Genomic DNA, 46,412 nt, shown 5'->3' on the forward strand with positions numbered 1-46,412 from the left:
GCTCGAGCCGGTCGACCTGGACGAGGGAATCGTGCTGGCCTGCCAGTCCCTCCCGGTGACCGACTCGGTATCGGTCAGCTACGAGTGAGGAGGGGCCCATGCCCATCGACCCCGCTACCGCGATCGGAGCCGACCTCGGCGAGACGAGCTTCTCCTGGGGCTCCTCCGATGTGCTGCTGTACCACCTCGGCATCGGCGCCGGGACGCACCCGGACGACCCCACCGAGCTGCGCTACACGTACGAGCGGGACCTCCGGGTGCTGCCGACCTTCGCGACGGTAGCGGCGACCATGCACGAGACCGAACCGCCGCAGGTCTCGTTTCCCGGCGTGGAGATCGACCTCGCCAAGGTGGTGCACGGCAAGCAGGAGATCGTCGCGCACCGCCCGCTGCCCGCGGAAGGCAAGGCGCGGGCGCGCGGGCGCATCGCGGACGTGCAGGACAAGGGCAAGGCCGCGGTGATCGTGCAGGAGACCGAGGTGACCGGCGAGGCGGGCGAACCACTCTGGACCGCTCGTTCCAGCATCTTCGCCAAGGGTGAGGGCGGCTTCGGCGGCGAACGGGGACCGTCGGAGTCGGTGGAACTGCCGGACCGCGCACCCGACGAGGTCATCGACACCGCCACGCTCGGCCAGCAGGCCCTGCTGTACCGGCTGTGCGGCGACCGCAACCCGCTGCACATCGACCCGGAGTTCGCGAAAGCCGCCGGGTTCGACGCACCGATCCTGCACGGGCTGTGCACCTACGGCATGGTCGCCAAGGCGGTCACCGGCGCGGTGCTGGGCGGCGACCCGGACAGTGTGGCCTCCTGGTCGGCCCGGTTCGCGGGCATCGTGCTGCCCGGGGAGACGCTGCGCACCAGCATCTGGGACACCGGACGGCGCTACCTGGTCAGCACCGTGGCCGTGGAGCGCGACGCACCGGTCCTCGCCGACGGGGTGCTCACCGCGCGCTGAGATCGGAGCCGACCAGGACGTTCGGTTCATGCCATGCAGCCACCGCGGGACAGCGACGGCTCACCTACGATGGTGGCTGCGTGGCCACCCGCCATCATGGGGCTGGCTATCACGCACAGTACCCATTACCGGCTGGTGAGATACGAGGCACTCAGGTGAAGATCGACAACAGTCCCGCCCGTGGCACACGCGATCTCCTGCCCGATGCGGTGGCCGCGCGCGACCATGTCGTCGGGCTTATCCAGGACGTGTATCGCCGGTTCGGCTACCGGCGTATTGAGACGCCTGCGCTGGAGCGGATCGAGCGGCTGACCGGTGGTCAGGGCGGCGAGAACGAAAAATTGATCTTCCAGATCCTGCGTCGGGGCCTGGGCTCGGAGCTGCCTGCCGGTACCGATCCGAGCGAGCTTGTCGACCTGGGGTTGCGCTTCGACCTGACGGTCCCGTTGGCGCGTTACTACAGCCAGTATCGATCGGAGTTGCCGCAGCCGTTCCGGTCATTCCAGTTCGGCCCTGTCTGGCGCGCCGAGCGCCCTCAGAAGGGCCGGTACCGGCAATTCCACCAGTGCGACATCGACCTGATAGGCGAGCAAAGCGTACTTGCCGAAGTCGAATTGATCGAGGCTACGACTCAGGCGCTGGCGGCTGTCGGGTTGAGCGGTACCACCGTGCGGCTGTCCGACCGTCGTCTGCTGGCCGCGCTCGCCTCGGCGTGCGGCGTGCCCGATGATGCGCAGCCCGGCTTTTTCATCACCTTGGACAAGCTTGACAAGATCGGCTGGGACGGTGTGATGGAGGAGTTGCGCGACCAGCGTGGTGTGGCAACCGAGGTGGTCGAGCGAGTACGTAGCGCGATCGACTCACTCATTGAAGCACCGGCAGGCAAGGTGGTCGATGTGCTGGCGGACGTCGTTCCGACAACGCCCGAACACGTCTCGCGCGACCTCGCTACCACGATATCCTGCTTGGAACAGCTTCCCGCACAAACGGTGCGATGGACGTTCGACCCGACAATGGTGCGCGGGATGGGCTATTACACCGGCCAGATCTTCGAGATCAGCCACCCCGCCGCCGCTGGCTCAATCGCTGGTGGTGGTCGCTACGACGAGTTGATCGGCCGCTTCCTCGGAACGGATGTTCCCGCCTGCGGGTTCTCCATCGGATTCGAGCGCATCGTGGAGCTGATCGCGGCCCCGGCTCGTGACGATCACGTCGCCGTCCTGTACGACGCCGACGTCGTCCCGGTCGAGCACGCACTCGGTGTCGCTCGGCGCCTCCGCGGTGACGGACGCACGGCATCAGTCATTCGCCGCAGTGGCAAACTGCCCGCACAGCTAGACCGCCTCGGAAGCACGCACGTGACTTCGTTCATACACGTGCAGACCGAGCACGATGTCCACGAGCTCCCACCGGAGCGGGAACTGCGGGGCGACACCGAATAAGCGGCAACACAGCTATGACCACGATCGTAGCCACAGCTCCGCGCACAGTAGATTGACCAGCGGCCACATTTCCCCGGTGTGCCCGAGTGCGGCGGTGGATACTGCATCGAGTGCGTTCCTGCGATCGATGATGTTCTGCTGACCGAGGAGCCCGTCGCCAACGAGCTCCCGTACCGAGGCGACGTTGGCGCGAATGCCTCGTTGCCATGTGGCGGTATGTTCGCCTTTGTCGCAGCGACGCACCACCTGATCCGGAAGGCGATCGCACATGGCCGCGCGCAGGAGCTTACGGTCCCTGTATGCGTCGATCATCGCATCAACCCGGGTTCGCAGGCCGAGCTCGACCAATGGTTGTGACACCAAGGGGTACGCTGTTCGTGCCGCGTAGTGACCAGTACGTCCCACACCGATGGCACAGCTGAGCAGCGCCAGCTCGAAGGCTTGTGCAGCCTTACCCGCAGGCAGCGCCGTCCGCGCGACTCCATACACCTCACGTGGAGGGGTCAGCGGCTCTACAGCCTCACGGCTGAGCCATACGGGCCAGTCAGCACCTGCGGAGAGTGAAGCGATCGGTGCGGAACTACCTCGATGCCGAGCCAGTCTCCACCGAGCAAGATGCTCCATCAGCCGTGCCATCGGAATCCCCGTGCGCCAGCTGACCGCTACCACCTGGCGGGACGCATCGCGGATCCCGGAGTTGTGCAGATAGTCGTGCAGGTACCACGGCCAACCGGGTCGAGCGACGAAGACGTGATCACCACCGGTGCCGGACATGATCACGTGACAGCCGTGTCGTTCAGCGATCTTTTGGTGTGCGGCTGTGAGCGACTGCCATGCGCACGTCGCTGTCGGTGCGTCCCAACGATCTCTCCAGGAAGTGACCGGGGTTAGAGGTAGCGCCTGACTGGCGTCGATGACGTCGAGCTCGATTCCGAGGTGCCGTGCGATGCCGCGAGCGTAGCTACGTTCGTCAGCCAGGGCCGACTCGGAATGATGAAAATGCCCACCTATGACTCGTCGACCGCTTGCGACCAGTGATTGAGCGATGACGGCGGAGTCGAGCCCTCCGGAGAGCTCCACGTATACCGTCTCAGCATCCCCTGCCCAGGTGTTGACGCACGCATCTACCCGGTGACGCAGCGACTGAGGGGAAGGCGGACGGCCGCTTGCGTCGGCGACCGAGAACGGAGTCCACCGCATGTGCTCGTTGCGGTCGTACGACGTTACTTCCAGACTCCGTCCTGGCAGTAGCCTGCTCACGCCTGTCAAGCCCGTCGCGCAGGTCGGTAGGTTGCCGTGGATGAGGTAGTGGCCAAGGTACGACCAATCGAATCCGGGCTGGTGTCCCGCCAGTTCGATCAGCTCGGCCAGGCGCGAGGCAAACACGATACCGGACTGATAAGGCATCCAGTAGAAGGTTCTGAAACCGACGTGGTCGACCTGCAGCACCAGCCGCTGCGCATCCGCGGTCAGTGCCGCATACGCACCCCAGGTTCGATCAATGAACTCTGTGGCCGCCTCAACCTGGGTGAACCTGAGTTGATACGTGTGAGTATGCGAGGACACTTGATACCCGGCCAGCCACCCGATGACGACACCAAGCCGCGTATTCTGCGTATCGCAGATCTGATACATGCCCTCCGAAATGCCAGAACTCGACGAGACGGCCCAGGCGCATCCTGGAATATCGGCTGCCGGAGTGTATCTACTCAGAAGGGAAAGACGTTCCCATATGTGAGGGTCGTCCTGAACTCCCCAGTATCCGATGAGTTCCATATCTCTCGTTCTACTTAGATCGAAACGATTCGAGCCAGTCCGCTGGACACTTCCACACGATCATTGATTACTTCACAATTGAATTCCACCCAGGCATGTGCTATGAAAGGATACTTTTGCACGCCGATGACGAACTCCGCCATAATTCCCAAGTGCCACAAGTGCGTGACCAAGCCCGCTGATCCGCTCAGGCAATGCACTTGCCACGGATACAACGAGCGCGCCCACAGGTGCGCGCGGACCACAGCGGCGACAGCCTGTTCGTGTGCCCTACGCTTCCGGCGAGGGCGCACGGCACGACGCTCGGTCAACCACGTCAGCAATCCCGCGATACCCAGTCGCCTCCTGATCGTCTCCGCGAGATGGAGAGTCCGCACCGACCGGACGACGTCGAGCATCTTGGACGTGGCACCCAACTGCGCCGCGCGGCTTCGGTACGGCATCCACGAGTAGCTCGACACGCCACGGGGATCGGGGGGCACTGGCAGGTAGAATGCCGCGTTCGCCGTAGGTGTTCGTACGAGCAGCCCCTGACGTAGGAGGGCATTCAGGATGAGCTGCTGTTCCTGCGACAGGTATGCGATGTTCCCGCGAAGCGCGGTTCGGGCGACGTGACTCGCGCGCGTATCGAGCGCAAGGTACCGGTCACGCTTCACATCGAGGACAATGAGTTCACCGCGATCGGCTGCAAGATACATTCCAGGCCCCGGGGCCACGCCGAAGCGCGACCCCGGGGTTGCATGGCGCTGATCAGACATGCGATCTCTGCGGAACCCCGGCCTCCGAATGCGGCCCGGCAATTCCCAACGTGAGATCACTGGCAGTGCCGAATTCCGAGATGAATTCATCGGTCTGTGCCACATCATCACTCGCGGAGTACACGAAATCGTCCTGCTCGTTCATGGGATCACCTTCCTCAATTGATATATTTCTCCCTTCACCGGTGCCACGTACTGTTGTTGATCACCGGTGTGAGCCGTACGGCACTTCGTCCGGATTTCTTCGCCTGGGTGTCGCGCGCCGGTCACGATCGCTGTCGCGGTGTGCGCGGTATCCGCCCTCGGCTACGGCGGTGATCACGGCGTCGTAGACGTCTTCAGCCTGGCCGGGGTACCACCCGGCCTGCTCCGGGGTGACGTGCCAGGTGATCGATCCGGCCAGCGTCCGGGTGGGTGGTAGGGGGATCAGCTCGCCCGGCTGGGCCACGGCAAGGTTGGGGACCCCCTCCGGTGGTTCGACATCGGGCGTGATGACGAGTGCGGCCCCGCTGGGACCGACGATCGCGGGACACAAAGGCGTGCCGCGACTGTGACGGGCCAGGGCCTCGGTGGCCAGCCACACCGGCAGGTGCAGCACGGTAAACTGCTCGGCGGCGCGAGCCAGGATGCTGTATGGGGCCAGGGACCACCAGTGCCATACTTGGCGGGGATCGCGCAGGGTGCGCGCCCCGCGCAGCACCGGCACCAACCCTGGGGCCGGATCACCGGTATGCCCCAGCAGATAGCGCGTCCCGTCGCAGCCCGTGCCCGGAAGAACACCCCAGCTATGGGCGGCGTACTCCACGGCGGCTTCCCGCAGCCGGGCATGCTCGGGGTTCCACACAGACCGCGCCTGCAACATGGCCTCCAACGGCACCTGGCTCATGTGCTATCTCCTCCCGTCGTAGTGCTGGGATGGTGGGACGCGGCGAGCCCGACCGCGTGAGGGGAAGCCGAGGCAGATCGAGCCCGCCGCGAGCCTGCGAACTCGGCCGGGCTCACCGTCCTGCCGGATCGGAACACGCTGGCCAGCGCCACCAGCAGCTGTCGCGGACTGACACGTCGGCGAGGCGACTGGAACGCCTCGGCAGGCGACCTGAGCTCCTGAGCACACGCCGGACAGGTCGGGAGGGCGTCAGCGATCATCGGAGCGGCAACGAACCGCACACCACACACCGCCCGATGCACCCCATTACGCCGGGCTAACGCCTCAGACATCACCCCACAGGTCACTGCGTGATCTACAGTCCCCGCCGCGACAGTCACCCACACCACCCGCCAGCACCGCGACGCCAGAGGATCGTGTGAATGGGCTCGTTCAGTACCTATCCGATACCGACTGGTTCCGTCAGCACGCTCCGTATTGAGCCGCACTGGAATCGCAGCTAGCTCGTTCGCTTCCCATCGCATGCCGACTACGATTCCTCAGCGGCGAACGATCACACAGTGTTGAAAGAAGTGACATTTGAGTGATGTGGTGATGCGGCTGTATCACCGGTACATCACCTCGCCACGCGTCACCTGTCACTGGCACACTCGGTGGTCAGGTCACGGCTTCCAGGGGAGATGTGATGTCCAACGAGTTGCCTGCGTGGTCACAGCGCATCCGCTCGCTCCGGGAGGCACGCGGATTTTCGCAGTATGAAGCCGTCCAGTCGATGCGGAAGCACTCCGCGAAGGAGCTACCCGAACAAGACCACTTACTGCGACGCTGGAAAGCGTGGGAACTAGGGGAGAACAAGCCCGGAGTTCAGTACGCTCCTTTGATCGCAGCCGTACTAGGAACAGTCACGGCTGCGCTGTTCCCGCCCGAGCATAGGAACGAGCGCAGACTGGAAGTCCTGAGCGCTACCGGGATGGACACCCTGGAAATCGTCAGCAGACTGAGTTCCTCGGATGTTACCGACTCCACGCTCGACGGCGTCCGCATCACCATTGACAAGCTCTGCTCCGACTACCCCTACATGCCGCCTGACCACCTCATCGCTGAAGGTCGCCAATGGCTTCGACGCATTGTTGAGTTGCAAGAACAACGGCTCACGTTCCGCCAACGTAAGGAGACGTTAGAGCTCGCAGGATGGCTCGCCCTGCTGGTCGGCTGCCTCGAACACGACACCGGCGATCGTCGCGCCGCCGAAGCCACCAGGAAGATGGCCCTGAAGGTCGGTACGGACGTCAATCATGGCGGCATCCTTGGCTGGGCTCACGAGATGCGCGCATGGTTCGCGTTAACCGCGGGTGACTACCGGGGGGTGCTCGCGGCAACCGACGCGGGGCAGGAAGCGGCGGGTGGCCACAGTGTGAAGGTGCAGCTGCTCGCGCAGGAAGCCAAGGCATGGGCACGCATGGGCCGCGCGAGGGAGATGGAAGCTGCCCTGGAGAAGGGCCGTACGCTCCTTGAATCCTTACCCTATCCGGAGAACACAGACCATCATTTCGTCGTTGATCCTGCCAAGTACGACTTCTATGTCATGGACTGCTACCGCCATGTCGGCGGTGACCGTCTCGCTCGTACGCTTGCCGATCACGTCATCCGTACCAGTACGGACTTCGACGGGCACGAGCGAAAGCCCATGCGCGTCGCCGAGGCATGGATCACTCATGGTGTCGCTGCTGCCAGAGACGGCGAGCTCGACGAAGCAGTCTCGTATGGTCGGCGCGCACTCACCGGTGGCCGGAAGTCCCTACCGTCGCTAGCGTTGGTAGCCCAAGACCTCGCTTCCGTACTCAACAACCAGTACCCGAAAGAAGCCGAAGCCCAGGCTTACATTGACGAACTGCGCGCGATCCATCGCACAAGTTAACCCCTACACGCGGAGTTCACCCCGACCGGGTGGCCTCCTGGTCGGCCCGGTTCGCGGGCATCGTGCTGCCCGGGGAGACGCTGCGCACCAGCATCTGGGACACCGGCCGACGCTACCTGGTCAACACCGTGGCCGTGGAGCGCGACGCACCGGTCCTCGCCGACGGGGTGCTCACCGCGCGCTGAGCCGCCGCCTGTCACATCCGCGCTCGCCGTCTCGTCCGAAGTAGCGGGCACCGGAACCGGTGCCCGTCACACCGAACGAGGACGGAGGCGCTTCATGCACGCTCGGTTGAGCCTGGAAGAACATCCGGACGCATACGCGGCGATGCTGGGTCTGGAGAAGTACCTGGCACAGAGCCCGCTGCCGAAGCCGACCCTGGAGCTGGTCAAGCTGCGCGCGAGCCAGCTCAACGGTTGCGGCTTCTGCGTGGACATGCACAGCCACGACGCCAAGGCGTCCGGCGAGTCCGACGAACGCCTGTTCGCTGTGGCCGCGTGGCGGGAGGCCCCGTACTTCAGCCCGGCCGAGCGCGCCGCGCTCGCCCTGACCGAGGAGGCCACCAGGCTGGCCCCGGACGGCGTGTCCGACGCCACCTGGTCCGAGGCCACGGCACACTACGACGAGGAGACGCTGGTCGCACTGGTGACCGCGATCGCGACCATCAACGCGTGGAACCGCTTCGGCGTGACCTTCCGGCTGGTCGCGGGATCGCATCGCCGTGCGGGCCAGGGGGCGTGACCGTCAGGCCATCGCCAGCAGCATCCCGGCCATCGCGACGTTCATCGCTGCCCGGGACGACTCCCGTACCCCGCTGCTGAACAGCGCGGGCGCAGGCGGCCGGTGCGAGCCGTTGCCGCCGCGCCCGCGCACGCAGCGCACCCCGCACAGCACGATGTCGACAAGGAAGTAGGTCGCTGCCGCCACCGCCAGCGGCGTCAGCACGAGGGAACCCTCGTGCCCTGCGAGGACGAGCCACGGTTGCGTGTCGTGCCCGGCATGCCCGTCACCCGCCATGCCGGCGAACATGTAGAACATCACCGCGGTGCCGACGGCGTGATGGCCGCACTGGGACCGCACGTGTCCGTGCCCGCAGCCGGGTCCCGCGCGCGCACGCAGCAGGCGGAACCACCGCGCTGCCAGCCATACGGCCGCGACCACGAACACCGCTTCCCAGCCCGCATGCGGTATCGGGCCGCCGACGGGCGAGACCATCGCGAACATCCCGAGCGCCATGAGCACCTCGGCGACCTCGTCGCCGCGGTCGACCTCATGCCGCGGGGGTGCACCCGGGTGCGCCGCCACCAGGCGGTACGCGCTCGGCGCCGCGATCACCAGGAAGTACGCGCTCAGCATCCACAGGACGGGATCCGGTGCGTCCATGAGGCGGGTGCCCTCCGGGTAGCTCCATCAGCACCCGACAGGTTCCCAGGACTCCCCGGTCATACACACCCGGCAATCGGGTGGTGACTACCCGTAGTCGCCGAGCACCAGCCCGCTCGTCGGTACGCCGGTGCCCGCGGTGACCAGCACGTTGCGCGCGCCGGGGACCTGGTTGGCCGCGCTACCCCGGACCTGGCGGACACCTTCGGCGATGCCGTTCATCCCGTGCAGGTAAGCCTCCCCGAGCTGGCCCCCGTGCGGGTTGAGGGGGAGCTTGCCGTGCAGCTCGAGGGTGTCACCGGCGATGAAGTCCTTCGCCTCACCCCTGCCGCAGAAGCCCAGCTCCTCCAGCTGCAGCAGCACGTACGGGGTGAAGTGGTCGTAGAGCACCGCGACGTCCACATCGGAGTGGCTGAGACCGGACTGTTCCCACAGCTGCCTGCCGACCACGCTCATCTCCGGCAGTGCCGCCAGCTCGTCGCGATAGTAGCTGGTCATCACGTACTGGCCGGTGCCGCTGCCCTGCGCGGCCGCCGCGACTTGCACGGGCGTGTGCGGCAGGTCCTTCGCCCGCTCCGCGCTGGTGATCACCAAGGCGATCCCGCCGTCGGTCTCCTGGCAGCAGTCCAGCAGCCGGAGCGGCTCCGCGATCCAGCGGGAGGCCTGGTGATCATCCAGGCTGATGGGCTTGCCGTGGAACCAGGCGTTCGGGTTGGTGGCCGCGTGCTTGCGGTCGACCACCGCGACCCTGCCGAAGTCCTCGGTGGTCGCGCCGTACTCGTACAGGTACCGCTGCGCGGCCATCGCCACGGTCGCCGCCGGGGTGGCGATACCTGCCGGGTAGTGGAAGCTGTTGTCCACACCGGAGGAATTGACCTGCTGGGCTGCCGCGCTGGACACCTGGCCGAACCGTTGCCCGGAGCGTTCGTTGAACGCCCGGTAGGCCACCACCACGTCGGCCGCGCCCGTGGCCACAGCCATCGCGGCCTGCTGCACCGTCGCCGCCGCCGCGCCTCCCCCGTAGTGCACCCGGCTGAAGAAGCTCAGCTCTCCGACGCCGAGCTCGCGTGCCACCGCGATCTCGGCGTTGGCATCCATCGTGAATGTCACCATGCCATCCACATCGGATGGTGCCAGTCCAGCGTCGTCGAGCGCCCCGCGCACGGCCTCGCAGGCCAGCCGAAGCTCGCTACGCCCGGAGTCCTTGGAGAACTCCGTCGCCCCGATCCCGGCGATCGCCGCCTTACCCGCCAGCGTCACGTTGTCACCTCCGGTAGCGCGATCTGTACCGTGCCGGCGACGTGCTCGCCGAGGCTGGACTGCCCGCTGACCTCGATCACGAACCGCTGCTCGCCGTCCACCTCGACCCGCTCGGCGACCCGGCCGGAGAACGTCAGCGTGTCGTGTGCGTAGCAGGGCACCCCGAGCCTGATGTTCACCGACCGCACCAGCGCCTCCGGCCCGGCCCAGTCCGTGACGAACCGCTGCACGAGGCCGGTGTCGGTGAGGATGTTCAGGAAGATGTCCTTCGAGCCGCGCTGCTGCGCGAGATCGCGGTCGTGGTGCACGTCCTGGAAGTCGCGTGTGGCCAGCGCGGTGCTGATCACGAACGTCGGGGTCACCTCGATGCGCAGCTGCGGCAGTTCGGTACCGATGGACACCTGCGAAGCGGAAACCGTACTCGTCCCCGTCATCGGGCCACCTCCCACGCGGGCAGGGTCAGTTCCTCGTCCACACGCAGGAACACGGCACGGACCGGCATACCGATCGACACCTCTCCCGGATCGGCGTCGATCAGCTCGCCGAGCACCCGGACCCCTTCGTCGAGCTCGACGAGCGCGACGACGAACGGCAGTTGCTTACCGGGCACCGGCGGGTTGTGGTGCACGACGTAGCTGTACACGGTGCCGTGCCCGGCCGCGACGACGTAGTCGGGCGTGGCCTCCATCGATCCTCCGGGATCCACCGGCCCGGGCGGGTGCCGGAGGGTGTCACCCCATCGCTGGATGCGCAGCTCACCGACCCGCGTGCCTGCCCAGAAGAACTCCGTGTCGGCCGAGATCACCGGGCGCAGCACGCCCGCCGCGCGTTCCGAGGCGTCGACCACGCGCCCGGAGGGGCCTTGCCACGGTGCCGCACCGGCATCGCCTGCGGTCCCGTCGTCACTGCCCGCCGGCCGGAACTTCAGCACCTTGAACGTCATCTCCGCCACGACCTCGTCGCCGACGAGCCAGCTGGTGCGCGTGGTGACGAAGAAACCCTCGCCGAGCGCGGTCCGCTTCGGACCGACCACGCCGTCCAGCTCGGTACTCGCCGAGACGTGCTCGCCGGGGCTGAGGTAACGGTGGTAGGTCTGCTCGGAGTTGGTGGCCACCACAGAGGTGAACCCCGCCTCGTCCAGCGCGGCCATCATCGCGCCGAGCGGGTCGTCCTCGGCTCGCTGGCCGTGCAGGCCGTTCATCGTCCACACCTGCGCCATGGCAGGCGGGGCGACCAGGCCGCCGTGCACCGAGCTCGCCGCGAACTCCGGGTCGGTGTAGACGGGATTGTCGTCACCCATCGCCTCGACCCAATTGTTGATCATCGCCGTGTTGACGGGGTCCCTGGCCGGCCGGGGCTTCGACCCGCCTCCGGCCGCGATCCGCTCGGCTTTCTCGTGGACGGTCGCCGCGATGTCGCTGTCCATGGTTCCCGTCATCGCGGCACCCTCGGCAGGCCGAGTCCGGTCATCGCGATCAGCTCCCGCTGGATCTCGTTCACGCCACCTCCGAACGTCAGCACCAGGTTCCGTTTGGCCTGCACATCGAGCCAGGTCGCCAGCTCGGCCGTCTCCGGGTCGGACGGGTCACCGTGCCGCGCGACGACTTCCTCGAGAAGGCCGCCCAGCCGCTGGATGCGGTCGGAGCCGAAGACCTTCGTCGCCGAGGCGTCGGCGACATCGACAGGCTTGTCGGCTGTGCCGGCTCCGGCCGAGGCGACCTGCCAGTTCAGCAGCTCGTTGATGCGCAGCGCGGCACGCGTCTCGGCGAGCGCGTCGGCGACGTCGGAGCACTCCAGCAGCGGTGTCCCCATCGGGGTGGAACGCTGGGCCGCCCAGGCGTGCACCCGGTCGTACAGCGCGGCGAGCCGCCCGGCCGGGCCGAGCATGACCCGCTCGTGGTTGAGCTGGGTCGTGATCAGTTGCCAGCCCCGGTTCTCCTCGCCGACGCGCATGCTCGCCGGAACCCGCACATCCGAGAAGTAGGTCGCGTTGACGTGATGCGCCCCGTCGCAGGTGATGATCGGCGTCCAGCTGTAGCCGGGGTCGCGGGTGTCGACGATGAGGATCGAGATGCCCTTGTGCTTGGGTGCCTGCGGGTCGGTACGCACCGCGAGCCAGATGTAGTCGGCGTCGTGCGCCCCGGTCGTGAAGATCTTCTGCCCGTTGACGATGTAGTCGGCATCGTCGGAGTCGCCGTCGCGTACCGCGGTGGTGCGCAACGCGGCGAGGTCGGTGCCCGCCTCCGGCTCGGAGTAGCCGATCGCGAAGTGCACCTCGCCCGCGAGGATGGCGGGCAGGAAACGCTCCTTCTGCTCGGGCGTGCCGTAGGTCTGCAGGGTCGGGCCGACGGTCTGCAGGGTCACCGAAGGCAGCTGCACGTCGGCCCGTGCCGCCTCGTTGACGAAGATCTGCTGCTCCACCGGGCCGAAACCGTGCCCGCCGTACTCCTTCGGCCACCCGACACCGAGCCAGCCGTCGCGTCCCATCCTGCGCACCAGCTCACGGAACACCGGCCCGTGCCGCTCGGTGAGCATCGCGGCGCGCTCCTCATCGGTCATCAGCCCGTTGAAGTACTCGCGCAGCCGTTGTTGCAGCTTGCGCTGCTCGTCGGTCAGTTCGATCCGCATTCGCGTCAGCTCCCCGCGCCCGCGCCGAACGCGTGCAGTTGGTTGCGGTGCCCGCCGAGCAGGCGGGTGAGGTCCTTGAGCTCGGAGTAGTGCCGGTGCAGCGGGTAGGTGACGTCCACCCCGACGCCGCCGTGCAGGTGATGGCAGGTACGTACAGCGGGCAGCGCCTCCGCGGTGAGCCAGTACGCCGCGAGGTCGAGATCGGCCTCGGCGTTCCGCCCCGCACCGAGCCGCCACGCTGCCGAGACCGCCGCGAGGTGCACCGTGCGCACGGCGATGTAGACGTCGGCCATCTGCTGCGCGACGGCCTGGAACGTGGCGAGCGGCTTGCCGAACTGGTGGCGGGTACGTACGTGCTCGGTGGTCAGATCCAGCACCCCTGCCAGCGCACCGTCCCCGGCGGACACCGCACCGACGACGGCGAACTCCCGCAGCGCGCGGGCCGCCGCTCCGGACGTGTCCCCGCCGAGCAGATCCGCGGCGGATACTTCCACGTCGTCGAGATCGACGGTGCACTCCGGCGCTCCCGACGCGGTGGGGGTCGGTGTCACGGTCACGCCACCGGCGTGCGGGTCCACGAGGAACACACCGGTGCCGTCCGCGAGGCTGGCCGGTACCAGGATCCGGCTCGCGTGCCCGGCGTACGGTACGGCGACCTTGCGCCCGCTCAGCCGCCACCCGGAACCGCCGGGGCGGGCCACCGTGCCCGGCAATGTGGCAAGCGGTGTGCCGACCTCGGACACCGCAGCGGTCAGCAGGGCGTTCCCGGCTGCGACGTCCGGAAGCAGCGCCCCGCGCTGCTCCGCGGTGCCGTGCGAGGCGACCGGCAGCACTCCGAGCGCCAGGGTCGCGAGCGCGGGCACCCGCGCGCCTGCCTTGCCCACCTCGGCGAGCACCACCGCGATCTCGGCGACACCGAGACCGTCCCCGTCCAGCTCGGTGGGCAGCGCCAGGCCGAGCAGGCCGACCTTGGCCATCGCCGCCCACACGTGCTCCTGGTACCGCGTCCCGGAGTCCTGCCGGGCATCGTGCGCGAGCGGCTCGCCCGCGCCCTCCTTGGCCAGCACGTCGGCCGCGAGGTCGGCGATGGCTCGCTGGTTCTCGTCGAGGCTGAAGTCCATGACTCCTCGCGCGTAGTCGTGGGGCGAATGCCGCCTGCTCGCATCCGGATCGGCAATAACTATAACTTGTTCTAGTTTTATCCCCAAGGCCGGATGTTCGCAACCACGGTGCGCTCGGTCACACCTCGGAGCCGGACGGCGGCTCGTCACCGGGCGGCCCCTCGCCGACCGGGTGCGTGTGCGGGCGTGCACGGGCACGCACACGTGCGCTTCGATGCCTGCCGATCAGGGGCGACATGTCCGCGACGGTCATGATGTCCGACGACAAGGGCAAGCTGGCATTCGTGTCGCATCGTATGCTTGTGCCCGCGTCGGAGCACGCCTATCAGCTGTGGCTGATCACCCCGCACGGTAGGCACTCGGCGGGAATGTCGCTGCGGCCTACGTCATCGGTCGTGGCCGACTCCGTAGCGGGCGTGCGGCATGTCGGGCTGACCGCCGAGCCGGAAGGCGGCTCGCAGCAGCCGACCACCGGTCCGATCGAGTTGCTCGCGCTAACCTGAGCCGGGAAAGTTGCCAGGAGGTAGCGGCCGCGTATCGCGCCAGGCCACGCAAGTGCGGTGGCAGGGGTGCCGCGTCAGGCGCGACGGGCTGCCGGTATCTGTCCGCGCAATGCCACGCCTGCGCCAATCATGCCGACACCGAGGACGAGGTGCAGCCAGTTGTCCGCGGTGTTCAGCGGTACGAAGTTGGCCGTGCTGTCCAGGTCGATGATCAGGCCATAGATCCACAGCACCAGGTAGATCGCCCCGCCGGCGATGAGAAACATCCCGGAGCTGCGCACGGTGCGCGCTAGAGCCACCCCGGCCACGCCGAAAGCCAGATGCACCAGGTTGTGCAGGATCGAAACCTGGAACAGTCCCAGCAACATGGCCTCGGAATCGTGCCCGGCGAATGAGAGCTCGTCATAGCCGGTCGTGATTCCCGGTACGAACCCCAGGATACCGACGAGCAGAAATACCACGCCGACGGCGAGCGCGACCAGCTGTATCGAACTACGCTGCGCCATGTCAATCACCTCATGAGTCAATCACGCGAAGAGTTGTCCAGCGGAGACTGCTCCGGTTCATATACAGATTCTGTGGCAGGAATGTAGCGCCAACAAGTTGGCGCGCTCGAGTCGCACCCCATAGTGTCGATGCAGGTTGACGCGAGTCAGCGTCGTCCGGACACGCGATGCGCGGCGGACCGGGTGCCCACGGCCACACCGATCGCGGCGGTCAGCGCGGCGATGCCTTCCGCGACAGCGCTCAGGCTCTTCTCGAAGAACCAGATCGGTTCGTACATCGCGGGGATCGGACCCAGCTGTGGCACGTCGACGTAGCGATAGAGCAGCACCGCGCCGAACGCGCTGACCGCGACCAGGAAAGCGACCGCGAACGATGGCCGGCTTCTGCGGACGAGCACGTAAAGCGCGGCGAGTAAGGCGACGGCGGCTTGGATTCGGAAGATCGTGCCGCCACCGATGCCGTCCGGCCACGCCGCCTGGTAGTCCGACGCGAGCCGGAAGTGGATCACGGCATCGATCACAAGTCCGGCGGCCGTAATCCCCGCCAATCCCCACAACGCGATGTTCTGCCGGCCACTGGTAGTCATGTCAGCCTCCGAGGCGTCCAGTTCGAGAAAACACGTACCATCTGTAGTTCGTCGCCGCTCGTCGGACGTTTTGGTTCGCGGGTGCTTCCCGTCATGCCCACATCCGGCTCGTCGTGGTTTCGTCGCGTCCCCGTCCGAATACGACGGCGCCGGTTCCCGGTCGAACCTGCCGCGCGACCGGCGAGAACCGCGATCCGAAGGGTTCACGCCACCCGATTCGGCTCGTTGATTCTGTCGTCCTGACCTCCGCACCCGCGTCCGCGCTATTCGGTCGGGTGGCTGGATTCGAGAGTGGCGTAGGTGACGATGTTGTCTTCGTAGCTACCTTCGTCGAGGTCGAATTCGCCGCCGCAGGTGATCAGGCGCAGTCCTGCGTGGTCGATGTTGCCGTACACCTCGTGGGTGGGGAACTCGTTTTTGACGTAGCGCTCGGTGCGGTCGACCCGGAACACCGCGGTGGTGCCGTCGGCCCGGTCCACGATGACCTTGTCGCCCTCCGCCAGCTTGGTGAGTTCGAAGAACACCGCGGGCCCGTGCTCGGCTGAGTCGACATGCCCGAGCAGGATCGACGGTCCGGCTTCGCCCGGGGTCGGGGACCGGTCGAACCAGCCCGCCTTCGAGTCCGGTTCTTCCGGCGGCACCTGCAACGTCCGGTCATCGCGCAGTCCCAGGTGCAGCAACGGCGAGCGCACGTCGATGGCAGGGATGGATAGCGCCACCGGCTCCGACGGCTCCAGCACCGGCCCGTCGATGTCCGGCTCGGCCCCGCCCGTCGCGGGCGCTTCGGGCGGGGCCGAGGACCGCGACTGGCTCGCAGACCCGGCGGTGTCGCCGGGTAGCGGCGGCGGAGATTCCTGGCTCGCCACGGACACCGCGATCATGATCCCGCCGAGTACGGCCAGCACGAGTGCCACCGCCGCGGCGGTCCTGCCGCGGCGGTGGCCACCCGTGGTCGGTGTCGACTCACTCATCGGCACGACATCGATCGTTCACCGGTGATGGGCGTGCTCAGTTCTGCTCGCCCGATTCGCGCCGGCGCATCGCCAGCGCACCGGCACCGGCAGCGCCGACCAGGGTCAGCCCGCCCAGGCCGATCAACCACTCGTTCTCGATGCCTGCGGTGCTGCCACCGCCGGTGTCCACGCCACCTTCAGGCGTGGCCTCCATCTGCGAGGTGCTCAGGGCACCACACAGCGCGGGAGCGGTCGCGGCCAGCGGCAACGAGTCGTCCAGCGGGCTGTCCGCCTCAGCGGCTTCATCACTCAGCGTGGACGGGTCCAGCCCGTGCACCACGATCACACCGGTGCCATGCCGCACCGAATCGGCCGAGTCCTGGTTCAACTCGAACGTGCGCTCGTAGTCAGCGCTCGGCCCACCGGGGAAGCGCTCCACCGCCAAGGCGGAGTCGGCGCCGGTCTCGCCCTCGGTGGTCAACGCCGTGCCGACCTCACCGTAAGCGGGTTGCCCTTCAGGGGTGGACACCACACCGTCACCGTTCTCGTCGAACGAGGCATCCGGGCACTCACCCTGACCGGCGATATGGATGTGCTGGGCATGCGGGAACGGGCCGTCCTGGAACTCCTCGGCCAGACCCGAGTAGCTCACCGTCACCGTGGCCTGGTCACCGTCGAACTGCAGCGACGCCTGCCCGGAACCGCCCGAATCGTTCACCGCCTCCAGCGTCGTTTGAAACGATTCCGAATCATCCTGTGCCATCGCGGCCCCCGGGAAGAGCAGGCCGAGACTCAACGTCCCGGCGATCGCCAACGGCCGTAGAATCGGGGTTTGCATCGATAACTCCTCACATCGATTGCTTGAGCGAGGCACGTGCACCCCCGCTCGCGGACTCCCCACCCTCGGTGAGGTCCGTGTTCACAACACCCTCCCGTTCGTCGTTCGAGACGCTGCCGAACCCGGATTGGTGTTGTTTTGCCGGTAACTCCTTCTCTGCGTAGATCACTGAAACGCCGCTACCCGTAGGGCGGCCGAAGTCGAGATCAACTTCGGCAAGGATCGCGCGCGGCAGCGGGGAGTCATCCGGTCAAGTGGTCTCGATCCGGTGGTCAGCCCTGGGCAGGTGCTCATTCGACGACCAGAGTGCCCGTCATGCTGGGGTGGAAGGTGCATTCGAGGGGGTAACTGCCGGGCTCGGACGGCGCGGTGAAGGTCGCGGTCTCGCCGCCCTGGATCTCGGTGTCGAAGTCGCCTTGCTCGGTCGCGGTCACCGTGTGCGCGGCGTTGTCCTCGTTCGTCACCGTGATCTCCGCGCCCGGAGCCACCGAATCGGGCAGGGTGAACTCGAAGTCCTTGATCCCGATCTCGGCAGGCTCCGCGGCCGCCTCGGTCGTCCCGTCGCTTTCGGTGGTCTCCTCCGGGGCGGCCGTCGTCGGTGCCGTTGTCTGCGGCTCGGTTTGTTCGTCGTTCGCACCGCCGCAGGCGGTCAGCCCGAACAGCATCCCCGCGACGACGGTGGTGAGCAGCGTTGATCTGATGCGCATGACGCCTCCATGCAGAACGTGAATCTAGATCTTCAGACAGGGTTCGCAGCTATGCCGCCGCGCGGATGGGTGCGCCGAGCGCGTGCAGGTGGTGCAGCACGTGCCCATAGGAGCGCAGCAGCCCGCACTGGCTGTCGTCGATACCGGGTGAACACCACCGCGAGAAACGCCGCCGTCACCGGTCGCCACCACGAGTCGCCGACCAGCAGGAAGACCGCACCTCCCCCGGCCAACACCAGCAGGTTCACGGCGATGCGCACGATGTAATAGCCGCGCCGTCGATCAAGCAATCCGGCCCGCTCGACGCTGCGGGCCAGTTCGGCGAACTCAGTGGTCCGCTTCGAGGGCCGCTGTGGGGCCTGGATCGGCGTCATGCCTTGGCACCTCCCGGAGACACCGTCGCCGGGGAACGCAGCTGTGCGGACATGCGCCGCAACGCGCTGGTCAGTCGGGTGGCAGCCTCCTCGACCGGGATGCCCACCCTGGTGGCCGCCTCGGCCACGGTGTCACCGCCGAATGCCACTGCTTCGACTACCTCGCGCTCGCCGCCAGGAAGAGACGTCAGGCAGACGACCGTCCGCGACCGCATCACCTCGGCACGGGCCCACTCCGTGTGATCGGCACGGCGCCCGTTGCGCGAAGCCGTGTGTATCCGCGGAGCGTGTCGCGAACGCAGCCCGTACTCACGTCGCCACTGCAGCGCCTCAGCCCTGGACAGCGCAGCCAGGGCGCACCGCAGCCCACCGTTGTCGATCGCGGCGGCGACCGTGTCCGGATGGCGCCACGCCCCGAGGAAGACCGTCTCGGTGATGGCTGCGGCAACGTCACGGTCGCCCACGATTCCGTACGCGACCCCGTAGACCGTCGCGCTGAACTGATCGAACAGCTCACCCAGAGCACCCCGGTCGCCGCCACGCACGCGCAGCAGCACCCGCCGCTCCCACGGAACCGAAGCACTCGGCGTGTCGTCGGCTACTGAAAACCGCATCCCAACTCCCGGCTCTACTCAACATCCGCCGGGGTCATGGGCGGTACGACAATTCGCTGATACCCACCATAGGAGCCCAGCAAACATCGCAGCCAAACAGCGCGATCACTTCGTTACATTATGAACTCATCAGCCCAGCAGTACCGAGCTCGCTCGCGGCCATATGAGTGGTCTCGTCAAGGGAGCACTCGTGGGATCCACCGTATTGGGTGACGCTGCTGAACTCCGCGCCGGGCACGGCAGCACAGTCCGCTGCGGTGATGACGGAAAGGGACGGAAAGGGTATGCGTCAGGTCAGGCGTGGTTCCCGAATCACGCGCCATTCGACGCGTCGTCAGGGTGCCTGTATGCGGGCAGTCAAGCGATGACTCGACATCGACGCTGTCCGCGATACTGCTCCGACATGAACGTCCCCGTGCATAGTCGATCTGTCTGGTTCGACTCACAGGGTCAGGGACAGCCCGAGCCGAAATCGCACAAGCGATCCCGAGGCGATATACACCATTTGCAACACAGAAAGACCGGCATTTCCAGATCGCATCGAATTGCCATTCCGGGACCTATAGGCTGAGTCCGTGAATTCCTCGACCAGTAACACGAGATCACCCCACCGAGGTGATCTCAGCGAGATCGACCCGGTTGTAGCCGGAGGGAGCGAATGTGGAGGCTCCACATCCAGCCCCCACCGAACCGGAACCCGCGTACGGGTCGCACTCGTGCTCACCGGCTTCGAACACGGCGAGATCACCTGAATGGAGAACTCGCCGAAATCATGTCATCGCACGCGGGCCACGATCTCCGCGTGCAGCAGGGACATCCAGCCGTCCTCGGAGGCGGCCCACCGCTGCCAGCCATCCGAGATCCGGCGCAAACCGTCGGCCGTGGCCAGGCCGGACTCCAGCGCCTGCTCGGCCAGCGCCGAGTGCAGGATCCGTTCCGACCACGCGTCCGCCCACCATCTGCGGTCCTGGGATGTGGCGAAACACCAGGTCGACGTCGTCGCGGTGACCCCGTCCAGCCCCGAGCGCAGCGCCCAGGAGCGCAGCCGCCTACCGGCGTCCGGTTCTCCACCGTTCGCACGCGCCAGCCCGCGGTACAGCGTCAGCCACTCGTCCAGTTCCGCGAGCTCCGGGTACCAGGCGAACGCGGCGTAGTCACTCTCCCGGGCTGCCACGAGCCCGCCCGGCCGGCATACCCGTCGCATCTCGCGCAGCGCGCGAACCGGGTCCCCGACGTGCTGCAGCACCTGGTGCGCGTGCACGACGTCGAAGCTCCCGTCGGCGAACTCGAGGTCGTGCACATCGCCGAGGACGAAGTCGATTGTGCCCTGCCCCCTGCGCGTGGCCTCGTCACGTCCCTGACGGAGCGCATCCTCGGTCCGTTCCAGCGCGGTCACGCGGCCCGGCGCGACGACGGCGGCAAGGTCGGCCGTGATCGTCCCGGGTCCGCAGCCGACGTCGAGCAACGACATCCCGGACTCGAGGTGCCCGAGTAGGTAACCGGCGGAGTTCTCCGCCGTGCGCCACCGGTGTGCACGCAGCACCGACTCGTGGTGCCCGTGCGTGTACACGGTCTCCGCCCGCTCCGCCACGAACCCGCTCCCTCCGCACGCGCTGTGCGCATATCGTGTCACATCCTGGGATATTGCTCCAATAATGTGAGACGAATCGTGACGACCGCGTGCATCGCGACCGCCGCCCGCGCGCCGTACGCCCGCCCGGGCCGTGGCTATCCGGGCAGCCTCCTCAGCGGGCCGCGAGGTCGAGCAGCGTGTCCAGCTCCTCACGCATCGCGCTGGACAGCGACGAGACGTCCGGCACCAGTTCCCGCGCCGCGAGCAACCCGATATTGACCGTGCCCGACACCGACAGCGCGGTCACGTTGAGCCCGCATCCGTGGAAGACGGGGCCGAACGGGTACATCCCGGTGACCCGCGCGCCGAGCAGGTAGATCGGCATCGGTGGCCCGGGGACGTTCGAGATCACCAGGTTGTGCACCACCGGATGCTTCTCCGCGAGCCGTAGCGCGGAGTAAGTACGCACCGCGGACCCGAACGTCGCCGGGCCCGCGAACTGTGCCCAGTCCTGCAGCAGGTCGGCGGGAACGGTGTAGTGGTGATCCTTGGCGAGCGCGGTGGTCTCGCTCAGCGCGCGCAACCGCTGCCCGGGCTCGTCGAGGTCCGTCGGCAGCGAGGCGAAGAACGCCGACACCTTGTTCATGCCCGTCTCGCCCCTGCTCCTGCCGCGCACCGACACGGGCACGGATGCCAGCAGCGCCTTGCCGGGCAAGGCGTCGCGTTCGAGCAGGTACCGTCGCAACGCGCCTGCGCACACCGCGAGCACCACGTCATTGACGGTGACCTCGAAGGCGTTCTTGACCCGCTTCACCTCATCCAGGTCCAGCTGGACGTAGGAGACGCTCCTGTGCCCGGTGATCGTCGCGTTGAACGGGGTCCGCGGTGCCGTGAACGGCAGCCGCATGCCCTTGCCGCGCAGCGAGCGCACCACGAAGCCGGGTGCGAGCCCGGCCAGCTCCGGAACCATCCGCAACGCGTCGAGCGGTCGCCGCGCCACGGATCGCAGGCCGTCACCCACCAGCTCGACCGTGCCGGGGCGGGGCGGGTTCGCCTCATGATCGTCCGGCACCTCCGGCAGCGGCGCGTCCGGCTCGAGCCCGGCAAGGTACGACAGCAGGTTCGCCCCGCTCACCCCGTCCACGCTGGCGTGATGCATCTTCATCACGATCGCGACCGAGCCGTCCGGGATGCCCTCGACCACATGGACCTCCCACAGCGGGCGGGCACGGTCCATCGGCTGCCCCGCGATGTGCGCGCACAGCTCGGCGAGCTCGGCGTCACCACCCGGCGGCGGCACCGCGATCCGGTGCACATGCCGCTCGGCGTCGAACCCCTCGTCCTCGACCCAGACGGGATGGTCCACATTGAGCCAGGAGGAGTACAGCTTGCGCCGGAACACCGGCAGCCGCGCGATGCGCTCGACGAGCATCCCCTTGAAGCGCTCGTAGGAGTACCCACCGGGGATCGTCGAGGTATCCAGCGTGATCAGAGCACACACATGGAGCAACTGCGAGGACGTCTCGAGATAAAGGAAGCTCGCGTCGAGCCCGGTGAGTCGCTGCATGACGGAACCCTAAGACAAAACTGAAACATGTTCTATCCCGCGTCGGGGTGAGCGGTACGTCTCACGCTATCCTCGTCGCATGGGTCCTTCCTTCCGCACCCGGCGCGCGGCTCAGCTCGCGCTCACCGCGAACGCCCTTCGCCCGCTGCGTGGCAAGACGACGGCCATCCCCAGCTTCTTCGCAGGCTGGCTCACCTCCGAGCTGGCCCCGCACCTGCTGGCCGCGAACTGTGCCGACACCGCGATCCACCTCGCCCGCAGGGGCAGGCGGGACCGGATCGGCCTCGCGCTGTCCGCAGCCTCGGCCGCGGGACTGGTCGCGCTGATGTCCTCCGCGCACCGGGCCCGGGACACCGTCGAGGACGCGCTGGTGAGCGCGCTCGGCCCGGGGTACAAGGACCAGCTCAGCCCGCCCAGTCACCCGTCCGACCTGAGCCTGCCCCTCGACCAGCTGATGATGCCGTTTCGCATGCGCTCGCCGGAAGTGCGGCGGACTCGCGACATCGCCTACGCGCACGGGGGCAAGCGCTACCTGCTGGACGTCTACCGGCCGCGTGCGCCGCACCGGAACCGCCCCGTCCTGCTGCAGATCCACGGCGGCGCGTGGATGGTTGGCAACAAGGACCAGCAGGGCCTGCCCCTGATGTTGCACATGGCCAAGCGCGGGTGGGTGTGCGTCTCCGTCAACTACCCGCTGTCTCCCCGCGCGCGGTGGCCCGCGCACATCGTCGCGATCAAGCAGGCTCTCGCCTGGGTCAAGAGCACCATCGCCGACTACGGTGGCGACCCGTCGTTCGTGGCCGTCACCGGCGGCTCGGCAGGCGGCCACCTGGCGTCGTTGCTGGCGCTGACACCGAACGACCCCGCATGGCAGCCAGGGTTCGATGACGTGGACACCAGCGTGCAGGCCTGCGTGCCGCACTACGGGGCCTACGACTTCGCGGCACAGTCCGGCTCCCAGGCAGCGAAGGCGATGCGCCGGTCCGTACTGGAACGCTACGTGGTCGGCAAGGACGCCGAGACCGAGTTGGACACCTACCTCGCCGCCTCACCGCTGCACCGCATCAACCCGGACGCACCGCCGTTCTTCGTGCTGCACGGCGAGCACGACTCGCTGATCCCCGTCGCCGACGCGCGGGTGTTCGTGGACAAGCTCCGCGCGACCTCGCACCGGCCCGTGGCCTACGCGGAGGTGCCGGGCGCCCAGCACGCCTTCGACATCTTCCCGTCGATCCGCAGCGCGCACGTGGTGCGCGGGGTGCAGCGCTTCCTGGAGTGGACCTACACGGCCCAGCGAGTCCAGGCGCCGCCTGCCGCAGAGGGGACCGGGCAGTCAGTCGCGCGGTAGGCCGAGCAGGCGTTCCGCTGCCACGTTGAGCAGCACCTGCGTCGTCCCGCCCGCGATGCTCAGGCACCGGCTGAGCAGGAACTCGTGCACGACGTCCTCGCCGTCCTCGGTCACGACGGCGCCCTCGGTGCCCAGCTCGCCGAGCGCGGCCTCGGCTATCGCCTGCCGGTGCCACACGCCGACCAGCTTGCGCACGCTGGACTCGGCGCCGCCACCGTGCCCACCGAGGCTGCGCAGGGTGGAACGCGCGTCCAGCACCGCACACGCGTGGCCCTGCGCGACCAGGCCACCGACCTCGTCGTCCGACAAGCCGTCGCGCCGCGCGACCAGCTGCTCGAGCCCGTCGCCGAGGGACGAGCCGCCGGACATCGCGACACGCTCGTTGGCAAGCGTGGTGCGCGCGAGCTTCCATCCCTGACCCGGTTCGCCGACCACCGCGTCATCGGGCACGAACACTTCGGTGAGGAAGACCTCGTTGAATCTCGAGTCGCCGGTGATCTCCCTGAGCGGCCGCGTCTCGATCCCGTCCGAGCGCATGTCCACCAGGAAGTACGTGATGCCCTTGTGTTTCGGGGCTTCGGGATCCGTGCGGGCCAGGCAGATCGCCCAGTCAGCCTCGTGCGCCACCGACGTCCACACCTTCTGCCCGTCGAGGACCCAGCCGCCGTCGACCCGGGTGGCCGTGGTCCGCAGCGCAGCCAGGTCCGAGCCTGCCCCCGGCTCGCTGAACAGCTGGCACCAGGTGATCTCGCCACGCAACGTCGGGCCGACGAACCGCTCCGCCTGCCGTTCGGTGCCGTGCGCCAGGATCGTCGGGGCCGCCCATGCCCCGATCACCAGCTCGGGGCGCGCGACGCCCGCCCGCTCCAGCTCCTCGTCGATCGCCAGCTGCAGCGCGGGTGAGGCGTCCAGGCCGTACGGCCTCGGCCAGTGCGGCACCAGGTAGCCGGAGTCGACCAGCTCGTCCCTGCGCCGCTCCGGCGGCAGCGCGGCGATGCCGGAAACCACCTCGCGCACCCGCGCACGCTGCTCGGCCATCTCCTCGGCCCCGGCGTCCCACTCGGTCTCCTCCAGCGCCACCCCACGCCGGTGGCCGTCCCCGGCCAGCCCGGCCAGCCTGCCGCGCCAGGTCCCGGTACCGCCGAGCATCTGGCGCAGCGCCAGCGCGCGGCGCAGGTACAGGTGCGCGTCGTGCTCCCAGGTGAAGCCGATACCGCCGAGCACCTGGATACAGTCCTTGGCGTTGTCGACAGCCGCGTCCGGGGCGTAGGCGGCGGCCGCGGCCGCGGCGAAGGCGTGCTGACCGGCGGCGCGCTCCTCGGCGGCCTGCTCGCCAGCCGCCTCAGCGGCCCGTGCCGCGTCCCAGGCCAGTGCCGTCGCCTGTTCCGCGCGGCACAGCGCGGTCGCACACAGGTGCTTGACGGCCTGGAACGACCCGATGGGTCGGCCGAACTGTTCACGGGTGGTCGCGTACTCGCTCGCCGTGCGCACGCACCACCTGGCGATGCCGGAGGCTTCCGCGCTCGCCAGGGTGGCCGCGGTGTCGCGGACGTGCCCGGTGGAGAGGGTGTCCAGGATCGCGTCCGCGGGTACCGCGACCTCGTCGAGCCGCACCCGCGCCGCCGTCCTGGAGAAGTCCACCGGCGTGCACGGCCGCACGGTCACTCCCTCCCGGCCTGGCGCGAGCACGAACCACGTCGGCGCGCCGTCCACGTCCGCGGAAAGCACCAGGTGGGCACCCGAGTCGGCGCCGAACACGATCCCGGCCTCGCCGGAGACGACCAACCCGCCCCCGTGCGCACGTCGCGCGGTGACGCCGGTCGGTTCGAGCGCCACGCCCGCGTGGGCCTCACCCGCGGCCAGCTGCGGGGTGATCTCCTTGGTCGCTGCCGGACCTCCGGCGCGGTCGAGCAGGAGCGCAGCGAGCGCGGTGGGCAGCACCGGGCCGGGTGCCAGACCCGCGGCGGCCTCCTCGAGGGCAGCGGCGGCGTCGGTGACCGCGCCGCCCGCACCACCGAGCTCGGAGCGCACGGCGATGCCGAGCACACCGATCGCGGCGAGGTCGTGCCAGCCGCTGCCGGAGGAGTCCGGGGTGACTCCGCGCCCCTCAGCGGCGCGTACCGCGTCGAGCGTGCCGGTACGCGCGGTCCAGTCGCGCACCGATGAGGCCAGGGCCTGCTGGGTATCCGTGATGGCGAGCGGCACAGTTCCTCCACATACGTTGTTCCCGCCACACGATACTAGAACATGTTATAGTGCATGGTCGATATCCCGTCCTGCCATCACCGATGATCAACGAACCGCCGCCGACCACTGACACTGAAACAGGTTCCGTGGTTGTATCCTGAGCACGGAACGCTCCTGACGTCGCGCAAGGGGGAACATCCCGTGCCGCCCAAGGCCAATCCACAATCCTCCGAGATTCCCACCCCGAAAGGTGAGGAACCCGGGTCACCGGCGCAGCGCGACCGGCGCAAGCGCATCATCGACGCGACGCTCGCACTGGCCGCCAGCGGTGGCTACAACGCCGTGCAGATGCGCGCGGTCGCCGACAAGGCCGAGGTCGCACTGGGCACCCTGTACCGGTACTTCCCGTCCAAGGTGCACCTGCTGGTCGCCGGGCTCGCGCGCGAGTTCCAGCAGACGAGGGACAAACTCGAACGCACGACGATCCCCGGGGACACCCCGGGGGACCGGCTGGTCTTCGTGCTCGGCAAGACCACGCGTGCCTTGCAGCGGGACCCGCATCTGACCGAGGCGATGGTGCGCGCGTTCATGTTCGCCGACACCACGGCGGCAGCCGAGGTCGAGCTGGTCGGCGGGCTGATGGAGGACATGTTCGCCACCGCCATGGGCAAGAAGGAGCCCACCGAACACGATCGGGCGATCTTTCACCTCATCGCCGATGTGTGGATGGCCAACCTCATCGCATGGGTCAGCAGGCGCGCCTCGGCCTCCGACGTGCACCAGCGCCTCGAGCTCTCGGTGCGCCTCCTGATCAACGGCACGTCGAGCTAGCCGCAACAGCCTTACCTACTGGCGCGTAAACTCGGCGGCGATGGACAAGCTGCTGACCAAGACCTTCGTCAGGACGCTGGCCCTGCACCAGCTCATCTACGAGCGCAGCGGCGGTCGCCTCGGCCACCACGTGCCGGGCATGCCGCCCTCACTGCTGCTGCGCTGCACCGGGCGCCGCACGGGCCAGACGCGCACGTCCGCGCTGACCTACGCCTCCGACGGGGACCGCTACCTGATCACCGCCTCCAACGGGGGTGCGCGCAAGGCACCGGCGTGGCTGCACAACCTCACCGCGAACCCGCAGTGCGAGATCCAGGTCGGGCGCGACCGGATCCCCGTCACCGCCCGGCCGGTGTACCCCGCAGACGAGGACTACGCGCGGCTGTGGGAGATCGTCAACGAGGTCAACAACGACCGTTACCGCGCCTACCAGCGCAAGACCGACCGCGAGATACCCGTCGTTGTGCTCTCCCCTTCCGGCTGACGGGGATCGCGCCCGCGACTCACGGCAGGCCGAAGGGCTCAATGAGTAGCTCGCGCAGCATTCGCGTCGCGGGCTTGACACCATCCGTCACCGGATCGCGCCACCGCACGTACTCCGGATCCGACAGGACGAACAACGCCCTCCTCGCCGGACAGGATGACTCGTTTCGCCGACCTCAGGTGTTCCCGGGAACTCGAAGGTCGAGGAGTTGTCGGGTGTGCGCGGGTACGTGGTTCTCGGCGAGACCATCGATGAGGTCGGCGAGCGGGATCGGCTGGTCCAGCACGAGCGCATCGTTGGACAGCAGGAACGAAGGCACCAGAACAGCGGCGGCTGTGTCGTGGAGTTGGTCGGCGATGTCACACAGGACGGTGGCCTGGCTCCGTACGTGATCGATGAGTTCCACCCTGCCGGAGTGCTCGGCGATGATCCGGTCGAGATTCCAGGTGTCGAGGGAGATCCGGTTGTCGAAGGCGGGGCGTGCGCCCGAGACGACACCGAGTGCGACCGAGGCGATCCCGGCATCGACACTGAGGATGTGGGCCAGGATCTGATCGGCGTTCCATCCTCCGTCGGCGGCATCGCCGAGATCCGGGATCGCGGCCACATCGAGCAACCTGTCATAAGAACCGCGAAGTGCTGTCGTATCCATCGCGTGCATCGTCCTTGTCAGTCGTGTCGTGGCGAGCGTGAATCTCGTTCGGCCGCCTCGGCGACACGCTTGATCTTCGCCAGTCGCCGGTCCCAGTCGTCCGCGAGCGCGGCCATCCACTGGGCTGTCGCGTTCACACCTGCCGTCCGGATCGCGTACCGCACCTCGCGTCCGACCCGGCTTACCGAGACCAGTCCAGCGGCGTCGAGGGTCGCGAGGTGCTTGACCACCGCCTGCCGGGAGACGGGGAGTCGCTCGGCGAGGGTCGTCGCGGTGGCCTCCCCCTGTTCGGCGAGCAAGTCGAGCAACTGCCGCCTTCGCGGGTCCGACAGCGCAGCGAGCACGCTGTCGACGGTTTCCACAGTGTCGTCACGTTCCTCCATCACACCCGGGACTGCTCGGCGCGCGTCTTCAATGCATCGAGACACTGTGGCCAACCGTTGGCGTGATCTTTGATCACGTTCTGGCGGTTGTCCTCCGACGTGTTCAGTGACGCGAACCCGCTCTCCACCACGCGTAGCCGGGTCTTGTCGCCCTCCGCGGTCAACGTGAACTCCACAAGGGTGCTGTTGTCCTCGCGCAGCGCTTCCCCGGGGAACGCACTCACCCAGCGATACGCCACGTATGTCGGTGGCTCCACCTTCTCCACACGCACCGGAAATTCGCCGTGCTCGGTGTGCTTGACGACCGTCACTTCGCCTTCCTCGGCCATCGCGCCGGACAGGTTCGCCTCGTCAGCCGCCCAGAACCCGGGTTCGGCCACCAGCGGCCAGACCCGCTCCACCGGGGCCCCGATCAGTATGTCGCGTTCGATCCGATCTGCGTTCACAGCTACTCCTTCACTCGGCGCAAGATGTGCAACTATACAGTTGCACATCGACGGATGATGTGCAACCTAGTTGTTGCACGATCAGGATCGGAAACCGGTGGAAGTCGTAGGCCGCGCCCGGCGCCGGGCTACCGAGGGGCGCGTCAGCGGCGGGCGGTGGTCCGCGGGGCTCAGGACTGCGCGGCTCCCGTGCGCTCGTCGAGTGCCGCCGCGATCGCGGCGTCGACGTGCAGGCGGGTGGTGGGGAAGGTCGGCAGCGGGCTGTCGGAACGGCCGATCAACAGCTCGATCTCGGTGCAGCCGAGGATCACTCCTTCCGCGCCGGCTTCGCCGAGCCCGGCGATGATCTCCTGGTAGGTCCGGCGGGACGCCTCCGAGATCGTGCCGTTGACCAGCTCGTCGAAAATGATCCTGTGCACCGTGGCCCGGTCGTCCGCGCCGGGCACGAGCACCTCCAGGCCGTGCCGCTCGACACGGGCGCGGTAGTAGTCCTGCTCCATGGTGTAGGCGGTCCCGAGCAGCCCCACCCTGGTGATACCGGCGTCCAGCACGGCACGGGCCGTCACGTCGGCGAGATGCAGCAGCGGGATGTCGATCACCGCCTGGATCTCGTCCGCGACCTTGTGCATGGTGTTGGTGCACAGCACCAGCAGCTCGGCGCCTGCCGACCGGACCGCACGGGCGGCGTCGCCGAGCAGGACGGCGGCCTCGTCCCACCGCCCGTCGGCCTGCATCCGCTCGATCTCGGCGAAGTCCACCGAGTACAGCACGCACGGCGCGGAATGGGGCGTGCCGAGCACGTCGCTCGTACGTTCGTTCAGCAGCCTGTAGTACTCGGCGCTGCTCACCCAGCTCATGCCACCCAGCAGTCCGATCGTTCGCAAGCCGACCTCCCGTGTCCTCGGCGGTGTCGAACCTCAGGATGCCACCGAACGGATGATCCTCGCGTCAAGACACACTTCCGGCATCCAGGGCGTGGATCGGTGGCGGGTGACGGCTACGCAGGCCGACACGGGGTGTCCGATCGGCCGACACAGAGTGCCGTAGTGCCCAACACGGGGTGCCGTAGTGCCCGACACGGCATGCCGGGCCGGCAGACACGGCGGGGTACTAGAGCACGGCTACCGAGAGGGCCTGGGCGGCCTCGGTGCCGAGGGCGTGCGTGGCCTCCGAAGGGGGTGCGCCGACCTTGACGACAAGGGGCCCTCCGAAGGGTTGCCGCTCGAGCACCTCGATGCGCGCGCCCAGCCCGATCGCCCGGTCGGCGAGGAACCGCAGCAGCTCGGGGTCGGTGTCCCAGACCCGCACGATCTCGCCGACCACGCCCGGCTCGAGCTCGTGCAGCTGGCGGGTCTCCAGCTCCTCGACGGTGCCGTCGTGCGCGGGGATCGGGTCGCCGTGCGGATCCCGCTGGGGGTTGCCGAGCTTCGCCGAGATGCGGTTGACCAGCAGGTCGGACACGGCGTGCTCGAGCGCGTCGGCCTCGGCGTGCACCTCGTCCCAGGTGTAGCCCAGCTCCGAGACCAGGAACGTCTCGATGAGGCGGTGCCTGCGCAGCACGGAACGGGCCAGCGCGTACCCCTGCGAGGTCAGCCCGATCCCCCGGTACGGCACGTGCGCGACCAGGCCCTGCTGGGACAGCTTCGTCACCATTCCGGACGCCGAGGACGGGCTGACCTGCAGCCGTGCGGCCAGGGAGGTGTTGGTGACCTCCTCGCCGCGCTCCGCGAGCCCGTAGATGACCCTGACGTAGTCCTCTATCGACGAGGACCGCCGGTCCAACTCCTCAGCCATGCCCCCACGATACGACCCGGCCCGCTACCGGGGTTTCCAGCGGTACCGTGTCCAGCCGGTCACCGGGTAGGCGCCGAGCCGTTCGTAGAAGGCCGCTGCCTTGCTGTTGCCGTCCTGCATCTCCCACTCGACGCGGCCGTCCGTCCGGGATCGCAGCTCGGTGAGCAGCTGGTAGCCGAACCCGTCGCGGCGGTAACGGGGCCGGACGAACAGGTCGTCCATCCAGATCCCGGGCCTGCCCTCCCAGGTGGAGAAGTTCCAGCAGCAGAACGCGAACCCCGCCACGGACTCCGGCGCGCCCTCGGGATGCGCCAGCAGCACCCAGGCCTTGGGATGCGCACCGAACAGGTACCCCTCCATCGCCGCGCGGTCCAGCCGCAGGCTCGTGTTGCCCTCGTACTCGGCATGCTCCTCGATCATCCCGCAGATCTCGTCGAGATCCGACGGCCACGCGTCCCGCACGGGCATCGCTGTCCTCCCCTTCCTGTGCCTCGTCGTCCCACGGGCGCACCGGCGTGTGCCGGTGCGCGTCATCCGGAGCGCTCGTGAACGATCCGCCCGCCCACCACCGTGGCCTCGACCCGCACGGTATCCAGGTTCTCCGCCACGGTCGGGTCGTCGGAGAGCACGGCGAAGTCGGCGAGCTTGCCCGGTTCGATCACGCCGAGGTCGCGGTCCCGGAACGCCGCGTAGGCCGAGCCGTACGTGTAGGCGCGCAACGCCTGCACGGGGGCGATCCGCTCGTCCTCGCCGAGCAGGTACCCGCTCGCGGTGTACCTGCGCGCCAGATCGGCGATACCCAGCAGCGGGGCGCCCGCCACGACGGGCCGGTCCGAGCTGCCCGGCAGCACGCAGCCCGCTTCGAGGAAGCTGCGCTGCCGGTAGCACAGGTTCTCCCGCCCGGCACCGAGAGCGCCGCGCATCCCGTCGCCGATCTCGTTGACGAACCGTCCCTGCGGCACCGGGATGAGACCGAGCCCCGCGAGGCGGCGCAGGTCGGCGTCGCCGAGCACACCGCAGTGCTCGATACGGTGCCGGTGGTCAGTGGCAGGATGCGCGGCCAGCGCGGCCTCGTAGGCGTCGAGCACCACCGAGACCGCCCGGTCACCGATGGCGTGCGTGGCCACCTGCCACCCGCAGCGGTGCGCACGCAGCACGATATCGGCGATCGCGGCCTCGTCGGTCTGGAAGTAGCCGGTGTTGCCCGGCTCCCCGGCGAACGGCTCGTGCATCGCGCAGGTACGCCCCACCAGCGAGCCGTCCGCGAACAGCTTCACAGGGCCGATGCGCAGCCACTCGTCCCCGAAACCGGTACGCACACCCAGGTCGAGCCCGAAGTCGGCGGAGTCGCCCTCGCACTGCTCCAGCGGGTGCAGCGAGTCCGCGGAGACCATCAGCGTGGTGCGCACGCCGAGCTGCCCCGACTCGCGCGCACGCTGGTACGCGGCCAGCTCCACAGGAGTACTGCCCACCAGGCCACGCCCGATCCCGGCCTCCTGGACGCTGGTGATGCCCTCCGCGAGGTAGCGCTCGCTCGCGCGGGCGATGCCCGCGGTGACGTCGGTGAGCGGGACCGGATACAGCAACGGGTCCAGTAGCCGCTGCGCGCGCTCGCGCAGCAACCCCGTCGGGAGTCCGGCGTCGTCGAGGACGACGTCCCCGCCGTCCGGCACCGCCGACAGGTCGAGCCGGTCCAGCACCGCGGAGTTCACCACACACATGTGCCCCGTGGTGTGCGCGAGGCGGACGTAGTGGTCCGGGGCTGCCCGGTCGAGTCCCGCACGCGTGGGGTGTCCACCGGCGAGCTTCGTCTGGTCGTAGCCACGTCCGTTGATCCAGGTGCCCGCGGGCCGGCCCGCGGCCTCGCGTGCCACGGCGGCGTACACGTCCTCCACCGAGCCGCAGCTGCCCGCACCGAGGTCGAGCTCGTTCAGCCCCATGCCGTACCAGGCCATGTGGTTGTGCGCGTCGTGGAACCCCGGCACGACGGTGGCTCCGGCCAGGTCGACACGCTCGCGGGCGGGCAGCGCTGCCGCCCGCTCGCCCACCGCCACGACCCTGCCGTGGTGGACTGCCACCGCGCGCTCCGGGCGCAGCTCGTGCCCGACCAGCACGCGGGCGCCCGCGAACACCGTGTCCACCGCGAAGCTCGTCGAGTTCACCGGCACTCACCCGCCGCCCGCACCCGATCACACATACCGGAAGCCTATCGATCGGTCGATAGATTCGTCTAGACTGGCACCCATGCCACAGCCGCAACGACCACGCACGGTGGACGTCGACATAGCCGACGGGGTCGCCACGATCCGGCTGAACCGGCCGGAGCGCCGGAACGCCGTCGTCCCCGAGCTGGTCGACGACCTCCTCGCCGCGCTCGACGCCATCGACGCCGCCGACCCCGCACCGGGTGCGGTGGTCCTCACCGGACGCGGGCGCGCGTTCTGCGCCGGGCACGACCTCAAGGAGCCGCTACCGGAAGGTGACTCGCGCGCGCGGCTGGAGCGGCTCCAGGCCGTCACGCGGCGCATCCGGAACCTGCGCCAGCCGGTGCTGGCCGCGGTGCACGGCTACGCGATCGGCGCGGGGGCCGAGTTCGCGATCGGTTGCGACCTCGTGCTCGCCGCCCGCGACGCGGTGTTCCGCTTCCCCGAGGTCGGGCTCGGGCTCAGCGTCACAGGAGCGGCCTCCCGCCTGCTACCCGCGCTCCTGGGACCCCTCAAGGCCAAGGAGCTCGTGCTGCTCGGTGGCGACCTGGACGCGCCGACGGCGGCGCGGCTCGGCATGGTCAGCACCGTGGTCGAGGAAGCGGAGCTGCTGCCTACGGCCCTGCGGCACGCGAGCGAGATCGCCGGCAACCCGGTCGCCGCCGCGCTGGCGAAGCGCGCGTTGGACGCGGGCACGGACAGTACCGTGGACGCCGCCCTCGAGCTGGAGGTGAGCCACGCGATGATCACCGAGACCTCCGGCGAGGCGGCGCTGCCTGCCGCCGCGAACCACGACAAGGACAAGGGAGGGCACCGGCCGTGAGCGTCGCGATCGAGCACGTCGAGGACCTCGCCACCCTGACCTCCCGCGCCGCCGAGCTGTGGCCGGACCGCATCGCGTGGGTCTTCGACGGCACAGGGCAGCGGTACAGCTACGCCGACGTCCACCGGGACAGCACCGCGCTCGCGGCCGGGCTGACCGCGTACGGTGTCGCGCCGGGTGACCGGGTCGCCGCGATGCTGCGCAACGAGCCGGACTTCCCGCTGCTGTGGCTCGCGCTCGCGAGGCTGGGCGCCGTGCTGGTCCCGGTGAACACCAACTACCGCGAGCTGGACGCGGCGCACGTGCTCGACGACTCGGGGGCGCGCCTGGTGGTGGCCGCCGACGAGTTCACCGAGCTGCTCCGCGGGATCACCGGCCTGCGCCACGCACCCGAGGTGATCCGCCCGCGAGACCTCTACACCACCCGGCAGCACGGCCTGCCCGCCGGTCCCGCACCCGAACAGCCGGTCAACATCCAGTACACCTCCGGCACGACGGGATCGCCGAAGGGCTGCGTGCTGCCACACCGGTACTGGACGACGATCGCCAGGAGCATGGTCGAGGAGTCGCCGCACCTCACACCGGACGACATCACCCTCACCGCCCAGCCGTTCCACTACATCGATCCACAATGGAATGTCGTGACAGGGTTGACCTCCGGGGCACGGCTCGTGGTGCTGGATCGCTTCCACCCGTCGACGTTCTGGCAGAAGGTCCGGCAGCACGGCGTGACATGGTTCTACTGCCTGGGGCTGATGCCGACCGCACTGCTACGCCAGCCGGCCGCCGAGAATGACAGGGATCACTCGGTCCGCGCCATCCACGCCTCGGCCGTTCCCCCCGAACTGCACGCCGAGCTGGAGCGCCGCTGGGGCGTCCCGTGGTTCGAGGCGTTCGGCATGACCGAGACCGGTGCCGACCTACGGGTACGCGAGCACGAACACGACGAGCTCGTCGGCACCGGATGCGTGGGCACCCCGATCCGGGACCGCGAGGTGATGATCCTCGACTCGCACGGTGGTGCGGCACCCCGCGGCCGGACAGGGGAACTCGCGATCCGCGGCACCGGGCTGATGCTCGGCTACCACGGCCGACCCGAGGTCACCGCGCACGCCTTCCGGGACGGCTGGTTCCACACCGGGGATCTGGCGCGAATGGACGAGGCGGGGCGCGTGTACTACGTGGGCCGCACCAAGGACATGATCCGCCGCAGCGGCGAGAACATCTCCGCGGACGAGGTGGAGCACGCGCTGACGCTGCACCCGGACGTGGACATCGCCGCGGTGACGGCGGTGCCCGACGACTTGCGCGGCGAGGAGATCCAGGCCCACATCGTGCTCGCCGAGGGCGCCGCGGGCCCGGACCCCGAGTCCCTCGCCCTGTTCTGCGCGGCGAAGCTCGCTTACTTCAAGGTGCCACGCTACTGGCGTTTTGCCGATAAGCTACCCATGACGCCGTCCGAGCGGGTCGCCAAGGGACAGCTCGCCGGGGGCGACGAACCGTGGGTAGGCTCTTATGACAGGGGGAAACAACGATGGTGGTGAACACCACCGGTGAACGCATCCACCGGGTGGCGGTGGAGCTGTTCGCGCGCAAGGGGTTTCACGGCGTCGGCATCCGCGAGCTGGCCCAGCACGCGCAGCTGTCCTCGGCCAGCCTCTATCACTACATGGGCACCAAGGAGGCGCTGCTCGCCGAGATCATGCACGACTGCCTGCGGCGCCTGGTGTCCGCGGGACGCGAGGCGGTCGCATCGGTCGACGACCCCACCGAACGGCTCGGCAGGCTCGTCGCGCTGCACGTGCTCGCGCACGCCGAGCGGGCCCAGGAGACCGCGGTCGTGGACAACGAGGTCAACTCGCTGTCCCCCGCGCTACGCCGGTCCGTCGTGGCCGCGCGGGACAGCTACGAGCGGCTGTGGGCCGACGCCATCGCCGATGGCAGGCACTCCGGCGCGTTCCGTGCCGACCCCGACGGCGTCGCCCGGCGCGGCCTGCTCGAGATGTGCAGCGGCGTCGCGCGCTGGTACTCCTCGACCGGCCCGATGCCGCTGGATGACCTCGCCCGCGAGTACGCCCTGCTGGCGCTGCGAGCGCTCGGCCCCACCGAGCCGGCGGCTCCCGATGTGGATGTCTGCAGGGAGATCGTGCTGACGACGTGGGGAGCCGTCGGCTCTGCCGACTTCGCGTAGGCTGCCACCGTGGAATGCGCGGTGCTGTGGTCCCGGCCGCTCCCGGCAGGCGACGAGCTGCTCCTGTACCTCGACGAGGTCGAACTCGGGAGGTACCGGGCCTACCGGCTCGACGCGGACCGGCGCCGCTTCCTGACCGGCCGGGTACTCGCCAAGCACGCGGTCGGCGAACGGTTGGGCGTGCCACCGGCGGCGGTCACCCTGGACGCCACCTGTGCCGCCTGCGGCAAGCCGCACGGCAAGCCCGCCGTGTCCGCAGCGGGCTCGCCGGGCGACCGGCTCGAGCTGTCCATTACGCATTCCGGCGAGTGGGTCGGCGTCGCGCTGGCCGACGGGGTCCCGGTCGGCCTGGACGTCGAGTCCCCGGCCGAACGCTCGGCCGGGTCCGTCGACCGCCTTGCCGACTACACGCTCGCCGACAGCGAGCGCGCCACCATCGCCACGATCGACCCGGCCGGGAAGGAACGGGCGTTCCTGCGCTACTGGGCGCGCAAGGAGGCGCTCATGAAGGCGACTGGCCAGGGGCTGCGGCTCGGCCTGCGGGACATGGTCGTCTCGGCACCCTGGGAGCCCGCGCGGCTGCGCGCCGCCCCGGCGGATGCGATGACCCCGGAGTGCACCTTCCTGACCGACCTGGCGGCGACCGGGGACGACCCGGCGAGCCTGGCGTTGCTCACCCCGGGGCAGCCGCTCGTGACCGAACGGCACTGGAAACCAGCCACCCGGCACGGCCCCGGCAGGAGCTGAGCGAGCCGGCAGACCCGGGTCACCGCACGATGCGTTCGCCGGTCCGTGCGGAGAACGTGTGCACCTCCCCCGGCGGGATCCGCAGCCGGAGCACCTCACCGGCGGCAGGCGCGGCCCGCGGGTCGACGCGGATGATGATCCCGACGTCGCCGAGCGTGGGATCGTCCCGCTCCACGGTGGCGTAGCAGTAGGCGTCCGAGCCCAGCTCCTCCACCATCGTCACGGTGGCCGTGAAGCCGTCCGCACCGGCGCCGACCAGCTCGGGCGACTCGGGCCGGAAACCCACCACCACCGAGCTCGCGCCCTCGGCGGTGGCCAGGTGCACCACGGCACGCGGCACCGGTACCCGCGCGCCACCGAGCTCCACCCCGCCGTCGACCACCGGCGCCTCGCACAGGTTCATCGCTGGCGACCCGATGAACCCGGCGACGAACATGTTCGCAGGCTCCTCGTACAGCCTCCGCGAGGTGTCGCACTGCTGCAGCGTGCCGTCCTTGAGCACCGCCACCCGGTCACCCATGGTCATCGCTTCCACCTGGTCGTGCGTGACGTAGACGGTGGTGGTGCCCAGGCGGCGCTGCAAAGCCGCGATCTGCGTGCGGGTGGACACGCGCAACTTGGCGTCGAGGTTGGACAGCGGCTCGTCCATCAGGAATGCCTCGGGCTCGCGGACGATCGCCCTGCCCATCGCCACCCGCTGCCGCTGGCCACCCGACAGCGCCTTCGGCTTGCGATCGAGATACTCCTCCAGGTCCAGCAGCCTGGCCGCCTCACCCACCCTCCTGTCCCGTTCCGACTTGGGCACTCCTGCCACCTTCAGCGCGAACCCCATGTTCTGCGCGACGTCCATGTGCGGGTAGAGCGCGTAGTTCTGGAAGACCATCGCGATATCCCGTTCCTTCGGAGGCAACCCGGTCACGTCGCGGTCACCGATACGGATCGCGCCGCTGTCGACCTCCTCCAGGCCGGCGAGCATCCGCAGCGAGGTGGACTTGCCGCAGCCGGACGGTCCGACGAGCACGAGGAACTCGCCATCGCCGACCCGGAGGTCGAGGGAGTCCACGGCAGCGTGCTCAGCACCCGCGTACACCTTGCTGGTCTTGTCATAGCTGACTGGGGCCATTCGGTTCCTTCCTCCTACCTGGCACGCCTGCCTTCGCCGTACGACAGCCCTTCGTACTCACTCACCGGACCCGCCAGGCAGGCCGTTGCGCCGGATCACGCCTGCGTACCACCGCGCGCTGAGCTTCGGCACACGCCGCTGCGTCTCGTAGTCCACGTAGACCACGCCGAACCTGCGCGAGTACCCCCATGCCCACTCGAAGTTGTCCAGCAACGACCACACGAAGTACCCGCGTACCGGAACCCCGGCCGCGATCGCCTCGCGGCACGCCCGCAGGTGCGTCTCGATGTAGGTGACGCGGTCCGTGTCGACCACGCCTCGACCGTCGAGCCACGCGTCCTCGAACGCCGCGCCGTTCTCGGTGATGTAGAGCGGTATCGCCGGGTACTCGCGGCCCAACCGGCCGAGCAGCTCGGTCAGGCCCGGACCGTCGATCTCCCAGCCCATCGCGGTCACCGGGTAGTCGCGTGAGGCGAAACGCACGGTCTCGCTGCCCGGGTACGGCGATGCGCCACCCACCAGCGGGCTGTGCGTGGCCGGAGCCGCCGCACCGTCCGGACCGGCGACCACGTGACTGCTGTAGTAGTTGACCCCGACCATGTCCAGCGGGGTCGAGATGAGCGGCAGGTCGCCCTCGCGCACGTGCGCGTGGTCGCTCACCGCGTTCAGGTCCTCCACGACGTCGTCCGGGTAGTGCCCCCGCAGCACGGCGTCGAGGAAGAACCGGTTGTGCAGCCCGTCGATGCGCCGCGCCGCGTCGGCGTCCGCATCGGACGGCGAGGCAGGCTCGACCGGGTACAGGTTGAGGATGATCCCCACCCTGCGGGCACCCGCCTCGCGCAGTCCCCGAGCGGCCATGCCGTGTCCCAGTAGCAGGTGGTGCGCCGCCCGCACGGCGGCCGCGGGCTCCTGCCTGCCCGGCGCGTGCTCCCCGGAGGCGTAGCCGAGGAACGCGGAGCACCAGGGTTCGTTCAGGGTTGCCCAGCTCTCCACCCGGTCCCCGATCGCCTCGTGCACGAGCAGCGCGTACTCGGCGAACCGCCCGGCCGTATCGCGCACCGGCCAGCCTCCGGCATCCTCCAGCGGTTGCGGCAGGTCCCAGTGATACAGCGTCGGCCACGGCTGGATCCCGTGCTCCAGCAGTTCGTCGGCGAGCCTGCGGTAGAAGTCCAGGCCTCGCTGGTTCACCCCGCCCGACCCGTCCGGCTGCACTCGCGGCCAGGATATCGAGAACCGGTAGGCCTGCAGACCCAGCTCCGCCATCAGCGCCACGTCCTCCCGGTAGCGCCGGTAGTGATCGGCGGCGACGTCACCGGTCTCGCCCGCGAGCGTCCTGCCGGGCGTGTGACTGAAGGTATCCCAAATGGACGGTCCACGCCCGTCGGCCAGCGCCGCCCCCTCGATCTGGTAAGCCGATGTCGCCGCGCCCCACAGGAAACCCGTGGGAAACGTGCCACCGACCCCGCTACCCCTTCCGGTCTCCGCCGTCACCCGGAGCCCCGAGGCGGTCGAGCTCGAACCCGTCATCCCGTCACAGCACCTTCCGTCATCCCGCCGGTCACGTGCCGGTCGATCACGTCCACCCCGACGAGCCGCCGCCACCGATGCGCTACCGAGCCACCCCCGGGGATATCCATGTTTGGGAGCGCTCCCAACTCACATGACCACACCAGCCGAGCCGATGTCAAGCGCGACCGCATGCGGTACACCAGGGCCGATCGCCGCGGCCGCATCACCGGCCCCGCGGCGCGGGCAGCGAATGGCGGTAACGGTTGTGTTGCGGCGGCACCGCGGGGATTGACGTAAGTCACATCAGCCGATTGTGTTGTTGGGAGCGCTCCCAACAGTGGAGTGCCGTGACACGAACACGCTGTTCCGGCACAGCCCTACCGGCTGAGCCGCAGTTCGTCCGAGGATTCGCCCGAGAAGGGGGCGCAGATGATGACACGAGGCAGGCGCGGTGGACGAGCGGCCACCGCGATGGCAGGGAGCGCGGCGCTACTCGCTGTGGCGGCGTGCGGCAACGGTGAGGCCGACGAGGCCGGAGAGTCCACGGGAGGTGATGTCCACCTTGTACTCGAGACGTTCGGCACCTTCGGATACGACGAGCTGATCTCCCGGTTCGAGGAGGAGACCGGCTACACGGTGGATCACCGCGTCACCGGCGAGCACCCGGACTACGCCGAGGCGCTGGAACAGAACATCGCCGCGGGCAGCGGAGCGGGCGACGTGGTTGCCCTCGAAGAGGCCCATATGGCGAAGATGCTGGAACAGGGGGATGCCTTCCACGACCTCTACGATTACGGCGCAGGCGAGATGGAGGAGCACTTCCTGGACTGGAAGTGGGAGCTCGGGCACAGTTCCGACGGGCGGCTCATCGGCCTGGGAACCGACGTCGGCAGCCTGGCGATCTGCTACCGGTGGGACCTGTTCGAGGAGGCCGGGCTGCCCACCGACCGGGACGAGCTCACCGAGACCTGGCAGACCTGGGAGGACTTCCTCGAGGTCGGCCTCGAATTCCGCGACGCCGGGATGGACGAGGCGTTCGTCGACGACGTCGGGCAGTTCTACACCGCCATCACCCGGCAGGCAGGCGACGCCATCTACCTCAACCGGGACGACGAGCTGATCATGGACTCCAACCCGGTGGTCAAGGAGGCGTTCGACTACGCGGCACGGCTCGCCGAGGAGGACCTCACCGCCGCGCTGGACACCTTCTCCGACGACTGGAACGCCGGGATCCAGGCCGGCACCTTCGCCACCATGACGTGCCCCGCGTGGATGCTGGGACAGGTCGAGGAGAGCGCCGGGGACGCGGGCGAGGGACTCTGGGACGTCGCCGGGGTTCCCGGCGAGGGCGGCAACTGGGGAGGTTCCTGGCTCGCCGTGCCCACGCAGTCGGAGCACCCCGAGGAGGCCGCCGAGCTCGCGAAGTTCCTGACCAGCACCGAAGGTCATCTGGGGGCGTGGGAGGAAGCGAGTAACCTCCCGTCATCCGTGGAGACGCTGGAGATGGACGAGGTCCAGGGCTGGACGAGGGAGTACTTCAACGACGCTCCCACCGGCGAGATCTTCGCCGAGGGAGCGCTGGATCTGCAGCCGTACTACATGGGGTCCGGACACGTCGGCGTGCACGAGGCGGTCGGCGCGTACATCGACGACATGCAGCGCGGCGAGATCGACCCCGAACAGGCATGGCAGGACGCCCTCGCCGAAGCCGAGCGAGCGGTGCGCTAACACACCACTGTGCGGACGGTGCCGTGGCGGGCCACCGGGTCCCGGCCCGCCACGGCCTCCCCGACCGAGCTGGAGGTCTCGACCGTGAAGATCGTGAAAGGCGCCGGGACCGTGCCGGACCGGGAACCGCCGGTGCCGGGCGACGCCCCTGCGGGCGAACCGCGCCAGGAGCGGCGCACCCGCTGGCAGTCCCTGCGGGGCCGATTCGACCGGCGCTTCTCGCCCTACCTGTTCATCGCCCCGTACTTCCTGCTGTTCGGCATCTTCGGCGTGTTCCCGATGCTGTTCACCTTCTGGGTATCGCTGCACGACTGGAGCTTCATCGGGGGCAAGGCGGGATTCGCGGGGCTGGACAACTACGCCTTCCTGGTCACCGACGCCAAGTTCTGGAACGCCCTGCTCAACACGCTGGGCATCTTCGTGGTCGCGATCGTGCCGCAGCTGCTGATCGCGCTCTTCCTCGCCGACACGCTGAACCGGCAGCTCCGCTGGCGCGGCTTCTTCCGGATGGGAGTCATCCTCCCGTACGTCACATCCATCGCCGCGATGGCGATCGTCTTCGGCCAGCTCTTCGGACGTGACTTCGGATTGATCAACCTGTCGCTGGAGTCCTTCGGGCTCGACGGGATCGACTGGCGCTCCAACCGCCTGGCTTCCTGGGTCGCGATCGCCGTCATGATCGACTGGAGGTGGCTCGGCTTCAACACGCTGATCTACCTGGCCGCGATGCAGGCGATCCCCAGGGACCTGTACGAGTCCGCGGCGATCGACGGCGCCTCCCGCCTGCGGCAGTTCTGGCAGATCACCGTTCCGATGGTCCGTCCCACGATCATGTTCACCGTCATCATCGCCACCATCGGCCAGATGCAGCTGTTCACCGAGCCGGTGATCTTCTCGGCCGACTACCGCGGTGGGAACCAGAACCAGTTCCAGACGGTCGCGATGCTCATGTTCGAGGAGGCCAGGCAACTGGACAACTTCGGGTACGGCGCGGCCATCTCCTGGATCATCTTCGTGCTGATCGTGATCTTCGCCGTCATCAACGTGCTGTTCATCAGCCGTATCCGCAGCGCGACCTGAGACGAGGAGCAGAACGTGAGTGTCTACGCACCAACCCGCTCCGCGGCGGGCACCCCCGCCGGGCCACGTACCACGAACAGGCCCCGCCGCTCGGCGAGCGGCCCGCTGCGCGAAGCCGGACCACTGACCTATATCGCGCTGTCGCTGGTACTCCTCTTCTCGGCATTCCCGCTGTACTGGATGTTCGTCGTGGCGACGAGGGGAAACCAGGCGATCGCCCAACGGCCACCGGCCGTCCTTCCCGGCGGGCAGTTCGCCGGCAACGTGGTACGGACGCTGGAGAACCCCGCGGCGAACTTCACGACCGGCCTGCTGAACTCGGCGATCGTCGCCACGACCACGACCGTGTCCGTGGTGTTCTTCTGCTCGCTTGCCGGCTTCGCCCTTGCCAAGCTCCGCTTCCGCGGGCGCAACGCGCTACTGATCGGGATCGTGCTGACCATGATGCTGCCGGTGCAGATGGCGGTCGTACCGATGCTCATCATGATGGACGCCTTCGACTGGCGCGGCGACCTGCGTGCCGTCATCGTCCCGTTCATGGTCACCGGCTTCGGCGTGTTCATGCTGCGCCAGTACGCGCTGCAGGGAGTGCCGGACGAGCTGATCGAGTCGGCCCGCGTGGACGGCTGTTCCACCTTCCGCACCTACTGGAGCATCGTCCTGCCTGCCCTGCGCCCCGCGATGGTCGTACTCGGCATCCTCACGTTCATGCAGAACTGGAACGAGTTCATCTGGCCGATCGCCGTACTCGGGCCGGACAACCCCACCGTCCAGGTCTCGATCCACAACCTCAACCTCGGCTACACCAGCGACTTCGCGCTGATGTTCACCGGAGCCACGTTCGCCACGCTCCCGCTGCTCCTCGTCTTCGTGGTGTTCGGTCGCAAGCTCATCGGGGGGATCATGGATGGAGCGATCAAGGGCTGAGCACCGATGTACCCGCGACATCGCGCCCGGCGCGGTGCACCGGCTCCCGGGTAGTCTCCACAGTGCTCGTCGTACACCGGCACACGGTGGTGAAGGAGACGATCCGGTAAGGAGCGGCGCGATGAATGCTCGCCATCAGCGACCGACACTGGAACAGGTGGCTGAACGTGCGGGCGTGGGTCGCGGGACGGTATCCCGCGTCATCAACGGCTCGCAGCAGGTCAGCCCCGCGGCACGCGAGTCCGTACTGCGAGCCGTCGAGGAACTGGGCTACGTGCCCAACCACGCCGCCCGGACACTCGTCACCCGGCGGACCGACACGGTCGCGCTGGTGATCTCGGAGCCCGACGAGCGCGTCTTCGCCGAGCCGTTCTTCTCCCGTGTCGTACGCGGCGCGAGCGCGACGCTGCGCCAGCAGGGCCTCCAGCTGCTGCTGTCCACCGCGGGCTCGCGCGAGGAACATGCCCGGATGGCCGAGTACCTCACCTCGCATCACGTGGACGGCGTGATGCTGATCTCCGAGCACCGGGACGACACGCTGCCGACGCAGCTGGACGCCGCGGGTGTGCGCTACGTACACGGTGGTCGCCCGCTCGGCACGGGCGACGAGCCGGTCAGCTACGTCGACATCGACAACATCGGCGGCGCCCGCGCCGCCACGCGGTACCTGCTGGGTGCTGGACGACGGCGCGTCGCCACGATCACCGGGCCGCAGGACATGATGGCCGGTCTCGACCGGCGCCGGGGATACGAGGACGCGCTGCGGGAGGCTGGAGGCGCCCCCTCCCCGGAACTGACCGTGCCGGGTGACTTCAGCTACGACAGCGGGGTACGGGCCATGCGGCAGCTCACCGACACCGATCCCGGCATCGACGCGGTCTTCGCCGCCTCCGACCTGATGGCCCTGGGCGCGATGCGGGTGCTGCGCGAGTCCGGCAAGCGCGTGCCGGAGGACGTCGCGGTCATCGGCTACGACGACTCCCCTGCGTCCGAGCACTCCGAGCCTCCGCTGACCACGGTGCACCAGCCCGCGGAGCGAATGGGCGCGGAGATGGCCCGGGTACTGGCCGACGGTATCGCCTCCGGCAGCCAGGAGCCGGTGAGTATCGTGCTGGACACCCACCTCGTCGTGCGCGCGTCGGCGTGAGCGCGGCTACTCCAGTAGCCCGCACTCCACCAGCGCCTTCCGGATTACCTCGCTCTCCGCCTCGTCGGCCTCCACCAGTGGCAGGCGCGGCGGACCCACCCGGATCCCCAGCATGTTCAGCGCGGCCTTGATCGGGATCGGGTTGGTGGTCACCCCGAGAGCCTGGTACAGCGGCTTGAGCGAGGCGTCGATCTCCGCGCGCCGCTCGGGCTCGTCGACCATCCTGCGGATCCGTTCCCCGGCGATGTGGCTGATGACCAGGACCCCACCGCACTCGCCGAGATCGAGCGTGCGCGCGAATATGTCGTCGTTGCCCGCGTAGACGCCGAGGCCCTCCACCGGCGCCAGATTGGCGCTGTTGGCCTGCTTGACGTAGTCGACCCGCTCGATGGTGGCCAGCTCGGCGAGCAGGTCGTTGGGAATGTCGATGCCGGTGCGGGAAGGGATGTTGTACAGGAAGACGGGCTTGTCCGTCGCCCGCGAGATCTCCGAGTAGTGCCGCAGCAGCCCGCGCCGGTTCGGGCGGTTGTAGTACGGGGTGACCGACAGGATGGCGTCGGCACCGAGCTCGGTCGCCCGTTCTGTCATCGCGCAAGCCTGCGCGGTGTTGTTCGACCCGGTGGAGGCAACCACGGTGGCTCCGGGCGGCCGCTCGGAGCAGGCCAGCCCGATGAGCCGCAGGTGTTCCTCATCGGTCAGCGTGGCAGCCTCCCCGGTGGTCGCGCAGGCCACGATGCCGTCGGAGCCGTGCCGCACGAGGTGATGGAACAGCGAGACGAACGCGGACTCGTCCGCGCGCATCTCGGAGTCGAAGGGGGTGACCATCGCGGTCAGTACGGATCCCAGCGGCGCGCCGTTCACTGCTCGCCCTCCCTCCTCCCACTGCGCCGCCGTACCCGCGGCGGCGCCCGTGTCGTGCCACCCGGACTCGCGTGCCGGCCACGTCCACGTTCTCGCGCCACCGGCACTGTGGTCAAGGTCACAACCGGAGGTCGAGTCCCATGGCACGCAGCAAGGTCTGGAACTTCGCCGAGGTCTCGGCCAGCTCGGCATCCGGGTCGGATCCGGCCACGATGCCCCCACCGGAGTACAGGCGCAGCGAACGCTCGGCGACCTGCGCGCACCGGATCGCCACGGCCCACTCCCCGTCGCCTGCGGTGTCCACCCACCCGACGGCGCCTGCGTAGTAGTCCCGCTCGAACGGTTCGAGCTCGCCGACAAGCGACCGGGCGGCCGGTGTCGGTGTACCGCACACCGCCGGGGTCGGATGCAGCGCCGCGGCGAGACGCAGCGCGCTGATGCCCTCGTCGCGGAGCTCGCCGGTGATCGCGGTACCCAGGTGCCACATCGTCGACGTCGACATCAGCGACGGCGCGGGCGGCACGTCGATACGGCGGCACAACGGGCGCAGCGCGGCCACAACGGCCTCGGTGACCATGGCGTGCTCGGCGTGGTCCTTGGCCGAGCCGAGCAGCGCCTCCGCGTTGCGCCGGTCGATGTCCGCGTCGGCCGACCGGGGCGCCGAGCCGGCATGCGGGTGCGCGCTGACCCGTGTGCCGCTGCGCCGGACGAGCAGCTCGGGGCTGGCGCCCACCAGGCTGCGTGGTCCCGGCGAACCGTCTGCCGGCCGCGGCAGCTCGACAGCGTAGGTGTAGCCGCCCGTGTTGTCCCGCACCAGGTTGTGCAGCAGGCAGGCGGGGTCGACGTCCGCGGTGAAGGAGATGTCGAGGGCACGCGCCAGCACCACCTTGCGAAGGTCACCCTCGCCGAGGGCGGTGAGGGCGCGTTGTACGGCAGCGCGGTGCCCCTCCGGCTCGGGAATCGGGGTGACCTCGGCCGGTACCGGGACCCCCCGGGTGGCCCGCTGCGCGGCCGCACCGTGCGCGGGCGCCGCCGACCACAGCTCACGAGGCAGGACGAACCGCGCGCCGGCCCGATCCGTCCCCTGCTCACCACCTGCGGGGTCGGTGGAGAACGGCAGCACACCTACCGCGACCGGATGGGCCGCACCGGTCAGTGCCTGAGACAGCCGCGTGTCCAGCCGGTCGATATCGCCCCCGTCGAGCACGGTGTCGGCCCCGCGCGCGAGGATCGACCGTTCCGCGGTGGACAGGAAGAAGTCCCCGCGACGGTACGCGGCGAGCAACTCGGCGGGATCAGCTCGCTGATCCGCATGCGCGCCCGCACCCCTGCCCGCGACCGTCACCGCGCCCACCTCGCCAGTTGCGCGGCACGGTGCGCCGAAATGATCGTCACACGATCGATTGTCGCACTACTCGGCGGTAGCGCTCGCAGCCAGGGACCCGGCGGTCAGCACAAGCGTAACCGCCCGACGCCCGCGGGCCGCCCGACTGGCAGGCCCCGACCGTCGGCTTGTGAACAACCCTCGGTACCACTCGGTCGGGTCGTCCACCGGACAAACCAACCGCGACACACATGCGTCACCAGCAGCCGGCTC

General features: G+C 68.7%; 49 protein-coding genes (1 of these 49 running past the window's edge). 18 read left to right on the plus strand and 31 right to left on the minus strand.

What is annotated here, in order from left to right; genetic code table 11:
* The 3 genes from H0B56_RS15800 to hisS all read left to right on the plus strand — a co-directional run.
* Window positions 1-88, plus strand: the end of a protein-coding gene (locus H0B56_RS15800; protein ID WP_180893893.1) for a ferredoxin--NADP reductase. The gene continues 977 nt to the left of window position 1, outside the view; only the last 88 of its 1,065 coding nucleotides appear in the window; the start codon falls outside the window, past its left edge; its stop codon occupies window positions 86-88.
* A 10-nt stretch (window positions 89-98) separates the two neighbouring features.
* On the plus strand, window positions 99-956 hold the full coding sequence (locus tag H0B56_RS15805; protein WP_180893823.1) for a MaoC/PaaZ C-terminal domain-containing protein: 858 nt from the start codon (window positions 99-101) through the stop codon (window positions 954-956).
* Between the two features lie 155 nt (window positions 957-1,111).
* Entirely contained in the window at window positions 1,112-2,398 is a 1,287-nt protein-coding gene (hisS, locus tag H0B56_RS15810) for a histidine--tRNA ligase (protein WP_180893824.1), read from the plus strand.
* Window positions 2,399-2,410: 12 nt separating this feature from the next.
* Here hisS and H0B56_RS15815 read toward each other — a convergent pair whose 3' ends face one another.
* From H0B56_RS15815 to H0B56_RS15830, 4 genes are read right to left on the minus strand one after another with little or no spacing between them, the layout of a single operon-like run.
* Window positions 2,411-4,174 carry an asparagine synthase-related protein gene (locus H0B56_RS15815; RefSeq protein WP_180893825.1) on the minus strand — a complete coding sequence of 588 codons (1,764 nt, stop codon included), beginning with the start codon at window positions 4,172-4,174 and terminating at the stop codon, window positions 2,411-2,413.
* A 14-nt stretch (window positions 4,175-4,188) separates the two neighbouring features.
* A complete protein-coding gene (locus H0B56_RS15820) occupies window positions 4,189-4,932 on the minus strand; it encodes a lasso peptide biosynthesis B2 protein (protein ID WP_180893826.1) in 744 nt (247 codons plus the stop codon).
* A complete protein-coding gene (locus tag H0B56_RS15825; protein WP_180893827.1) occupies window positions 4,925-5,077 on the minus strand; it encodes a hypothetical protein in 153 nt (50 codons plus the stop codon). Before H0B56_RS15825 ends, H0B56_RS15820 begins: the two co-directional genes overlap by 8 nt.
* Window positions 5,078-5,137: 60 nt before the next feature.
* Window positions 5,138-5,818, minus strand: coding sequence for a hypothetical protein (locus H0B56_RS15830; RefSeq protein WP_180893828.1), 681 nt, complete (start codon window positions 5,816-5,818; stop codon window positions 5,138-5,140).
* 685 nt (window positions 5,819-6,503) lie between these two features.
* Between H0B56_RS15830 and H0B56_RS15835 the strand changes: the two genes are divergently transcribed.
* From H0B56_RS15835 to H0B56_RS15845, 3 genes are all read left to right on the plus strand, one after another.
* On the plus strand, window positions 6,504-7,736 hold the full coding sequence (locus H0B56_RS15835; protein ID WP_180893829.1) for an XRE family transcriptional regulator: 1,233 nt from the start codon (window positions 6,504-6,506) through the stop codon (window positions 7,734-7,736).
* Window positions 7,737-7,765: 29 nt separating this feature from the next.
* A complete protein-coding gene (locus H0B56_RS15840) occupies window positions 7,766-7,921 on the plus strand; it encodes a hotdog family protein (protein WP_180893830.1) in 156 nt (51 codons plus the stop codon).
* A 94-nt stretch (window positions 7,922-8,015) separates the two neighbouring features.
* Window positions 8,016-8,477 carry a carboxymuconolactone decarboxylase family protein gene (locus H0B56_RS15845; RefSeq protein ID WP_180893831.1) on the plus strand — a complete coding sequence of 154 codons (462 nt, stop codon included), beginning with the start codon at window positions 8,016-8,018 and terminating at the stop codon, window positions 8,475-8,477.
* A gap of 3 nt (window positions 8,478-8,480) precedes the next feature.
* Here the strand turns inward: H0B56_RS15845 and H0B56_RS15850 are convergent, their stop codons facing one another.
* From H0B56_RS15850 to H0B56_RS15875, 6 genes are all read right to left on the minus strand, one after another.
* On the minus strand, window positions 8,481-9,119 hold the full coding sequence (locus tag H0B56_RS15850) for a DUF5134 domain-containing protein (protein WP_180893832.1): 639 nt from the start codon (window positions 9,117-9,119) through the stop codon (window positions 8,481-8,483).
* 87 nt (window positions 9,120-9,206) lie between these two features.
* On the minus strand, window positions 9,207-10,379 hold the full coding sequence (locus H0B56_RS15855; protein WP_180893833.1) for a thiolase C-terminal domain-containing protein: 1,173 nt from the start codon (window positions 10,377-10,379) through the stop codon (window positions 9,207-9,209).
* The gene (locus tag H0B56_RS15860; protein WP_180893834.1) at window positions 10,376-10,813 is read right to left on the minus strand and encodes a MaoC family dehydratase; all 438 of its coding nucleotides are present in this window, start codon (window positions 10,811-10,813) and stop codon (window positions 10,376-10,378) included. The genes H0B56_RS15855 and H0B56_RS15860 overlap by 4 nt, the downstream gene beginning before the upstream one ends.
* A complete protein-coding gene (locus H0B56_RS15865; RefSeq protein ID WP_246361216.1) occupies window positions 10,810-11,817 on the minus strand; it encodes a bifunctional MaoC family dehydratase N-terminal/OB-fold nucleic acid binding domain-containing protein in 1,008 nt (335 codons plus the stop codon). The genes H0B56_RS15860 and H0B56_RS15865 overlap by 4 nt, the downstream gene beginning before the upstream one ends.
* Complete coding sequence (locus H0B56_RS15870; RefSeq protein WP_180893835.1) at window positions 11,814-13,007, minus strand: acyl-CoA dehydrogenase family protein; 1,194 nt, start codon at window positions 13,005-13,007, stop codon at window positions 11,814-11,816. Before H0B56_RS15870 ends, H0B56_RS15865 begins: the two co-directional genes overlap by 4 nt.
* Before the next feature lie 5 nt (window positions 13,008-13,012).
* Window positions 13,013-14,128 carry an acyl-CoA dehydrogenase family protein gene (locus tag H0B56_RS15875; RefSeq protein ID WP_180893836.1) on the minus strand — a complete coding sequence of 372 codons (1,116 nt, stop codon included), beginning with the start codon at window positions 14,126-14,128 and terminating at the stop codon, window positions 13,013-13,015.
* A gap of 236 nt (window positions 14,129-14,364) precedes the next feature.
* Here H0B56_RS15875 and H0B56_RS15880 point away from each other — a divergent pair, with 236 nt between their 5' ends.
* Window positions 14,365-14,631 (plus strand): anti-sigma factor, encoded by a 267-nt coding sequence (locus H0B56_RS15880; protein ID WP_180893837.1) that lies wholly within the window; start codon window positions 14,365-14,367, stop codon window positions 14,629-14,631.
* Window positions 14,632-14,705: 74 nt separating this feature from the next.
* On the opposite strand, the gene H0B56_RS15885 is transcribed toward H0B56_RS15880, so the two are convergent.
* The 9 genes from H0B56_RS15885 to H0B56_RS15925 form a co-directional block, all read right to left on the minus strand.
* Window positions 14,706-15,137, minus strand: a complete 432-nt coding sequence (locus H0B56_RS15885) for a DUF4383 domain-containing protein (protein WP_180893838.1) — start codon at window positions 15,135-15,137, stop codon at window positions 14,706-14,708.
* 146 nt (window positions 15,138-15,283) lie between these two features.
* The gene (locus tag H0B56_RS15890) at window positions 15,284-15,724 is read right to left on the minus strand and encodes a hypothetical protein (RefSeq protein WP_219632795.1); all 441 of its coding nucleotides are present in this window, start codon (window positions 15,722-15,724) and stop codon (window positions 15,284-15,286) included.
* Between the two features lie 263 nt (window positions 15,725-15,987).
* A complete protein-coding gene (locus H0B56_RS15895) occupies window positions 15,988-16,695 on the minus strand; it encodes a class F sortase (RefSeq protein WP_180893839.1) in 708 nt (235 codons plus the stop codon).
* A gap of 37 nt (window positions 16,696-16,732) precedes the next feature.
* Window positions 16,733-17,515, minus strand: a complete 783-nt coding sequence (locus H0B56_RS15900; RefSeq protein WP_246361217.1) for a hypothetical protein — start codon at window positions 17,513-17,515, stop codon at window positions 16,733-16,735.
* 290 nt (window positions 17,516-17,805) lie between these two features.
* Window positions 17,806-18,222: a cupredoxin domain-containing protein gene (locus H0B56_RS15905; RefSeq protein ID WP_180893840.1), complete on the minus strand. Its 417-nt coding sequence runs from the start codon at window positions 18,220-18,222 to the stop codon at window positions 17,806-17,808.
* A 32-nt stretch (window positions 18,223-18,254) separates the two neighbouring features.
* Window positions 18,255-18,596: a hypothetical protein gene (locus H0B56_RS15910; protein WP_180893841.1), complete on the minus strand. Its 342-nt coding sequence runs from the start codon at window positions 18,594-18,596 to the stop codon at window positions 18,255-18,257.
* On the minus strand, window positions 18,593-19,210 hold the full coding sequence (locus tag H0B56_RS15915) for an RNA polymerase sigma factor (protein ID WP_180893842.1): 618 nt from the start codon (window positions 19,208-19,210) through the stop codon (window positions 18,593-18,595). Before H0B56_RS15915 ends, H0B56_RS15910 begins: the two co-directional genes overlap by 4 nt.
* A gap of 775 nt (window positions 19,211-19,985) precedes the next feature.
* A complete protein-coding gene (locus H0B56_RS15920; RefSeq protein ID WP_180893843.1) occupies window positions 19,986-20,801 on the minus strand; it encodes a methyltransferase domain-containing protein in 816 nt (271 codons plus the stop codon).
* Between the two features lie 154 nt (window positions 20,802-20,955).
* A complete protein-coding gene (locus H0B56_RS15925; protein WP_180893844.1) occupies window positions 20,956-22,350 on the minus strand; it encodes a WS/DGAT/MGAT family O-acyltransferase in 1,395 nt (464 codons plus the stop codon).
* Window positions 22,351-22,429: 79 nt separating this feature from the next.
* On the opposite strand from H0B56_RS15925, the gene H0B56_RS15930 reads away from it, so the two are divergent.
* Window positions 22,430-23,698 carry an alpha/beta hydrolase gene (locus tag H0B56_RS15930; RefSeq protein WP_180893845.1) on the plus strand — a complete coding sequence of 423 codons (1,269 nt, stop codon included), beginning with the start codon at window positions 22,430-22,432 and terminating at the stop codon, window positions 23,696-23,698.
* Here H0B56_RS15930 and H0B56_RS15935 read toward each other — a convergent pair.
* Entirely contained in the window at window positions 23,684-25,903 is a 2,220-nt protein-coding gene (locus tag H0B56_RS15935) for an acyl-CoA dehydrogenase family protein (RefSeq protein WP_180893846.1), read from the minus strand. The two genes, H0B56_RS15930 and H0B56_RS15935, sit on opposite strands and share 15 nt — an antisense overlap.
* A gap of 183 nt (window positions 25,904-26,086) precedes the next feature.
* Here H0B56_RS15935 and kstR point away from each other — a divergent pair, with 183 nt between their 5' ends.
* Both kstR and H0B56_RS15945 read left to right on the plus strand, forming a co-directional pair.
* Window positions 26,087-26,716, plus strand: a complete 630-nt coding sequence (gene kstR, locus H0B56_RS15940; protein WP_180893847.1) for a cholesterol catabolism transcriptional regulator KstR — start codon at window positions 26,087-26,089, stop codon at window positions 26,714-26,716.
* Window positions 26,717-26,756: 40 nt separating this feature from the next.
* On the plus strand, window positions 26,757-27,200 hold the full coding sequence (locus tag H0B56_RS15945) for a nitroreductase family deazaflavin-dependent oxidoreductase (protein ID WP_180893848.1): 444 nt from the start codon (window positions 26,757-26,759) through the stop codon (window positions 27,198-27,200).
* A 175-nt stretch (window positions 27,201-27,375) separates the two neighbouring features.
* Here the strand turns inward: H0B56_RS15945 and H0B56_RS15950 are convergent, their stop codons facing one another.
* From H0B56_RS15950 to H0B56_RS15980, 7 genes are all read right to left on the minus strand, one after another.
* A complete protein-coding gene (locus tag H0B56_RS15950) occupies window positions 27,376-27,852 on the minus strand; it encodes a hypothetical protein (protein ID WP_180893849.1) in 477 nt (158 codons plus the stop codon).
* Between the two features lie 17 nt (window positions 27,853-27,869).
* Window positions 27,870-28,235 (minus strand): ArsR/SmtB family transcription factor, encoded by a 366-nt coding sequence (locus H0B56_RS15955; RefSeq protein WP_180893897.1) that lies wholly within the window; start codon window positions 28,233-28,235, stop codon window positions 27,870-27,872.
* Complete coding sequence (locus H0B56_RS15960; protein ID WP_180893850.1) at window positions 28,235-28,681, minus strand: SRPBCC domain-containing protein; 447 nt, start codon at window positions 28,679-28,681, stop codon at window positions 28,235-28,237. Before H0B56_RS15960 ends, H0B56_RS15955 begins: the two co-directional genes overlap by 1 nt.
* A 170-nt stretch (window positions 28,682-28,851) precedes the next feature.
* Window positions 28,852-29,565: an aspartate/glutamate racemase family protein gene (locus H0B56_RS15965; RefSeq protein WP_180893851.1), complete on the minus strand. Its 714-nt coding sequence runs from the start codon at window positions 29,563-29,565 to the stop codon at window positions 28,852-28,854.
* Window positions 29,566-29,791: 226 nt separating this feature from the next.
* A complete protein-coding gene (locus H0B56_RS15970; protein ID WP_089301557.1) occupies window positions 29,792-30,475 on the minus strand; it encodes a metal-dependent transcriptional regulator in 684 nt (227 codons plus the stop codon).
* 24 nt (window positions 30,476-30,499) lie between these two features.
* Complete coding sequence (locus H0B56_RS15975; RefSeq protein ID WP_180893852.1) at window positions 30,500-30,943, minus strand: GNAT family N-acetyltransferase; 444 nt, start codon at window positions 30,941-30,943, stop codon at window positions 30,500-30,502.
* Window positions 30,944-31,005: 62 nt separating this feature from the next.
* Window positions 31,006-32,637, minus strand: coding sequence for an amidohydrolase (locus H0B56_RS15980; protein WP_425484538.1), 1,632 nt, complete (start codon window positions 32,635-32,637; stop codon window positions 31,006-31,008).
* A gap of 82 nt (window positions 32,638-32,719) precedes the next feature.
* Between H0B56_RS15980 and H0B56_RS15985 the strand changes: the two genes are divergently transcribed.
* The 4 genes from H0B56_RS15985 to H0B56_RS16000 are packed head-to-tail and all read left to right on the plus strand — an operon-like array spanning window position 32,720 to window position 36,440.
* Window positions 32,720-33,502 (plus strand): enoyl-CoA hydratase/isomerase family protein, encoded by a 783-nt coding sequence (locus H0B56_RS15985; protein ID WP_180893853.1) that lies wholly within the window; start codon window positions 32,720-32,722, stop codon window positions 33,500-33,502.
* Entirely contained in the window at window positions 33,499-35,046 is a 1,548-nt protein-coding gene (locus tag H0B56_RS15990; protein WP_180893854.1) for an AMP-binding protein, read from the plus strand. Before H0B56_RS15985 ends, H0B56_RS15990 begins: the two co-directional genes overlap by 4 nt.
* Window positions 35,037-35,693: a TetR/AcrR family transcriptional regulator gene (locus tag H0B56_RS15995; RefSeq protein ID WP_180893855.1), complete on the plus strand. Its 657-nt coding sequence runs from the start codon at window positions 35,037-35,039 to the stop codon at window positions 35,691-35,693. The genes H0B56_RS15990 and H0B56_RS15995 overlap by 10 nt, the downstream gene beginning before the upstream one ends.
* 9 nt (window positions 35,694-35,702) lie before the next feature.
* The gene (locus H0B56_RS16000; RefSeq protein WP_180893856.1) at window positions 35,703-36,440 is read left to right on the plus strand and encodes a 4'-phosphopantetheinyl transferase superfamily protein; all 738 of its coding nucleotides are present in this window, start codon (window positions 35,703-35,705) and stop codon (window positions 36,438-36,440) included.
* 19 nt (window positions 36,441-36,459) lie between these two features.
* Here H0B56_RS16000 and H0B56_RS16005 read toward each other — a convergent pair whose 3' ends face one another.
* Window positions 36,460-37,563, minus strand: a complete 1,104-nt coding sequence (locus tag H0B56_RS16005) for an ABC transporter ATP-binding protein (protein ID WP_180893857.1) — start codon at window positions 37,561-37,563, stop codon at window positions 36,460-36,462.
* Between the two features lie 57 nt (window positions 37,564-37,620).
* Window positions 37,621-39,090 (minus strand): GH1 family beta-glucosidase, encoded by a 1,470-nt coding sequence (locus tag H0B56_RS16010; RefSeq protein ID WP_180893858.1) that lies wholly within the window; start codon window positions 39,088-39,090, stop codon window positions 37,621-37,623.
* Between the two features lie 411 nt (window positions 39,091-39,501).
* On the opposite strand from H0B56_RS16010, the gene H0B56_RS16015 reads away from it, so the two are divergent.
* From H0B56_RS16015 to H0B56_RS16030, 4 genes are all read left to right on the plus strand, one after another.
* Window positions 39,502-40,800 carry an ABC transporter substrate-binding protein gene (locus tag H0B56_RS16015; RefSeq protein WP_219632797.1) on the plus strand — a complete coding sequence of 433 codons (1,299 nt, stop codon included), beginning with the start codon at window positions 39,502-39,504 and terminating at the stop codon, window positions 40,798-40,800.
* Window positions 40,801-40,818: 18 nt separating this feature from the next.
* On the plus strand, window positions 40,819-41,880 hold the full coding sequence (locus tag H0B56_RS16020) for a carbohydrate ABC transporter permease (RefSeq protein WP_219632798.1): 1,062 nt from the start codon (window positions 40,819-40,821) through the stop codon (window positions 41,878-41,880).
* 15 nt (window positions 41,881-41,895) lie between these two features.
* Complete coding sequence (locus H0B56_RS16025; protein ID WP_219632799.1) at window positions 41,896-42,807, plus strand: carbohydrate ABC transporter permease; 912 nt, start codon at window positions 41,896-41,898, stop codon at window positions 42,805-42,807.
* Window positions 42,808-42,928: 121 nt separating this feature from the next.
* Window positions 42,929-43,954: a LacI family DNA-binding transcriptional regulator gene (locus H0B56_RS16030; RefSeq protein WP_180893859.1), complete on the plus strand. Its 1,026-nt coding sequence runs from the start codon at window positions 42,929-42,931 to the stop codon at window positions 43,952-43,954.
* Between the two features lie 6 nt (window positions 43,955-43,960).
* Here the strand turns inward: H0B56_RS16030 and dapA are convergent, their stop codons facing one another.
* Both dapA and H0B56_RS16040 read right to left on the minus strand, forming a co-directional pair.
* The gene (gene dapA, locus H0B56_RS16035) at window positions 43,961-44,815 is read right to left on the minus strand and encodes a 4-hydroxy-tetrahydrodipicolinate synthase (RefSeq protein WP_343063917.1); all 855 of its coding nucleotides are present in this window, start codon (window positions 44,813-44,815) and stop codon (window positions 43,961-43,963) included.
* 118 nt (window positions 44,816-44,933) lie between these two features.
* Window positions 44,934-46,160 carry an isochorismate synthase gene (locus H0B56_RS16040; RefSeq protein ID WP_343063918.1) on the minus strand — a complete coding sequence of 409 codons (1,227 nt, stop codon included), beginning with the start codon at window positions 46,158-46,160 and terminating at the stop codon, window positions 44,934-44,936.
* Window positions 46,161-46,412 lie beyond the last annotated feature (252 nt).

This window comes from Haloechinothrix aidingensis (assembly GCF_013450155.1).
Classification (GTDB): Bacteria; Actinomycetota; Actinomycetes; order Mycobacteriales; family Pseudonocardiaceae; genus Haloechinothrix; species Haloechinothrix aidingensis.

Coding starts and splice junctions, on each gene's coding strand:
- H0B56_RS15805 (WP_180893823.1), top strand. CDS start 99: ATGCCCATCGACCCCGCTACCGCGATCGGAGCCGACCTCGGCGAGACG.
- H0B56_RS15815 (WP_180893825.1), bottom strand. CDS start 4,174: ATGGAACTCATCGGATACTGGGGAGTTCAGGACGACCCTCACATATGG.
- H0B56_RS15820 (WP_180893826.1), bottom strand. CDS start 4,932: ATGTCTGATCAGCGCCATGCAACCCCGGGGTCGCGCTTCGGCGTGGCC.
- H0B56_RS15825 (WP_180893827.1), bottom strand. CDS start 5,077: ATGAACGAGCAGGACGATTTCGTGTACTCCGCGAGTGATGATGTGGCA.
- H0B56_RS15830 (WP_180893828.1), bottom strand. CDS start 5,818: ATGAGCCAGGTGCCGTTGGAGGCCATGTTGCAGGCGCGGTCTGTGTGG.
- H0B56_RS15835 (WP_180893829.1), top strand. CDS start 6,504: ATGTCCAACGAGTTGCCTGCGTGGTCACAGCGCATCCGCTCGCTCCGG.
- H0B56_RS15845 (WP_180893831.1), top strand. CDS start 8,016: ATGCACGCTCGGTTGAGCCTGGAAGAACATCCGGACGCATACGCGGCG.
- H0B56_RS15850 (WP_180893832.1), bottom strand. CDS start 9,119: ATGGACGCACCGGATCCCGTCCTGTGGATGCTGAGCGCGTACTTCCTG.
- H0B56_RS15860 (WP_180893834.1), bottom strand. CDS start 10,813: ATGACGGGGACGAGTACGGTTTCCGCTTCGCAGGTGTCCATCGGTACC.
- H0B56_RS15865 (WP_246361216.1), bottom strand. CDS start 11,817: ATGACGGGAACCATGGACAGCGACATCGCGGCGACCGTCCACGAGAAA.
- H0B56_RS15870 (WP_180893835.1), bottom strand. CDS start 13,007: ATGCGGATCGAACTGACCGACGAGCAGCGCAAGCTGCAACAACGGCTG.
- H0B56_RS15875 (WP_180893836.1), bottom strand. CDS start 14,128: ATGGACTTCAGCCTCGACGAGAACCAGCGAGCCATCGCCGACCTCGCG.
- H0B56_RS15880 (WP_180893837.1), top strand. CDS start 14,365: ATGTCCGCGACGGTCATGATGTCCGACGACAAGGGCAAGCTGGCATTC.
- H0B56_RS15885 (WP_180893838.1), bottom strand. CDS start 15,137: ATGGCGCAGCGTAGTTCGATACAGCTGGTCGCGCTCGCCGTCGGCGTG.
- H0B56_RS15890 (WP_219632795.1), bottom strand. CDS start 15,724: ATGACTACCAGTGGCCGGCAGAACATCGCGTTGTGGGGATTGGCGGGG.
- H0B56_RS15895 (WP_180893839.1), bottom strand. CDS start 16,695: ATGAGTGAGTCGACACCGACCACGGGTGGCCACCGCCGCGGCAGGACC.
- H0B56_RS15900 (WP_246361217.1), bottom strand. CDS start 17,515: ATGCAAACCCCGATTCTACGGCCGTTGGCGATCGCCGGGACGTTGAGT.
- H0B56_RS15905 (WP_180893840.1), bottom strand. CDS start 18,222: ATGCGCATCAGATCAACGCTGCTCACCACCGTCGTCGCGGGGATGCTG.
- H0B56_RS15910 (WP_180893841.1), bottom strand. CDS start 18,596: ATGACGCCGATCCAGGCCCCACAGCGGCCCTCGAAGCGGACCACTGAG.
- H0B56_RS15915 (WP_180893842.1), bottom strand. CDS start 19,210: ATGCGGTTTTCAGTAGCCGACGACACGCCGAGTGCTTCGGTTCCGTGG.
- H0B56_RS15925 (WP_180893844.1), bottom strand. CDS start 22,350: ATGCAGCGACTCACCGGGCTCGACGCGAGCTTCCTTTATCTCGAGACG.
- H0B56_RS15930 (WP_180893845.1), top strand. CDS start 22,430: ATGGGTCCTTCCTTCCGCACCCGGCGCGCGGCTCAGCTCGCGCTCACC.
- H0B56_RS15945 (WP_180893848.1), top strand. CDS start 26,757: ATGGACAAGCTGCTGACCAAGACCTTCGTCAGGACGCTGGCCCTGCAC.
- H0B56_RS15950 (WP_180893849.1), bottom strand. CDS start 27,852: ATGGATACGACAGCACTTCGCGGTTCTTATGACAGGTTGCTCGATGTG.
- H0B56_RS15955 (WP_180893897.1), bottom strand. CDS start 28,235: ATGGAGGAACGTGACGACACTGTGGAAACCGTCGACAGCGTGCTCGCT.
- H0B56_RS15970 (WP_089301557.1), bottom strand. CDS start 30,475: ATGGCTGAGGAGTTGGACCGGCGGTCCTCGTCGATAGAGGACTACGTC.
- H0B56_RS15975 (WP_180893852.1), bottom strand. CDS start 30,943: ATGCCCGTGCGGGACGCGTGGCCGTCGGATCTCGACGAGATCTGCGGG.
- H0B56_RS15985 (WP_180893853.1), top strand. CDS start 32,720: ATGCCACAGCCGCAACGACCACGCACGGTGGACGTCGACATAGCCGAC.
- H0B56_RS15995 (WP_180893855.1), top strand. CDS start 35,037: ATGGTGGTGAACACCACCGGTGAACGCATCCACCGGGTGGCGGTGGAG.
- H0B56_RS16005 (WP_180893857.1), bottom strand. CDS start 37,563: ATGGCCCCAGTCAGCTATGACAAGACCAGCAAGGTGTACGCGGGTGCT.
- H0B56_RS16010 (WP_180893858.1), bottom strand. CDS start 39,090: ATGACGGGTTCGAGCTCGACCGCCTCGGGGCTCCGGGTGACGGCGGAG.
- H0B56_RS16015 (WP_219632797.1), top strand. CDS start 39,502: ATGATGACACGAGGCAGGCGCGGTGGACGAGCGGCCACCGCGATGGCA.
- H0B56_RS16030 (WP_180893859.1), top strand. CDS start 42,929: ATGAATGCTCGCCATCAGCGACCGACACTGGAACAGGTGGCTGAACGT.